This is a genomic window from Polaromonas sp. JS666 (genome assembly GCF_000013865.1).
Lineage (GTDB): Bacteria > Pseudomonadota > Gammaproteobacteria > Burkholderiales > Burkholderiaceae_C > Polaromonas.
Genome location: NC_007948.1, coordinates 4,407,006 through 4,450,000 on the forward strand (window position 1 = coordinate 4,407,006; position 42,995 = coordinate 4,450,000).

34 protein-coding genes, 2 rRNA genes and 1 riboswitch (2 of these 37 cut by a window edge) are annotated in these 42,995 nt (G+C 62.2%); of the genes, 14 read left to right on the top strand and 22 right to left on the bottom strand.

Going from position 1 to position 42,995, the window contains the following annotated elements; all coding sequences use genetic code 11:
- Window positions 1–39 carry the 3' end of an MBL fold metallo-hydrolase gene (locus BPRO_RS20940; RefSeq protein ID WP_011485074.1) on the top strand. Its footprint begins 1,146 nt before the window's first position, so the window shows 39 of its 1,185 coding nt (coding positions 1,147–1,185); the start codon falls outside the window, past its left edge; the stop codon is at window positions 37–39.
- Window positions 40–315: 276 nt separating this feature from the next.
- A riboswitch (glycine riboswitch) is annotated at window positions 316–416 on the top strand.
- Between the two features lie 168 nt (window positions 417–584).
- Window positions 585–1,844, top strand: a complete 1,260-nt coding sequence (locus BPRO_RS20945; protein WP_011485075.1) for a D-amino acid dehydrogenase — start codon at window positions 585–587, stop codon at window positions 1,842–1,844.
- A 63-nt stretch (window positions 1,845–1,907) separates the two neighbouring features.
- Here BPRO_RS20945 and BPRO_RS20950 read toward each other — a convergent pair whose 3' ends face one another.
- From BPRO_RS20950 to BPRO_RS20995, 10 genes are all read right to left on the bottom strand, one after another.
- Complete coding sequence (locus BPRO_RS20950; RefSeq protein ID WP_011485076.1) at window positions 1,908–3,473, bottom strand: sensor histidine kinase; 1,566 nt, start codon at window positions 3,471–3,473, stop codon at window positions 1,908–1,910.
- Window positions 3,474–3,716: 243 nt separating this feature from the next.
- Window positions 3,717–4,364 carry a response regulator gene (locus BPRO_RS20955; RefSeq protein WP_011485077.1) on the bottom strand — a complete coding sequence of 216 codons (648 nt, stop codon included), beginning with the start codon at window positions 4,362–4,364 and terminating at the stop codon, window positions 3,717–3,719.
- A gap of 164 nt (window positions 4,365–4,528) precedes the next feature.
- Window positions 4,529–9,205 (bottom strand): PAS domain S-box protein, encoded by a 4,677-nt coding sequence (locus BPRO_RS28090; RefSeq protein WP_198140955.1) that lies wholly within the window; start codon window positions 9,203–9,205, stop codon window positions 4,529–4,531.
- A gap of 127 nt (window positions 9,206–9,332) precedes the next feature.
- On the bottom strand, window positions 9,333–9,773 hold the full coding sequence (locus BPRO_RS20965; protein ID WP_011485079.1) for a response regulator: 441 nt from the start codon (window positions 9,771–9,773) through the stop codon (window positions 9,333–9,335).
- A gap of 176 nt (window positions 9,774–9,949) precedes the next feature.
- Window positions 9,950–10,969, bottom strand: a complete 1,020-nt coding sequence (locus tag BPRO_RS20970) for a M48 family metallopeptidase (protein WP_041390108.1) — start codon at window positions 10,967–10,969, stop codon at window positions 9,950–9,952.
- 65 nt (window positions 10,970–11,034) lie between these two features.
- Window positions 11,035–11,805 carry a lysophospholipid acyltransferase family protein gene (locus BPRO_RS20975; protein ID WP_011485081.1) on the bottom strand — a complete coding sequence of 257 codons (771 nt, stop codon included), beginning with the start codon at window positions 11,803–11,805 and terminating at the stop codon, window positions 11,035–11,037.
- A gap of 95 nt (window positions 11,806–11,900) precedes the next feature.
- Window positions 11,901–12,473, bottom strand: a complete 573-nt coding sequence (gene gmhB, locus BPRO_RS20980) for a D-glycero-beta-D-manno-heptose 1,7-bisphosphate 7-phosphatase (protein ID WP_232291440.1) — start codon at window positions 12,471–12,473, stop codon at window positions 11,901–11,903.
- A 36-nt stretch (window positions 12,474–12,509) separates the two neighbouring features.
- Window positions 12,510–14,699: a glycine--tRNA ligase subunit beta gene (glyS, locus tag BPRO_RS20985; protein ID WP_041390109.1), complete on the bottom strand. Its 2,190-nt coding sequence runs from the start codon at window positions 14,697–14,699 to the stop codon at window positions 12,510–12,512.
- Window positions 14,700–14,710: 11 nt separating this feature from the next.
- Complete coding sequence (gene glyQ / locus BPRO_RS20990) at window positions 14,711–15,616, bottom strand: glycine--tRNA ligase subunit alpha (protein ID WP_011485084.1); 906 nt, start codon at window positions 15,614–15,616, stop codon at window positions 14,711–14,713.
- A gap of 79 nt (window positions 15,617–15,695) precedes the next feature.
- The gene (locus BPRO_RS20995) at window positions 15,696–16,664 is read right to left on the bottom strand and encodes a LysR family transcriptional regulator (RefSeq protein ID WP_011485085.1); all 969 of its coding nucleotides are present in this window, start codon (window positions 16,662–16,664) and stop codon (window positions 15,696–15,698) included.
- A 160-nt stretch (window positions 16,665–16,824) separates the two neighbouring features.
- Here BPRO_RS20995 and BPRO_RS21000 point away from each other — a divergent pair, with 160 nt between their 5' ends.
- The gene (locus BPRO_RS21000) at window positions 16,825–17,574 is read left to right on the top strand and encodes an SDR family oxidoreductase (protein WP_011485086.1); all 750 of its coding nucleotides are present in this window, start codon (window positions 16,825–16,827) and stop codon (window positions 17,572–17,574) included.
- A 76-nt stretch (window positions 17,575–17,650) separates the two neighbouring features.
- On the opposite strand, the gene BPRO_RS21005 is transcribed toward BPRO_RS21000, so the two are convergent.
- On the bottom strand, window positions 17,651–18,682 hold the full coding sequence (locus BPRO_RS21005) for an asparaginase (RefSeq protein ID WP_049764281.1): 1,032 nt from the start codon (window positions 18,680–18,682) through the stop codon (window positions 17,651–17,653).
- A gap of 224 nt (window positions 18,683–18,906) precedes the next feature.
- Between BPRO_RS21005 and BPRO_RS21010 the strand changes: the two genes are divergently transcribed.
- Window positions 18,907–19,815 carry a LysR family transcriptional regulator gene (locus tag BPRO_RS21010; RefSeq protein ID WP_011485088.1) on the top strand — a complete coding sequence of 303 codons (909 nt, stop codon included), beginning with the start codon at window positions 18,907–18,909 and terminating at the stop codon, window positions 19,813–19,815.
- Window positions 19,816–19,847: 32 nt separating this feature from the next.
- On the opposite strand, the gene lnt is transcribed toward BPRO_RS21010, so the two are convergent.
- Both lnt and BPRO_RS21020 read right to left on the bottom strand, forming a co-directional pair.
- Window positions 19,848–21,494 (bottom strand): apolipoprotein N-acyltransferase, encoded by a 1,647-nt coding sequence (gene lnt, locus BPRO_RS21015; protein ID WP_011485089.1) that lies wholly within the window; start codon window positions 21,492–21,494, stop codon window positions 19,848–19,850.
- A gap of 23 nt (window positions 21,495–21,517) precedes the next feature.
- Entirely contained in the window at window positions 21,518–22,300 is a 783-nt protein-coding gene (locus tag BPRO_RS21020; protein WP_369794717.1) for an HlyC/CorC family transporter, read from the bottom strand.
- A gap of 374 nt (window positions 22,301–22,674) precedes the next feature.
- Between BPRO_RS21020 and BPRO_RS21025 the strand changes: the two genes are divergently transcribed.
- Window positions 22,675–22,998, top strand: coding sequence for a hypothetical protein (locus BPRO_RS21025; RefSeq protein WP_011485091.1), 324 nt, complete (start codon window positions 22,675–22,677; stop codon window positions 22,996–22,998).
- 66 nt (window positions 22,999–23,064) lie between these two features.
- Here BPRO_RS21025 and BPRO_RS21030 read toward each other — a convergent pair whose 3' ends face one another.
- Window positions 23,065–23,802, bottom strand: a complete 738-nt coding sequence (locus BPRO_RS21030; protein ID WP_011485092.1) for a GNAT family N-acetyltransferase — start codon at window positions 23,800–23,802, stop codon at window positions 23,065–23,067.
- A gap of 250 nt (window positions 23,803–24,052) precedes the next feature.
- A complete protein-coding gene (locus BPRO_RS21035) occupies window positions 24,053–24,526 on the bottom strand; it encodes an Lrp/AsnC family transcriptional regulator (protein WP_011485093.1) in 474 nt (157 codons plus the stop codon).
- Window positions 24,527–24,755: 229 nt separating this feature from the next.
- Between BPRO_RS21035 and hppD the strand changes: the two genes are divergently transcribed.
- The 6 genes from hppD to BPRO_RS21065 all read left to right on the top strand — a co-directional run bounded on the left by hppD (window position 24,756) and on the right by BPRO_RS21065 (window position 32,627).
- Window positions 24,756–25,886: a 4-hydroxyphenylpyruvate dioxygenase gene (hppD, locus tag BPRO_RS21040; RefSeq protein WP_011485094.1), complete on the top strand. Its 1,131-nt coding sequence runs from the start codon at window positions 24,756–24,758 to the stop codon at window positions 25,884–25,886.
- A gap of 35 nt (window positions 25,887–25,921) precedes the next feature.
- Window positions 25,922–26,743: a transporter substrate-binding domain-containing protein gene (locus BPRO_RS21045; RefSeq protein WP_011485095.1), complete on the top strand. Its 822-nt coding sequence runs from the start codon at window positions 25,922–25,924 to the stop codon at window positions 26,741–26,743.
- The gene (gene phhA / locus BPRO_RS21050) at window positions 26,731–27,609 is read left to right on the top strand and encodes a phenylalanine 4-monooxygenase (RefSeq protein WP_011485096.1); all 879 of its coding nucleotides are present in this window, start codon (window positions 26,731–26,733) and stop codon (window positions 27,607–27,609) included. Before BPRO_RS21045 ends, phhA begins: the two co-directional genes overlap by 13 nt.
- Before the next feature lie 140 nt (window positions 27,610–27,749).
- Window positions 27,750–29,507, top strand: a complete 1,758-nt coding sequence (locus tag BPRO_RS21055; RefSeq protein ID WP_232291441.1) for an adenylate/guanylate cyclase domain-containing protein — start codon at window positions 27,750–27,752, stop codon at window positions 29,505–29,507.
- A 22-nt stretch (window positions 29,508–29,529) separates the two neighbouring features.
- Window positions 29,530–30,684 (top strand): phosphatase PAP2 family protein, encoded by a 1,155-nt coding sequence (locus BPRO_RS21060; protein ID WP_011485098.1) that lies wholly within the window; start codon window positions 29,530–29,532, stop codon window positions 30,682–30,684.
- Complete coding sequence (locus BPRO_RS21065; RefSeq protein ID WP_011485099.1) at window positions 30,681–32,627, top strand: S8 family serine peptidase; 1,947 nt, start codon at window positions 30,681–30,683, stop codon at window positions 32,625–32,627. The genes BPRO_RS21060 and BPRO_RS21065 overlap by 4 nt, the downstream gene beginning before the upstream one ends.
- Window positions 32,628–32,699: 72 nt before the next feature.
- Here the strand turns inward: BPRO_RS21065 and BPRO_RS21070 are convergent, their stop codons facing one another.
- The 5 genes from BPRO_RS21070 to BPRO_RS21090 form a co-directional block, all read right to left on the bottom strand.
- Window positions 32,700–33,359, bottom strand: a complete 660-nt coding sequence (locus tag BPRO_RS21070; protein ID WP_011485100.1) for a Crp/Fnr family transcriptional regulator — start codon at window positions 33,357–33,359, stop codon at window positions 32,700–32,702.
- Window positions 33,360–33,572: 213 nt separating this feature from the next.
- Window positions 33,573–34,241 carry a helix-turn-helix transcriptional regulator gene (locus BPRO_RS21075; protein WP_011485101.1) on the bottom strand — a complete coding sequence of 223 codons (669 nt, stop codon included), beginning with the start codon at window positions 34,239–34,241 and terminating at the stop codon, window positions 33,573–33,575.
- A gap of 199 nt (window positions 34,242–34,440) precedes the next feature.
- On the bottom strand, window positions 34,441–35,355 hold the full coding sequence (locus tag BPRO_RS21080) for an esterase/lipase family protein (protein ID WP_011485102.1): 915 nt from the start codon (window positions 35,353–35,355) through the stop codon (window positions 34,441–34,443).
- 49 nt (window positions 35,356–35,404) lie between these two features.
- Window positions 35,405–37,030, bottom strand: coding sequence for a GMC family oxidoreductase (locus BPRO_RS21085; protein ID WP_011485103.1), 1,626 nt, complete (start codon window positions 37,028–37,030; stop codon window positions 35,405–35,407).
- A gap of 14 nt (window positions 37,031–37,044) precedes the next feature.
- Complete coding sequence (locus tag BPRO_RS21090; RefSeq protein WP_011485104.1) at window positions 37,045–37,551, bottom strand: hypothetical protein; 507 nt, start codon at window positions 37,549–37,551, stop codon at window positions 37,045–37,047.
- Window positions 37,552–37,618: 67 nt separating this feature from the next.
- Between BPRO_RS21090 and BPRO_RS21095 the strand changes: the two genes are divergently transcribed.
- The 3 genes from BPRO_RS21095 to BPRO_RS21105 are packed head-to-tail and all read left to right on the top strand — an operon-like array spanning window position 37,619 to window position 41,054.
- Window positions 37,619–38,365 carry an FFLEELY motif protein gene (locus BPRO_RS21095; RefSeq protein WP_011485105.1) on the top strand — a complete coding sequence of 249 codons (747 nt, stop codon included), beginning with the start codon at window positions 37,619–37,621 and terminating at the stop codon, window positions 38,363–38,365.
- Window positions 38,366–38,423: 58 nt separating this feature from the next.
- Window positions 38,424–40,109 carry an AMP-binding protein gene (locus BPRO_RS21100; RefSeq protein ID WP_011485106.1) on the top strand — a complete coding sequence of 562 codons (1,686 nt, stop codon included), beginning with the start codon at window positions 38,424–38,426 and terminating at the stop codon, window positions 40,107–40,109.
- Window positions 40,110–40,133: 24 nt separating this feature from the next.
- Window positions 40,134–41,054, top strand: coding sequence for an MBL fold metallo-hydrolase (locus tag BPRO_RS21105; protein WP_011485107.1), 921 nt, complete (start codon window positions 40,134–40,136; stop codon window positions 41,052–41,054).
- A 205-nt stretch (window positions 41,055–41,259) separates the two neighbouring features.
- Here BPRO_RS21105 and rrf read toward each other — a convergent pair.
- Window positions 41,260–41,372: ribosomal RNA gene (gene rrf, locus BPRO_RS21110) — 5S ribosomal RNA — on the bottom strand.
- 146 nt (window positions 41,373–41,518) lie between these two features.
- Window positions 41,519–42,995: ribosomal RNA gene (locus tag BPRO_RS21115) — 23S ribosomal RNA — on the bottom strand; it runs 1,403 nt beyond the window's last position.

Genomic DNA, 42,995 nt, shown 5'->3' on the forward strand with positions numbered 1-42,995 from the left:
GCCGGCGTCTTCCGCTTTGAAGCCCCATCGCCGCACTGAAACCATAGGCTAAAACCGCAGGCGCGGGGCCGGGACTACGCGGCAAGGCCTCGAGCGGGCGCCCGGGACTTTGCAACACCGGCGCCGCAGGCTCAGCGTTTTGCGCAGGATTTGACCACCCCCAAGACCGCCTGACACTGTGGCCGCTGCCCGCCAACGCGGCCAGCACGCAGGTGTTTCGATCGGCGCGCACGGCGGTTCGCGGTGCCGAACTGGACGCCCCGGCCAGATTATTGTTATCATCGCAGCGCTGGGGCGGCTCGCATGAGTCGCCCCAGCGTGGTATCGGGAGAGTCTGCCGTCCAGCATTGCCTGGCGGCGGCGCCGAAGGAGCAACCGCCCCGGAAACTCTCAGGCAAATGAACCGGTACCACCCATGCACTCTGAAGAGCTGCCGGGTTTTTTCGTCACCCGGCGCACCGAAGGAGCAAGCGGATTCGCGCGTCACAGCGCCGGTTCGTGAATCTCTCAGGTCCAGCAACAGAGGGGGCGTCCGTCACGCATGATGCGTGCGGGCTCAACCCTTGACGTTCTGGAACCTTTCTATGAAAACGATCGCCGTCATCGGCGGTGGCATCACGGGTGTCACCACGGCCTACGCGCTGGCCAAGCGCGGTTTTGAAGTCACCCTGTTCGAGAAGCATCGCTACGCGGCGATGGAGACCTCGTTCGCCAACGGGGGCCAGCTGTCGGCCTCCAACGCCGAGGTCTGGACCCATTGGTCGACCCTGCTCAAAGGCATCAAGTGGATGCTCAAGAGCGATGCCCCGCTGCTGCTCAACCCCAAGCCCAGCTGGCACAAGCTGTCCTGGTTCGCCGAGTTCATTGCCTCGATGCCGGCCTACCGCCAGAACACGATAGCAACCGCCCGCCTGGCCGTGGCGGCGCGCGAGCATCTGTTCGACTGGGCCGCGCAGGAGGGCATCGATTTCGACCTGAAGCAGCAGGGCATCCTGCACATCTACCGGGACAAGGCCGGGTTCGATCACGCGGCCCGCGTGACCGAACTGCTGGCCCAGGGCGGGCTCGCGCGACGCGCCGTGACACCGTCGGAAATGCGCGCCATCGAGCCGACCCTGGCGGGCAGCTACTATGGCGGCTTCTTCACGGAAAGCGACTCGACCGGCGACATTCACAAGTTCACGACCGGACTGGCCGCCGCCATCGCGCGGCGCGGCGTTCATTGCCTGTACGGGCAGGACGTGCAATCGGTCACCACCAACGGCCGGCAGGTCGATGTCACGGTGGGACAGGCTGACGAGCGACGCACCTCGGTGTTCGACGGGGTGGTCGTCTGCGCCGGCGTCGCCAGCCGTGCGGTGGCCGCGCGACTCGGTGACCGGGTGAACATCTACCCAGTCAAGGGCTATTCGATCACGGTGAACCTGCTCGACGAGTCCAGCCGCGCAGCGGCTCCCATGGTCAGCCTGCTCGACGATGAGACCAAGCTGGTGACAAGCCGCCTGGGTGAGGATCGTTTCCGCGTGGCGGGCACTGCCGAGTTCAACGGTTACAACAAGGACATCCGCGACGACCGCATTCGACCCCTGATCGACTGGGTGGAGCAATGCTTCCCGGGCATGAGCACCCGCAGCGTGGTGCCCTGGGCAGGCCTGCGGCCCATGATGCCGAACATGATGCCCCGTGTCGGCCGCGGTCGGTCTCCCTGCGTGTTTTACAACACGGGCCACGGCCACCTGGGCTGGACGCTGTCAGCCGTGACGGCGGACATGATCGGCAGCCTGGTGCAGCAGGGCCTGCAGGAGCGCAACGTCCCGGGCAGGCTGAGAACCGCGGACGCCTGACAGGCCCGGTGGGCGCCTGCGCTGGCACGGCGTGCCGGGTGGCGTGTGTACGGGCTCAGGCCGTCAGGCGGCCTGCGCAGCATGCGGTAGCGCCAGGTAAAAACTGGCGCCTGCCTGGCCGGTGGTTTCAGCCCAGACATTGCCGCCGTGCCGTGCGGCAACCCGCTTGACGATAGCCAGGCCCAGACCGTTGCCGGGGAATTCAGCAGAAGAGTGCAGGCGCTGAAAAGGCGTGAACAGTTTGCTGCTGTAGGCCGTGTCAAAGCCCGCCCCATTGTCCGACACCAGCAGGACCAGCTCGCCGGGGGTGGCGCCGGGCATCAGCCCGACCTTGATCCAGGCTTCGGCTTTTTTGGAGGTGAATTTCCAGGCGTTTTCCAGCAGGCAGGCCAACGCCGTCGTCAACAACCCCTTGTCACCAACGAGCAGCAGGCTGGCATCCATCTCGATCGCCACGCTGCGGTCCGGGGCGCGTTTGCGCAAATCGTCGACCAGTGCTCGGCAAATAGGTACCAGGTCGAATTTTTCAGGGTTACCGGACAGCTCCGGCAACTGGACCAGGGTTCGCAGGTCATCAACCAGCTTGGCCATCTGGCGCGTGCTGGCCTGAATGCGGCTCACATAATGCAGGCCGGACGCATCGAGCGCAGTCGAGTAGTTCTTTGCCAGCACCTTCGCGAACCCGTTGACGGCATGCAGCGGCCCCTGCAAGTCGTGGGACACCGCGCGGGTGAAGGCGGCCACATCGCGCCTGGTCTTTTCCAGCTCGCTCTGGCACCCGGCCAGTTCCTGTTCCAGCTCCGCATTGGCCCGCCGCAAGGCGCCATCGGCAAGGTGACGCTGTGAGACATCCGCCAGACTGACGAAAACTGCCTGCTGGCCATTCCAGCTGACCGGGCCGCAGGCCAGCTCCACCAGCACCTGCTGCCCATCGGCCTTTTGCTGTTTGCACAGGCGCAGCGCGAGCAGCCCCTCCCCGACGCCTTTGCCCGAAGCGAGGGAGCTGAGCCATCCAGCGCCTTCTCCCTCGGGAAATAGCGCATCCATGCCCAGCGTCAGGAACTTCTTGCGCGCAATGCCATAAAACTCGACGGCCGCTTGGTTGACAGCGAGGATGCGCGTGGAGCTGTCGTCAAAGATCCACATCGGGTTGGGATTCGCCTCAAAAATCAGCTGGTTGTAACGCTCGCTGTCTTCCAGCACATCCAGCAACCTTTGCGTGGATGAGACATCCCTGAGGCTGACGACGTAGCCGGGGGGCTGCCTCGTAAAGGCGTACCGGACCCACTTGTCTTCAAACTTGTCGTGGGCAACAAAGGCGTGCCGCGCGGCAAAGGTCAGGGCCTGGCCCGTGGCGCTCTGATGCTGCTCCGTGATGTCTTCCGGCACGGCCTCCCAGAAATCGAGCCCGGCCAGGGCCGGCTGCGCGCAGTGCAGGAGTTCGAGCGCGCGGGGATTCGCCTCGGTGATTCGGCCGCGTTCATCGAGCAACACCATGCCGTCGCCGGACTGCTCCAGAGGCCCCCAGCCCAGCTCAGCCGGCGCCGATGACCGACTCCCGTTCTGCACGCCCAGGCCGGGCATCTTGTCTGCCAGCTTCACCCCGAACAGGTTGAGGAATCGGCTCATGGGGATTGCACGGGGATTGTTTGGCGGGCTGGCTTGCTTCAGAATCCGGTGCCGCCCGCTAGTACGGCAGCCCGGAAGTAACGCAACCCAATGACAGTGATGGATTATTCATGCCCGGGACCGACGCCAAACCGCAGCGAAGGCTGCAGGCCTTCGCAAGGGTCGCAGCGCCGCCATGGATGCGTTGACAAACAAAACAGCGCGCGTTCATGTTTTGATATTTTCGGGTTGCAGTCACAGTCGTTAGTGGTGCCACTTGCGGTTGGCCGTCACCAGTGCCGTGACATACCCGTGCAGCCAGTCGAAATTCACCGGTTTCTGCAACCGGTGGGCATCCGGCGGAAGACCGCCCCGCTCTTCGATGGCCTCCGGCGGCAAGCCACTGATCACAATAATCTGCATGTCCGCCAACTGCTGATTGCGCTTGAGGGCCTTGAGCATTTCGATGCCATCAACGCCAGGCATGGACAGGTCGGTGATCAGCAAATCCGGACGCATGCTGGCAATGTCCATCAAGGCCTCCAGCGCCGAAGGCATCCAGGTGCAATCGACCGGCAGGTCCCAGTCCTCAAACTGGAGCTGGTACAGCTCCCGGGTGGCCTCGTCGTCCTCGACCAGCAGCACGCGCAAACGGTGTTTCGGATCGGTGTCGACTACCTTGGCGACTTGCGGATTGTTCTTGGCCAGGTAGGCATTGATGGACTGCAGGGCAATCCGGCGGTGGCCGCCCAGGGTCTTCCAGGCGTCAATTTCCCCTTTTTCCACCAGCGACTGCACGGTGGCGACCGACAGACCGAGCAGCTTGGCCGCATAGCTCGTGCCACAGTAATCTTCACTGGAGAAGTCCGTCGCCGTGATGGCATCTTCGAAGGATTTGGGTTCACGCGGCATGGCGGCCCGTAACAGAGGTAAATCTTGTCATTTTCAGCATTTTAATTACTTCAGCAATCGAAAACACATAGAAAAACCGGGGTCAAGGCAAATATAAGGCTGGCACGATGTGCGGTGCCCGGCGGGGAGGAGCGGGGCTGGGCGGGCGGGTGGGTCAAATCTGTTCAGACCGCAATAGCGGTCCTGGGCAGGGTAAAGAAAAAAGCAGCCCCGCAACCGGGCTCGGATTGCGCCCACAGCCGCCCGCCGTGCCTGCCGATCACGCGGCTGGCCGAGGCCAGCCCGATGCCGGTGCCGGCAAACTCCGAGGCCGCATGCAAGCGCTGAAACGGGTTGAACAATTTGTCGGCATACGCCATGTCGAAGCCGGCGCCGTTATCCCGGACCACGAAGACCGGCTGCCCTGCTGCGTCGGGTTGCTGGGTGACGCTGATGCTCGCCCCGACTTTGCGCGAGGTGAACTTCCAGGCATTGCTCAGCAGGTTTTCCATCACCACACCCACAAGCCGCGAGTCGCCATGCGCCTGCAGACCGCTTTCAACATGAACCACGACCCGGCGTTCGGGGTCGCGCGCCTGCCACTCACCCAGAATCCGGCGGGACAGCGCCGACAGGTCCACCAGCTCAGCCCGTAACTGCGCGCGTGATACCTGTGCCAGCGAGAGCAAATCTTCAATCAGTTGCCCCATCTGCGCCACACCCGTCTGGATGCGCGCCAGGTAGTGCCGGCTCTTCTCGTTGACATGGCCGGGGAGCTGCTTGGACAGCAGGCGGCTGAACCCGTCAATGGTGTTAAGCGGCGAGCGCAGGTCGTGGGAGACAGAATACGAGAAGGCCTCAAGCTCCTGGTTTGACAGGCGCAAGGCGGCCTCGATGGTCTTGATCTCGGTGATGTCCGCATCAATGCCCACCCAGTAGGCCAGTTCGCCCCGCTCGTCAAGCACCGGGGTGGCCCGGGAAGACATGGTGTGGTAGCTGCCGTCCCTGGCGCGCAGGCGGCGGATGTTCTCATACTGCGACCGGCTGGCACTGGCCAGCTGCCAGCTCGCCTGGACTTCGGGCAGGTCTTCCGGATGGATAGCCGTAAGCCAGCGCGAGCCCGCCCAGTCGCTAAACCGGCCACCCACCAGGTCAAACCAGGCCTGGTTGTAATAGGTTGGAGCGCCGCTGGGGTCGGCGGTCCAGATCACCTGGGGCGCCCGCTCGGCCAGGGCACGGAACAGGGCCTCCTGTCGGGTCAGCGCAGCGGTGCGCTCCGCGACTTTTTGTTCCAGCCCCGCATTGAGCCGACCCACTTCTTCCAGCAGCTGGACATTTTCTATGGCGATGGAAGCGAGCTGCGCCAACTCCATTGCCACATATTCATCCTGCTGGGTGAACTCGCCCTCGTATTTGTCCGAGAGCTGTAGCAAGCCCATGTTTTTTCCGCTCCGGGCCACCAAGGGTACCGCGAGCCAGCCGCGCATCGCGGGGTGCTTGCCGGCATGGCTGCCAAAGCCGCGCCAGCGCGGGTGCGCCTCCAGCTCGGCCTGGGTCAGCCGCATGGACCGGTTGGCCTCGCAGACCACGGCGTAAATGCCGGTGCCGTCCGGCGGCTCCATCAGGTCACGGTATGCCGCATATTTCTCGGACAAGGACAGCGCATGGACAGCCTGCGCCCAGTCGCTGTTGATGGTCAGGCTCACCGCCGCCTGATGGGTACCAATCACCCCCCGGACCTGCTCCGCAACTTCCTGCATCGTGCCATCCAGCGTCTGGTGCCAGGTGATGGCCGAGGCGGCGTCGGCGGCGCGCTGCAGGGTGAACAGGTATTCCTGGGCATCCTTTTCGGCTTTCACCTGCGCGCTCACGTCGAACGCAACCACCAGCCGCGCCGGTCTGCCTTCGTACTGGATCTTGCGGGAAACCGTCTCGACATCGAGGTCGGCGCCGTCCCTAGATCGGTGCACGCGGCGGTTGACGGGCTTGTGGGCGCCGCTGGCGATTTCGGCCTTCAAGCGCTGGGCTTCAATATCCGAACGGATATCAAAAATCGTCATGCTCAGGAGTTCTTCCCGCGTGTAGCCGTAGCGCTCGGTGCACGCCCCATTGACCGCCAAAAAGGCATGCGTCTGGTCGTCGACAATCCACATCGGCACCGGTGCCCCCTCAAACAGCGCGGCGTAACGCTGCTCGCTCTCGACGAGCGCCTGCTGGGCCAGCTTGCGCTGTGTGATGTCCCGCTCGACCGCCACCCAGTGCGTGAAGCCCCCCTGGGAGTCCGCAACGGGAACGATGTCGAGGTCGAGCCAGAACGGCTCGCCACTCTTGGTGTAATTGACCAGCTCGGCCTGGACCGGCTGCCACGCCCTGAGTGCTGCACCGATGCGATCGAGTTCGGCCCGCTGGGTCTGGGGGCCCTGCAAAATGCGCGGCGTCTTGCCCAGCACTTCCTCGCGGCTGTAACCGGTGCGGCGCACGAAGGCGTCGTTGACAAAGACAATGCGGGGCCCGGGCTCGCCCAAGGGCACGGCCTCGGTGATCACCACCATGTCGTTGAGGCGTGAAATGCTGGACTCCAGCAGGCGCAGGTGCTCACGCGACTCATGTTGCGCAGTGATGTCCTGCAAGGCGCCGGCGAGCCGCACCACCTTGCCATCCTGCATGAAGGCCTGGCCCTGCGTCCTCACCCAGATGCGCCGGCCGGTCTGCGTGATCATGGGCAACTCCAGGTCCCAAGGGGTGCCGTGCCCGGTTGCCGCATTGACGGCTGCGATGAAAGTTTTCCGTGCCTCCGGTGGATAGGAGTTGATGGCGTCTTCAGCCCCCCAAGGCGCACCCGGCTCCAGCTCGTGAATCCGGAGAACCTGCTCCGAACTGCTCAATCGCATGCCGTCAAGCACCAGCTCCCAACCGCCCACCATGGCCATCTCGCCGGTGCGGCGCAACAGGTCGGTGGTATGAACCAGCGCCAGTTCCGACTGCTTGCGCGCCGTGATGTCCTGGATCACGCCGGTGCGGTAAATCGCCTGCCCGGTCTCGTCGAAATGCGGCTTGCACAGCTGGTGCATCCAGCGGACATCCCCGGCCGGCGTGATGACGCGGAACTCCACACCGTACTCTGCGCGCTCACCAACGGAGCGCTCGTAGCCCTGAACGTAGCGCGCCCTGTCTTCCGGATGCATCATGCTCATGGCCATATCACTGCAGAGCTCGACGGTGCCGGGCGCCAGCCCATACAGCGCGTAAACCTCTTCCGACCACCAAAGCTGCCCGGTTCGGAAATCAGACTCCCAGTTGCCGATACGGCCCATCCGCTGCGCTTCCAGCAGTTTGCGCTGGGTCTCGCGCAGCTCGGCATAGCTTTTTGCACGCTCCAGCTGCAACTGCTCCAGCTGCGTAATGTCGGCAAACACCATCAACGCGCCCACCAGACCGTCACGGCCGTGCATCGGCCGGTAGCTGCAGCTGATCAGGCGCCCCGCAGGCACGGCGGCATTGCGCACCAGAATGTGCTGCGGTCCACCGCTTTGCCCCTGAAGAGCCTTGTAGAGCGGCAATTGGTCAAACGCGTACAAGGTGTCAGCGCCAGGCAGATACAGCCCGAGGTGCTGCGGCCATTCGGCGGACAACACCGTCGGGGCCTGCGCCAGGACAAACAGCCGGGAGGCCGCTTCATTGACCAGCAGCGGGCGGCCAAAGGCATCCACGGCGATCAGGCCTTCCTGCATGCTGTTGACCGTCAGGTCCAGTGTGGCACGTGACTGCTGGCTGCGCGCCAGCTCGGCCTCCAGGTCCTGCTCGCGCTGCTGGAGCGACTCGGCCATGGCGTTGAAACCGTCGGCAATTTTGGTGAACTCACCCGCGTCATGAACCGAATGCATCGGGATGCGTACATCCAGCTGGCCTTTCTGGAGCAAGCGGGTCGCGTCAAGAATTTCCCGGGTAGGCTTCACGATGGTGCGCCCGCCCATCATCCAGGCAATCCAGGCGCCGAGAAATGCCACCAGCGCGAGCACGGCCAACTCAAGCCCCAGCTGACGCTGGCCAGGCCCCACCACGAGGTCACGGTTGATGCTGATTGCGACAAAAAAGGCCGAGTCTGCCGAGGCACCGCTGGGCATGAATGCCCAGAGCCGCAGCTCACCCGAGGCATCCTTCCCCTCGCGCACCCCGGTGCTCTTGGCCTGCACGGCCTCGCGGAGCACCACACTGGCAACCTTTTGTCCGACCTTGATGGGAAGCGCGGGCTTGCTCGCCAGCAGCACACCGTTGCGGTCATGGATGCCCACCGCGGCACCAGGTGGCAGCTGAATGGCGGCAACCGACTTGGCCATCTCGGTCAAATCGACCGCGACATAGACAACCCGCAAGACCTGCCCGTCCGCGCCGAGCACCGGTAATGCAAACGTGATACTGGGTTTTCCCGACAGTCGCCCCAGGATGTAGTCGCCGGCGACAAAACTGCGGCGGGTTACTGCGGCGCGAAAGTAGTCGCGATCCCCCAGATAGGCCGGCTGACTGCTGTCGACTCCGTGGCAACGCGCGTAACCGTCAACGCCAACGATGCCCAGGTTGGCGTAGATGGAAAAGTTTTCCCGCAAGGTTTTGAAATACCGCTGGCAGTCCAGGGACTTTTCGCTGGTCAGGCCGGGGACGTTGGCGATCGAAATCAGCAGCTGGTGGGCTGAGTCGACCATCCGCTCCTGGTTGGCGGCCACCAGCGAAGCTGCAAACTGCAGGTTGGCGGTGGCCCGGTTGATGGCCGCATCCGAGTTGACCCAGGCCTTGAAAATGGACAGGCCAAACAGCGGGACAATCGCCGCAACCACCAGCATGACCAGGCGCGTCCGCAGCGTCATCCGGCCCGTCATCGCATCAGCCTTTCAATTGGCGTGCCCGCCGCAGCGCACGATCTGGCATGCCTGCTGACGCAGGCACGACCCGCATCAGGCGGTGGAGCCTGAATGCCGGACGCGGCGCGTATCGTCATCCCGTCGCAATTGACTCATTGACGTCCAGCCAATAGGCCTGCAGGCAATTGAGTTTTTCGGTGAAATCCCCAAAGTCGACCGGCTTGCGCACAAAACCGTTGGCGCCGCTCTGGTAGCAGGCCACGATGTCGGACTGCTCGCTGGAGGAGGTCAGCATCACCACCGGCACCAGCGCCGTCAGGGGATTGCTGCGGACACTGCGCAGCACGTCCAGACCGGACAGCTTGGGCAGCTTCATGTCCAGCAGGATCAGCGACGGCTGTTTTTGGGTATCACGGCCGGCATGGCTGCCCTGCCCGAACAGGTAGTCCAGCGCCTGGGCGCCATCGCGCGCGACCGCAATTTCGGCGGACACGCCCTGCTCTTCCAGCGTCAGCACAGTCAGTTCAAGGTGGTCGGGATTGTCTTCAACGACCAGTATCAGCTTGTGGTTCATGAGTTCCCCCGATTACGGCTATCAGTTTCCCTGAGATTTTATGGTTTTAATCAGATCAAGGATTTGGACTCATATGTTACGTTTCCTTACTTTCGTGATTTACGGCATGGAAGTGTCGAATCTTTGCTGTCGTTTGGTTGCTCTTTTGTTGCTCGCAACAACGCCCATGCCCTGGATTACCAGCGGGGAATGGCCTCGTCCTTGAGTTGCCCGCGCAGTTCAGCGTAATCGGGCACGACCGCCCGTACAGTGTCCCAGAAACGCGGGCTGTGATCCATCACCCGCAGGTGGCTCAACTCGTGAACCACCACGTAGTCGATCACCGACGGCTTGAAATGAATCAGCCGCCAGTTCAGCCGGATGGAGCCGTCGGCGCTGGCGCTGCCCCAGCGCGTGCCGGCACTGCTCAGGCTCAGCTTGCGCCACTGCACCCCCAGATGCGGTGCGAAATGATCCAGCCGCTCGGTGAAAATGCGCTTGGCCTGGCGCATCAGCCAAGCCTGCACGGTATCGCGGATCTGCTCGGGCGTGGCGCTGTGGGGCAGGCCCACGTGCAGGCTCAGCTGCACCTCGCCAGGCAGTTTGTTGTGGGGCGGCTCGTTGCCTGCATGGCGCACAGCCCCGTCGACACGGGTTTTAAGCTCCGCGCCCACGCCGCCAAACGCGTGGCGCGAATCGATCGCCACCATGACCGGCTCACCCAGAAAAGGAAGGGTGACGCCATCTTTCCAATCGATGCGTGCCGACTCAAGCCGGTGATGGCGCTCGCGGCTTTCCTGCAGCTTCTTCAGGATCCAGCCCGACTTTTCCAGCACGGCCTTGTCAATGTCATACAGCGGCACCCACTTGGGCGCACTGACCGCGAGTCCGTCGGTACCCACCGAGAATCCGATGGTGCGGCGTTTGCCCCGCCTGAATTCATAGGCCACCAACACGCCATCGAGCAGGGCCTCGCGCTTGGCGCGTGGGTGACGGAAGGTGGCGGGTGCCAACGCCTGCTGCAGGGTCTGGGGGGAAAGAGCATCAGTGGACGGACTGGTAATTGCTATTTTTTCAATAGCAGAATGCGCAGGTTTTTCAGGGTTTTTCGGCAGTATTTCGTTCAACGCCGGCGCAGCTTCAGAACCTGCGGCGTTCGCAGGAGGTGCCGGCTCCCGCTCAAAGAGATCGAGAGTGAGCTGGACAAGCCTTTGCATCATGGCAGTTTAGCGGGCGCGGCGGCCGGGCACCAGACCGATCACGGATTGCACGCCTGAATGGCTCAGGCCGCTGGCACGGTTGGCACAGCGCCACCGACGGTGGTGTAAGCCTCCGGGTCGAGGCGGTGCATCTCGGCTTCAATCCACGCTTCCACTTCCCGCATCAGTTCATCGGGTTTTCGGCCGGTGCTGTCGATCGGCTTGCCGATCGAGATGTCCACCACGCCCGGCCTTTTGATGAAGGCTTTGCGCGGCCAGCACTTGGCCGACGTCACGGCAATCGGAATGACAGGCGCGCCGGTCTCAATGGCCAGGCGGGTCCCCCCGGATTTGTAAACCCCTTTTTGCCCGCGCGGGATTCGTGTGCCCTCGGGGAACATGATCACCCAGGTGCCCTGGCTCATCAGCCGCTTGCCCTGCGCGACGACCTTGTTGAAGGCCTGCGCCCGCTGGCTGCGGTCGATGTGGATCATGTCCATGCGCGCCATGGCCCAGCCAAAAAACGGCACGTAAAGCAGCTCTTTCTTGAACACGTAGGCCAGCGGATGCGGCATCAGCGTAGGCATGCAAAACGTCTCCCAGGTGCTCTGGTGCTTGACCAGCAGCACCGCGGCGCTGGTTTTGCCCGTGGGCAGGTTTTCCCAGCCCGTCACCCGGTTTTTGATGCCGAGAATCACCGTGCCGCTGCTGACGGCCAGGCGCAGCCAGCCGGCGCACATCCAGTACATCGTGGTGCTGCTGACGAAGATGGAGGCAATGATCACGAAAATGGCCCACGGAATCACCGTGAGGGCCATCCACAGAATGTGCAGAATGGATCGAATCAGGGGCATGTCAGGTGTTTCCGGCGTTCGGGGTGAATTTGAAAGTTCTCTGAAGGCCTGCAGCCACTACACCCCTACTTCACGGGCACAGTCAGCTATCTTCTTTATAGCGACGCTGGTGCGGGCCGGGCACTGCGCTCCAGGATGAAGTCGGCAAAGGCCGACAGGTCGCGATGCACCAAGGTGCCCGGCGGCATGCCTTCGGGCGGCACGCCGTTGCGGTATTGCGCCGACTTGCCGGTGAGCACCAGGTGCGGCTCGCAGCCGGCCGCGGCCCCCGCCAGCAGATCGCGCAGGGAATCGCCGGCGGTGGGCACCCCCTTGAGTGGCACACCAAAACGCGCGCCAATCTGCTCGAACAGGCCCGGCAGCGGTTTGCGGCAGTTACAGCTTTCCTCGGGGCTGTGCGGACAGTAAAACACGGCATCGACGCGCCCGCCGAGGGCGGCCAGCATCTTGTTCATTTTGGCGTGTATCGCATTGAGCGAGGCCACATCAAACAAGCCCCGCCCCAGGCCTGACTGGTTGGATGCAATGACGACATGCCAGCCTGCATGGTTGAGCCGGGCAATCGCCTCCAGCGCACCGGGCAGCGGCAGCCATTCCTCCGGCGTCTTGACGAAGTCGTCGCTGTCGCTGTTGATGGTGCCGTCGCGGTCAAGGATGACGAGTTTCATGGTGCTTTGCATTGAAGGGTCAGACTGCGAGGGGGCTCATGTTGCCAGCTTGGACAGGTCGGCCACGCGGTTCATGGCCTGGTGCAGCGTGGCCAGCAGGCCGAGGCGGTTGGCGCGCAGAGCCGGGTCTTCGGCATTGACCATCACGCCGTCGAAGAACGCGTCGACGGGTGCTTTCAGGGCGGCCAGCCCCTGCAGGGAAGCCGCGTAGTCACCGGCGGTGAAAGCTGCATCAGCTTTCGGCCCGACGGACTGCAGCGCTTCGGCCAGTGCCTGTTCCGCCGCTTCCTGCAGGAGTTCCGGCCTGACGCTGGCCTCCACCGTGCCATCGGCTTTCTTCAGGATGTTGCCGACACGCTTGTTGGCCGCGGCGAGTGCCGGCGCCTCGGGCAATGCCGCGAAGGCGCGCACGGCCGCCAGGCGTTTGGCGACATCGCCCAGGCGCTGCGGCCGCAGGGCCAGCACGGCATCAACTTCCTGCGCGCTGTAGCCCTGCTCGCGCAAGGAGCCGGCCAGGCGGTCGTAGATGAAATCGGTGATTTTCTCGCGGGTTTGAACATCCATCACAACGCCAGTTGATAGCACGCCCTTTGTGCCAGGCACTGGCGCACTTGGACTAACACCTTCCGTATAAACGGCGCCGCCAAAAACATCGACTGCACTCTGCAGCAATGCGTTCATGTCCAATGCCAAGTCCTTTTCCGTCAGCATGCGAATAACACCCAGTGCATGACGGCGCAGCGCAAACGGATCCTTGTCGCCGGTGGGCAGGTTGCCGATGCCGAACATGCCCACCAGTGTCTCCAGCTTGTCGGCCAGTGCCACGATCACGCCAACGCTGTTGCGCGGCAGCTCGTCACCGGCAAAACGCGGCTTATAGTGATCTTCAATGGCGTCGGCGATATCAGGCCGAAGACCATCGTTCAACGCGTAATAGCGGCCCATGGTGCCTTGCAATTCCGGGAATTCGCCCACCATGTCGGTTACAAGGTCAGCCTTGGCGAGTTGTGCCGCCAACTGAGCATGGATCGCCGTTGAATCATCCAAGGGATAAAGCTTCTTGCCAATTTCGTAAGCGATATGGCTCACGCGTATGACGCGCTCACCTTGCGAACCCAGCTTGTTGTGATAAACCACCTTGTCCAGCCCGGCCACGCGCGAGGCCAGCGTTTTCTTGCGGTCCTGGTCGAAGAAGAATTTGGCATCGGCCAGGCGCGGACGCACGACGCGCTCGTTGCCGCCAATCACCGCGCTCGCATCGGTGGGGCTGATGTTGCTGACCACGAGGAACTTGTGGGTCAGCTTGCCCTGCGCATCCAGCAGCGGGAAGTACTTCTGGTTGGCCTTCATCGTGAGGATCAGGCACTCCTGCGGCACGTCGAGGAATTCCTTTTCGAACTCGCAGACCAGCACGTTGGGGCGCTCGACCAGTGCAGTCACCTCGTCGAGCAAGGCGTCGTCTTCAATCGCCCGGGCGCCACCGCCCACCTTGGAAGCAGCGGCCGCCAGCTGGCGGGCAATCTCGGCCTTGCGTTCGGCAAAGCTGGCGATCACGGCGCCATCCTTTTGCAGCGTGGCCGCGTACCCGTCAGCGTTCTTCAACACCACCGGATCAACCGCAGCCTCAAACCGATGGCCGTGCGTGATGTTGCCGGCCTTCAGGCCCAACGCTTCAATGGCGACGACATCGCTGCCGTGCAGTGCAACCAGCCCGTGCGCAGGACGCACAAACTTCACGTCGCTCCAGCCATCGGCCAGCTGGTAGGTCATGACCTTGGGAATCGGCAGTTTGGCAATCGCCTCGAGGAGGGCTTTCTGCAGGCCTTCCGCCAGCGTGGCGCCGATCACAGTGCTGTTGTAGAAAAGTGCTTCGGCCTTGCCATCCGGTACGCGCTTCAGGCCCGCCACAGCCAAGGCATCGGCGCCCAGCGCCTGCAGCTTTTTCAGCAACGCCGGTGTGGCCTGGCCCGACGCGTCGAGACCGACGGTCACCGGCATGAGTTTTTGCGAAACAGCCTTGTCGGCGGCCTGCACAGCGACAGCCGTCACATGCGCGGCAAGGCGGCGCGGTGAGGCGAAAGACGTGAGCACCGACCCAGCGGTCGTCAGGCCCTGCGCCTTGAGCTGCTCCAGCAGCACGCCAGCAAACGCATCACCTAACTTCTTGAGCGCCTTGGGCGGCAGCTCCTCCACAAACAGCTCAACCAGAAGGTTTTGGGTAGTCATCGTCATCGCTCTCACGCCGCCTTCTTCGTCATCTGTTCCACCCACTCGCGGGGCGCCATCGGGAAGCCGAGCCGTTCGCGGCTCTCATAGTAGCTTTGTGCCACGGCACGCGCCAGGTTGCGGATGCGGCCGATGTAGGCGGCTCGTTCCGTCACCGAAATCGCGCCGCGGGCGTCCAGCAGATTGAAGCTGTGCGCGGCCTTGAGCACCTGCTCGTACGCGGGCAGGGCCAGTTGCACGCCAATCAGGTGTTTGGCCTGCTTTTCATGCGCCGTAAAGGCGGTGAACAGGAAGTCGGCGTCGCTGTGCTCGAAGTTGTAGGTGGACTGCTCCACCTCGTTTTGCTTGTAGACATCGCCATAGCTCAAACCATCCGTCCACGTCAGGTTGTAGACGTTGTCCACACCCTGCAGGTACATGGCCAGGCGTTCCAGTCCGTAGGTGATCTCGCCGGTGATGGGCTTGCAGTCGATGCCGCCGACCTGCTGGAAGTAGGTGAACTGCGTGACTTCCATGCCGTTGAGCCAGACTTCCCAGCCCAGGCCCCAGGCGCCGAGCGTGGGGTTTTCCCAGTCGTCCTCGACAAAGCGGATGTCGTTTTTCTTCAAATCAAAACCGAGGGCTTCAAGCGAGCCGAGGTAAAGCTCCAGGATGTTGGCCGGCGCGGGCTTGAGCACCACCTGGTACTGGTAGTAATGCTGCAGGCGGTTGGGGTTCTCGCCGTAGCGCCCGTCTTTCGGCCGACGGCTCGGCTGTACATAGGCGGCCTTCCAGGGCTCAGGGCCGAGCGCTCTTAAAAACGTAGCAGTGTGTGACGTACCGGCACCGACTTCCATGTCATAGGGCTGCAACAGGGCGCAGCCCTGGGCATCCCAGTAGGACTGCAGCTTCAGGATAATTTGCTGGAAAGTGAGCATAGGAGTGTTGGTGACAAAAGCGCGGCGCCTGGTTCGGCGCCGCGGGTAGCGACGCCTCGGATGGCCATCGCTAAACCGTTCATTTTACGCGGCGATGACGGGCCGCCCGGGCGATCGCCTTCTCCGTCACGCCCGGCCCCGGCGGGACTTCCCACGAAGGGACGGGCTGGAAGGCCTCCACCAGAAAGTCCACCATGACCCGGACCTTGGCGCTCAGGTGGCGGCGGCTGGGGTAGACGGCCAGCACGTCGATGTCGGGCATGCGGTAGCCGGGCATCAGGGCAACCAGCCGCCCGGCTTTCAAATCGTCCCCGATCAGGAAGGCCGGCTGCCAGATGACGCCCTGCCCGGCAATCGCCGCTTCGCGCGCCGTGTCGCCGTTATTGGCATGCATGACGTAATTCACCTTGACCATGTGCGGCCGACCCGCGTCATCCACAAAATGCCATTCGTTGGCGGTGGCCGCATAGGTGTAGCCGAGGCACCGGTGCCCCACCAGGTCTGCGGGCTTTTCGGGCTGCCCGTGCGCTTTCAGGTAGGCCGGCGAGGCGCAGACGATGTTGCGGGAAGTGCCCAGCTTGCGCGCCGCATGGGAGGCCGACCCGGCGCGTGAGATGCGGATGGCCAGGTCGTAGCCCTCTTCCACAATGTCCACCACGCGGTCGCTCAGCGCAATGTCCAGTTCCACCTCGGGATAGGCCTGCATGAATAGCGGCCACAGCGGCGCCAGATGCCGGATGCCAAAGCTCACCGGCGCATTGATGCGCAAGCGCCCGCGCGGCTGCAGGGTGGCCGACGAGGCCAGCGCCTCGGCCTCGGCGACTTCTTCCAGGATGGATTTGCTGCGCTCATACAGCGCCTCACCACTCTCCGTCAGGGACAGCTTGCGCGAGCTGCGATTGAGAAGCCGCGTGCCCAAGTGGGCTTCCAGCTCATTGATGTAGCGCGTGACATTGGCCGGGGAGGTGTCGAGGGCGTCGGCTGCCCGCGTGAAGCTGCCCCGGCTCACCACGGAGGCGAACACCTCGAAAGCACGCAAGCGGTCCACCACCAGCCCCTTAAATTCATAAAAACTGAATGATTAAACCACTTTTCAGGTCTTCTTCCAATCAAAGGTAAATCCTACAGTTCATCCATCGGCGGGCACATCGCACACCGACTTCCTCCACACCTTCTCCAGACCTCCTCACACAACCCAAGGAATCATCATGCAGAACTTTGACAACAAAACCGTACTCGTCACCGGCGGCAGCAGCGGCATCGGCCTGGCCACCGCGCTCCAATTTGCCAAACAGGGCGCACGCGTCATCATCACGGGCCGCGACCAGGCCGCGCTGGACCGGACTCGTGCCGAGCTCGGCGCCAACGCAGTGGCCCTGCGCCATGACGCCGGTGATATCCACGCCGCCAAAGCCCTGGCGGCCAGCCTGAAAGAGCAGGGCATCACACTGGACGCGCTGTTCGTCAACGCCGGCGTGGCGAAATTCGCGCCCCTCGAGGCCGTTGAAGAAGACATCTGGGACCAGACCTTCAACACCAACGTCAAGGGCGCCTTCTTCACCATCCAGGCGCTGTCGCCGCTGCTCAACACGGGCGCGGCCATCATCCTGAATGGCTCCATCAACGCCCACATCGGCATGCCGAACTCCAGCGTGTACGCCGCCAGCAAGGCTGCGCTGATTTCGCTGGCCAAAACGTTGTCGGGTGAACTGATCAGCCGCGGCATCCGTGTCAACGTGGTGAGCCCCGGCCCGGTGCAAACGCCGCTCTATGGCAAGCTGGGTGTGCCCGCCGACCAGCTCGATGCGCTGGCCGCCGGCATTCAGGCGCAGGTTCCGCTGAAACGCTTCGGCACGCCCGATGAAGTGGCCAGCGCCGTCGTGTACCTGTCGTCGCCGGCGGCAGCCTTCATTGTCGGCACCGAGCTGATCGTGGACGGCGGCATGAGCCAGCTCTGAGCAAGGTGAACCACAAAAAAAAAGGCGGTGCCGCAAGGCCCGCCTTTTTTTACAACGGCGCGTGCCGCGTAACGAGTCAGTACTGCCAGAAAATCCGCTGCAGTTCCTTGCTGTCAACCGTTTTGGTCATGGCCACTGCCGCCAGGATGCGCGCCTTTTGCGGGTTCAGGTCATGCGCCACCACCCAGTCGTATTTATCATCAGGCTGCTCGGCGTTGCGCAGCACAAAGCCATCGGGCACGCGCGAGGAGCGAATCACCTGGATGCCTCTGGCGCGCACATCCTGCAGCGCCGGCACGATGCGGTCAGCCACCGAGCCATTGCCCGTGCCGCCGTGAATCAGCGCCTTGATGCCCGACTTGCCCACGGCGTCCAGCGCGGTGCGCGAGACATTGCCGTAGCCGTAGACAACTTCAACCGGCGCCAGCGCGTCCATCTCGTCGATATTGAACTCCGACTGCAGGGTATGGCGCTTGACCGGCGCGCGGAACCAGTAGTTGTTGCCTTCCACCACCATGCCCAGCGGGCCCCACTGGCTCTTGAAGGCCTCGGTCTTGATATTGATGGTTTTGCTGACGTCGCGCCCGCTCTGGATTTCATCGTTCATGGTGACCAGCACGCCCTTGCCGGCGGCGTCCTTGCTGGCCGCCACGCTGACGGCATCAAACAGGTTCAGCGCACCGTCGGCCGACAGCGCCGTGCCGGGCCGCATGGAGCCGACCACGACGATGGGCTTGTTGGTACGGATCACCAGGTTCAGGAAGTAAGCCGTTTCTTCCAGCGTGTCCGTGCCGTGGGTCACGACAATGCCGTCCACATCGGGCTGCTTCACCAGCGCCGAAATGCGCTTGCCGAGCTTGAGCAGGTTGTCATTGGTAAAGCTTTCAGACGCAATTTGCGAGACCTGCTCGCCCTTGATGTTGGCCACATTGGCCAGCTCGGGCAGGCCCGCCAGCAGCTTGTCGACCGGCACCTTGGCGGCGGCATAGGTGGCGCTGTTGAGGGCAGACGCACCGGCGCCGGCAATGGTGCCGCCCGTGGCCAGAATCACCACATTGGGCTTGGCAGCCTGCGCTGCGGCGAACGTGGCCAGAAAGGCCAGACCCATACCCGCCACCAGTTTCTGGATGTTTAACTTCACTTGCATTCGGTTGTTTCCTGATCATTGAATAAAAGCCAACTGACAGGCAGCCTGGGCCTGGGGGCCTTGCTGCACCACGATCTGCCCCCGCGCCTCAGGGCGAAAGGTGGCTCATCGTAGCCATGGCCAACAGGCGCAGCGATGCATAATCAAGCGCAGGGTGTGAACAAAACTCACACCCCTCCCAAGCCATGAACCTCCGGCAACTTGAAGTCTTTCAGGCCGTCATGCAGGCCGGCAACATGAGCGCGGCCGCGCGCCTGATCTGCATCACGCCTTCGGCCGTCAGCAAGACCATTGCGCATACCGAGCTCCAGCTGGGCTACAAGCTGTTCACGCGCGGCAAGGGCACGCTGGCCCCCACGCCGGAAGCCCGGGTGCTGTTCGAAGAGTCGACAGTGATCCATTGCAAGCTCGATGAACTCAAGCGCATTGCGCTCAATTTGCGGCAGGCTGACGACGGCCAGGTGCGGCTGGCCGCCATCCCGTCCATCTGCCATGAGTTCTTGCCGCTGGTGCTGGAAAAGCACCTGGCCCGCTATCCGCGCGTCAAGATTGAAGTGCGCACCCTGCACCAGGACCAGATGGTGCAGGCCCTGCTCACGCGCAGCGTCGACTTCGCGCTGGGCTACTACGAGCACCCGCACCCGCTGCTGACCAGCCAGATGCTGGTCAGGGGGCCACTCTATCTGGCGGTGACGCGGGATGTCTGGCTGCGCGCCGTACGCACCCGGCGCCTGAACCCGATGTCGTTTCTGGCCAGCATGCCACTGATCCGGCTGGTGGGCGAAGACCCCATGTGCCAGTCGATTGACGAGCTGGCCGGCCACTTGGGGCTGACGGCGCCGGCCGGCCTGCAGGTGCACACCTCCCGGCTGGCGCTGGAACTGGTCAAGCGCGGCATGGGCTGGACGGTGGTCGACTTCCTGACGGCCAGCAACCTGGATCCGTCATCCATCAGTGCCGTGGCACTGCATGACTTTGCACCGATTCCGCTGCAGATGTACTTTGCAACCAGCACGCCGCCGGGCCAGGACGCCTTGCGCCTGCTGGGCATGCTGCCAGACTTGCTGCGCGGGGTGATGGCGTCCAGCCATTGAGCAGGCCGGATATCGCGTATCGCGAGAAGGGCTCAGCGGCGGCGCAGCACCAGCGCCAGCCCCGCAATCCCCAGGCCCAGCGCCCACAGCGGCCACAGGCCATAGCGCGACACCCACCAGGCATAGGGCGTGATGCCGCTGCGCCCCTGCACTTCGCCAACCAGCGCACCGCGTGTGTGGCGCGGCAGCGCATGCGTCACCTGACCGCGGTGGTCAATGATGGCGGTGGCGCCGGTGTTGGTGGCCCGAAGCATGGGCCGGCTGAACTCCAGTGCCCGCATGCGCGAGATCTGCAGGTGCTGGTCAATCGCCACGGTGTTGCCAAACCAGGCAATGTTGCTGAGGTTGACAAACATGGTGGGCGCCAGCGCCGGATCGGTAAAGCGCGCGCCCAGCTCCTCGCCAAACAGGTCTTCGTAGCAGATGTTGGGAGCCAGCCGCTGGCCCTTCCAGTCGAAGGAAGCCTGCACCACCGTGCCGCGGTTGAAGTCACCCAGCGGGATGTTCATCATGTTGGTGAACCACCGGAACCCCGGTGGAATGAATTCGCCAAACGGCACCAGGTGATGCTTGTCATACCGGTAGGGCTGGGCGGGATTGGGCGATGAACCCGTTGATGAAGCCGGCTTGAGCCCCAGCACCGAGTTGGCGTAACCCGTCTGGGTATTGCCCAGCGGCATGCCTATCAGCGCGGCCTGTTCACCCACGGCAAAACGCCCCTGCACGGCCTGCCAGTAGCCAGGGGGCAGTTGCTGCGGCAGCAGGGGAATGGCGGTTTCAGGCGCGACCACCAGCGCGGTCTTCGCATCACGCAACTGCTCGCCGTACCAGCGCAGCGACGTGACCACACCGGTGCCCGGCTGGAATTTTTCGTTCTGGGGAATGTTGCCCTGCAGCAGCGTCACCGGCAGCAGGGGAGGCTGGTCCTGGCCGTAGGCTACGTCCGTCGCCGGCAGCCAGGCCACCGCCACACTGACAAAAACCAGGCTGATCGCTGCCAGCCAGCGGGTCTTGCGCGCGCGCAGGCACACGGCCAGCGAGGCCGCCACCAGCGCGGCCAGAAAGGTCAGCCCGTGCACACCGACCCACGCCGCCAGCGGCCTGGCCCAGCCGTCCACATGGGCATAGCCGCCTTCTCCCCAGGGAAAGCCGGTGAACAGCTTCACGCGGGCCAGCTCGGCCAGCAGCCAGAGCGCGGCAAAAACCAATGCACGTTGCGCCCGCTGAGCGGGGGCCAGCACGACAAACAAGGCAGCGGCGGCGGCATAGTACAGCCCCAGAAACACCGCCAGCAGCACAATGGCCAGCACCGTCAGCGGCGCAGCCAGGCCGCCGTAGTCATGCATGGAGATGAACAGCCACCAGAACGTGCCGCACAGCATGGCAGCGGAAAATGTCCCGCCCAGCCAGGCGGTGCGCCCCCAGGACCGGCAGCCATCGAGTTGCGCTGCCAGCAGCGTCAGCGCCAGCAATTGCAGGCCCCACAAGGGCTGGCCTTGCGCAAAGACAAAGGGAAACGGCCATGCGAGGCTGGCCGCATGAGCACTGCCGGCGACCAGAACAATCACGAACTGGAGCCACGACAGGCGACTGCGCGTTGGTGTCTGACCGAAGTGTTGCAGCAGCGCCGGCAAGGTCGGCAGCGCAGACATCATGCTTTGGATTGAACTCGGCTCCATCGGTCCCTTTCTTTTCAGAGGGCTCAGGCCCTGGCCACAACAGGCGACACCTTGAACCAGCGCACGGCTCCACCCTTGGTGTGCAGCACCGTGAATTGCAGGCCGGAGAGCGCGTAATGTTCGCCCCGCTTGGGCACATGGCCCATCTCGTGCGCCACCAGGCCGCCAATGGTTTCGAAGTCGGTTTCGGGCAGCGTGACGCCAAACGCCTCGTTGACGCGTTCGATCGAGGTGTCGCCGCTGACCCGGTAAGTGTGGTCCGAGAGCCCGAAGATGTCGCCTTCGTCCTCGGCAATGTCGAATTCGTCCTCGATCTCGCCCACGATCTGCTCCAGCACGTCTTCAATCGTGATGAGGCCGGCGACACGGCCGAACTCGTCGATGACGATGGCCAGGTGGTTGCGGTTGCCGCGGAACTCGCGCAGCAAATCATTCAGTCCCTTGCTTTCGGGCACAAACACGGCCGGACGCAGCAGCGCCTTGATGTTGAGCTCCGGCGCGCGCTGCAGCTTGAGCAGGTCCTTGGCCATCAGGATGCCCAGAATGTTTTCCTTCTCGCCCTCGTAGACCGGAAAGCGCGAGTGGGCGGTGTCAATCACCAGATGCAGCAATTCGTCAAAGGGCGCGTCGATGTTGATCACATCCATGCGCGGCGCTGCCACCATCACGTCACCGGCCGTCATATCGGCCATGCGGATCACGCCTTCGAGCATTTCGCGGCTCTGGGCGCCAATGACTTCGTTGTCCTGGGCTTCGACCAGGGTTTCTATCAGCTCGTCTTTGGAGTCGGGTCCGGGGTGGAGCATTTCAGCCAGCTTCTGCAGAAAGCCGCGCTTGTCTTCCGGCCTGGAAGATCGACTGGGGGGGGTGTCGGACACGAAGGGTGTTCGGTAGTTGTGAAGCTGCCAAGGATAGCGCAATTCCATGGCGCAACGCCGCCGCGCATCAGGCCAATCCACCGCTGACGGCATGTCCCAACAACAGCCTGCCGCCGCGCGGCGCGCCGGAGGGTAACTTTTCCACAGAAACGCCGCCAACGCGTCACGTCAAAGTCGCCACCCTGCCACTTGAATTGGGAGCCCGACCGGAGGAACATGAAGCTGCCCGGTCGGGCTTGTCCGCGGGCGCAGTTCAGTGCTTTTTGGCAATAACGGGCAATAGCTCTCCTGGAGGTATTCAGATGAAAAACCTGCCCTTGCTCAGAATTGGCTTTTCCCTCGTGTTCTGCTCTTTAAGCGCCCACGGTCAGCCCGGCAGGGAGGAGTTCGCCGGGCTTTCCGCCGAGCAGCTCAAGACGTCCTACCTGATGTGCGACCGGCGTGCCAACCGGGAATTTCTTGGGTTTGCAGATGCGGTCTTTTGCTCCCACATCTCGGAGGCCCTCAAGCACCAGGTCTTTGACGGTGATTTCGACAAACTCCTCGACTGGTGGCGGGCCCACAAGCTGTCGGAGCCCTCCGCGGTGCGCCCACAGGAAAAACCCGGAATATCGTCAAACGAATGACGGGCCTGGCCACGGGAGGCGGAGTCTGGAACCGGGGAGGTCAAGCGGGGGATCACCCCCGCGCCGCTACATCGGCATGCGGTCGCGCGAATCGCGCACGCCCTGCCGGACCTCCTGGAGCACGCCCAGGAAGTCCCAGAACTGCTTGGCCTGGACCTTGAGGCGGTAGTCGGTCTGGGCGATCTGCTCTTCCACCATTTCGGTCACGCGCGAGTCCAGGTTGGCCGGTGGCAGCTTGAGGTAGGCCTCGCTCTCGGAGCCGTCGCGCTCAATCGTGGCGCCGGCCTTGCGGGCGATGTTGAGCATGGCCGTGTTCTCGCTCAGCGCGTGGATGAACATCATGTTGACGCCCTCATTGCGGGCATGCATCACGGCGCGGTCAAACAGGCGCGCGCCATAACCCCTGCCCCGCGCCTGGGCCAGCACCGAAACGCCAAACTCCGCGCAGCTCTTGAGCTCCGGGTCGGTCGAAAACGCCAGGTGGGCCATGGCAATCAACTGCAGTTTGCGGTTGTAGATGCCAAAAATCTCGTCGCGCTCAAAGTCGAGCCCGTCGACATAGCGGCGAATCTGCTCGTCGTTGGCCGCATAGCCAAAGCGCAGGTAGCGGTCATGCGCACTGAGCGCCAGCAGGTGCGTGGCGATGCGTTCGCCATGGCTGGGTCCGATGGAGCGGATGGGCACCATGACCTGCGCCGCGGGAGAAGCGGCCGGCGGGCGCGCTGCGCCCTCGTCCACGGGGGGGCGAAAGAACTCCTTGCCCGCGTGGAGAGAAGCCTTCAAAAGTGCGCTGGGTGTAACCATGGCTCAAATATAAGGGTTTTCCCTAGATTTTCCAGTCGAAGGGGTTTGGAAGCCCCTCAATAGGGAGGCCCACCCAAAACCACATTAGACTCGCATTTTCCCAATAAACACGCCGGATGTTAGCTACCAAATCAATAGCAAATCTCACCGCCAACCCTAAAAATGTTGCGGCGCAGCAACATTTGCAGGCGCTGAATGTCTGCCATTTCCCCAAAACCACCGGCTCCGGGCGGCTCAGCCGGCCGACCTGCTACAGCGGCACGGCCGTCGTCGCTTTCACCCGGTCCAGCACAAAACTGGTTTTGCAGTCCTGCACGCTGGGGTGCTTGAGCAGGGTGTCCATGATAAAGCGGCTGTAGTGCGCCATGTCCTGTACCACCACGCGCAGCAGGTAGTCCATCTCACCCGTCAGGGCCGCACACTCCACGACCTCGGGCCAGGTTTGCACGCTGGCACGAAACAGGTCCATCGGGTTGCGCTTGTGGCTTTCGGTGTGCTTCTCCAGCCGGACATTGAGGTAAGCGGTCAGCCCCAAACCAACCGACTCGGGCTTGACCAGCGCGACGTAGCGGTCAATGACCCCGGCCTCCTCCAGCCGCTTCACGCGCCGCAGCACGGCACTGGGCGACAGGCTGACCTGCTCGGCGAGCTGGTCATAGGTTGCCCGCCCGTCAGCTTGCAGGCTGCGCAAAATATGTCGATCAAGCTTGTCCAGTGTTTCCATTCTCGATATTTTGCAGGTTTGTTGCGTCAATGGCAATTTACACGCCCCAGTTTGCAATAAAAAAGACCGCCAGCGCCGCTAAAGTTGCCTCTTGAAGCTGGCCGCCGAAGCCAGGTGAGGTCAGTTGAAGTCAGTGAATGGACTCCGTAACCAGTCACACGCCAACAGCCGGGCCAGGCCAAGCCGAACCAAGTCAGCCCATCGTCAATCCAATATTTCTGGAGACTCCATGAACGCACCCCTATCTTTCGAAACAGGCGCCGCCTGGGACAACCCCATGGGCACCGACGGTTTCGAGTTCATCGAATACGCCGCGCCGGACCCCCAGGCCATGGGCGCGCTGTTCGAGCGCATGGGCTTCAAGCCGATTGCCAGGCATCGCCATAAAGATGTGACGCTGTACCGCCAGGGCGGCATCAACTTCATCCTCAATGCCGAGCCCGATTCATTTGCGCAGCGCTTTGCACGCCAGCACGGTCCCAGCGTCTGCGCCATTGCGTTCAGGGTGCGGGATGCCAAGGCCGCTTACGAGCGCGCGATTGCGCTGGGCGCCTGGGGTTATGCCCACACCGCCGGCCCGGGCGAGCTGAACATCCCGGCCATCAAGGGCATTGGCGACTCCATCATCTATTTCATTGACCGCTGGCGCGGCAAGAACGGCGCCCGGGAAGGCGATATCGGCAACATCGGTTTTTACGATGTTGACTTCGAGCCCCTGCCGGGCGTGAGCGGCGCCGAGGCGCTGAATCCCACGGGCCATGGGCTGACCTACATTGACCACCTGACGCACAACGTGCACCGCGGCCGCATGGACGAGTGGGCCGGCTTCTACGAGCGCCTGTTCAACTTCCGCGAGATCCGCTACTTCGACATCGAAGGCCTGGTGACCGGCGTGAAAAGCAAGGCCATGACCAGCCCCTGCGGCAAGATCCGCATCCCGATCAACGAGGAAGGCAATGAGAAAGCCGGCCAGATCCAGGAGTACCTGGACCGTTACCAGGGCGAGGGCATCCAGCACATCGCCATGGGCAGCGGCAATTTGCCAGCCACCGTGGACAAGCTACGCGCCAGCGGCATCAAGCTGCTGGACACGGTAGACACCTACTACGAACTGATCGACAAGCGCATTCCAGGCCATGGCGAAAATGTGGCGGAACTGCACAAGCGAAAAATTTTGGTGGACGGCAAGAAAGGCGCGCTTCTGCTGCAGATCTTCAGTGAAAACCAGCTCGGCCCGATCTTCTTTGAATTCATCCAGCGCAAGGGCGACGAGGGTTTTGGCGAAGGCAACTTCAAGGCACTGTTCGAAAGCATCGAGCTGGACCAGATGCGCCGAGGGGTTTTGGCGAGTGCACAATAAAGTCCGTCCATTTACCCACCCTCCCGGAGATTGCCATGTCATTTCGTCAGAAACTGCAGCCCCGCCTGGTCGCACTCGGCCTTGTTTCGGCCGCGTCCTTCGTCATGCTTTCCGGCGCCTCGGCGCAGACTGCTGCTGCCAGCGTGCCGCCGGCTTCCAGCCTGGATGCCGTGCAAAAGGCGGGGGTGCTGCGCATCTGCACGCCGGGCGACTACAAGCCCTTCAGCTTCCAGAAGCCTGATGGCGCCTTTGAGGGCATTGACGTGGACCTGATGGCCTCGCTGACGGCCAGCCTGGGCGTGAAGCCCGAGTGGGTCAAGACCAGCTGGTCCAACCTCATGCCCGACATGGTGGCCGGCAAGTGCGACCTGGCCGTCGGCGGGATCTCGGTGACCACCGAGCGGCAAAAGAAAGCCTTCTTCAGCACCGCCTACATGGTCAACGGCAAGACGCCGATTGCCCGCTGCGCCGATGTTGCCAAATACCAGACGGTGGCCGACATCGACAAGCCGGCGACGCGCGTGATCTTCAACCCCGGCGGCAGCAATGAGCGCTTTGCCCGCGCCAACTTCAAGCAGGCGCAGATGCGGCTGAACCCCGAGAACCTGACGATTTTTGACGAAATCCTGGCCAACCGCGCGGATGTGTTCGTCACGGAATCGGCCGAAGCCATCACCCAGCAACGGCTCAAGCCCGGGCTGTGCGCCATCAACCCCGACAAGCCCCTGCAATACGGCGAAATGGCCTATCTGCTGCCGCGTGGCGATGTGACCTTCAAGGCCTATGTAGACCAGTGGCTGCACCTGGCCAAGGCCAGCGGCGAGTACCAGCGGGTGGAAGGACAATGGCTGAAGTAGCAGGCGGCGCCCCCGAACCGGTGGTGTACGGTCAATCCGACCGGCCACCGCGGGGCGACTATTCACGCGGCGGCCAGGTCAGGGCCGACTACACCTGCCCGCAAAACTACGCCGCCTATACCGCGGCAGACCACGACATCTACCACCGCCTGTATCAGCGCCAGTCGGCGCTGGTGCCGGGCCTGGCCTGCGATGAATTCATTGCGGCACTGCCCTTGCTGGGAGCGAAAGAGCGGATTCCGCGTTTTGAGGAAATCAACGAACGGCTGTACAAGGCCACCCGCTGGGAAATCGTCGCCGTGCCGGGGCTGATCCCTGAAGTGCCGTTTTTTACCCTGCTGGCCAACCGCAAGTTCCCGGTGACCGACTGGCTGCGCACGCCGGCGGAGTTTGACTACATCGTCGAGCCCGACGTGTTTCACGACCTGTTTGGCCATGTGCCGCTGCTGTTCAACCCGGTGTTTGCCGACCACATGCAGGCCTACGGCGCCGGCGGGCTGAAGGCCCATGCCCTGGGCGCCTGCGAGCAGCTGTCGCGCCTGTACTGGTACACGGTCGAGTTCGGCCTGATCCGCCAGGCGAACGGCCTGCGGGCCTATGGCGCCGGCATCCTGAGCTCGTCCGGCGAGCTGGCCTACGCCGTGCAGAGCCCCGAGCCCCAGCGGATTGCGCTGAATCTGCTGCGCACCATGCGCACGCGCTACAAAATCGATAGCTATCAGCAAACCTATTTCGTGATTGACAGCTTCCAGCAGCTGTTCGACATGACGGCGCCCGACTTCACGCCGCTGTACGCCCAGCTCAAGACCCTGCCCGAGCTGGCGGCCAACGCGCTTTTGGCGGAAGATGCGGTAATTCAGCGCTGAAAAACAACAGTGTGTGGCGCTCTGGAGGCGCAGCCACCCATTCAATGTTTCGTTAGAGCGGTTCCTCCTCCAAAATGAGGAGGCGAATAATTGTTACACCGCTTACGATGTCTTCCTCACTGATTGAACTCCCCCATTTCATGCATCGCAGCACCAAGGTGCTGCTGGTGATGGATGTGGTGGAGTCGGTCAGGCTCATGGAGCAGGACGAACATGACTTTGTACAGCGGTGGCAACAACTGGTGCAGCAGGCGGAGCAGCAAATTTTGCCGCTGCATGGCGGGCGCATTGTCAAAAGCCTGGGTGATGGCCTGATGCTGGAGTTTGCCAATGCGCAAAGTGGCGTCAGGGCGGCCTTCGCCCTGCAGCAGTTCAGCCAGCAGGCCAACGCCGGCCTGCGCCCTGAGCAGCAGATGCACCTGCGCATGGGTGGGCACTTAGCCAGCTTTGTGACCGACCAGCACGATATCTACGGCACAGATGTGAACCTGACGGCGCGGTTTTGCACCCTGGCCGGGCCCAGCGAGATCGTGGTTTCTGCCGAGCTTCGCGATCAACTCGTTCCCGTGCTCGATGCTGACATTGAGGACATGGGGGAGTGCTACCTCAAGCATGTAGAAAAGCCCATCCACACCTATCGCGTGGCACCGCCAGGCAAGGCGCCAACATTCGTCACCTTGCCAACCGACGACACCGAGCTGCGCCCCACGATTGCCGTGATTCCGTTCACCGCCCGCACCTCGGACCCCGACCACGCGGTGCTGGGTGAAATACTGGCTGAAGAAATCATTGCGGCCCTGTCGCGCACGCCGGACCTGAACGTCATTTCGCGTTTGTCGACCAGCGCCTTGCGCGGCCGTGACGCCAGTCTGCCCGAGGTGCAAAACCACCTGCATGCCAGCTATGTGCTGTCGGGCGCCTATCGGGTGTTGGGCCAACAGCTGATTCTGGTGACCGAACTGATTGAAGCGCGCACCGGCCGGGCCGTGTGGGGCGACAGCCTGAAGAGCACGGTGCAGGAAGTGTTGCATGGCGAAGACCGGATCACCGCAGAAGTGGTGTCGCAGTTGGGAGCCCAAATCGTGCGGACTGAAATGCAGCGCGCGGCCAGTCGCCCCTTGCCCAACCTGGAAAGCTCCACGCTGTTGATGGGTGCGATTTCCCTGATGCACCGCTCCACCCGCAGCGAGTTTGACCGTGTGCGCGAGATGCTCGAGTACCTGATTGAGCGGCATCGCCGACTGCCTACACCCCGAGCCTGGCTGGCGAAATGGCACGTGCTACAGGTCACACGCGGGCTATCTTCAGGTGGCAAGGACGAAACCAAACGGGCGCTGGAGCAGACCCAGCGGGCGCTGGACGTCGACCCAGGCTGCTCGTTGGCGTTGGCCATTGAAGGATTCGTGCATTGCCACATGCTGAAGGATCTCGATGGTGCCGCGCAGCGCTATGAGTCGGCGCTGGCGGCCAATCCGAACGATTCGCTGGCGTGGCTATTTTCTGGTGTATTGCATTCGTTTAGAGACGAAGGAGTCAAAGCGCTCGCAGCCAGCGACAGAGCCTTGAACCTGTCACCGCTCGATCCCATGCTGTACTTCTATCAGTCGCTAGCGGCCTCTGCAGCGCTCTCGGCCGGAGACTACAAGCGCGTGATCGAGCTAGCTACGGCGTCCCTGCGCTCCAACAGAGGGCATACATCCACCTATCGGGTATTGGCCGTCGCGCAAACTCTGGATGGCAATTTGGACGAGGCGAGAGCCACCGTCAAATCGCTGATGCTGCTGGAGCCAAACTTTACCGTGCAAAACTTTCTTCAACGTTCACCCAGCAGCAACTATGCGATAGGCCAGCTGTGCGCACAGGCGTTGCGGGATGCCGGCGTTCCGGAACAAATTTAAATCAACACAAAAGGAAAAACAAATGAGTCAACTAGGCGGGTTCGGGGGATTTGGCGGCTTTGGAGGGTTTGGTGGCTTCGGAGGGTTCGGGGGATTTGGCGGCTTCGGAGGGTTTGGTGGATTTGGCGGTTCGGGAAACCTTCCCGCCCTGGGCGCAAATGGTTTCCCACAAAACCCCTACACCCTGATTTCCAGCAGAGATGCCACCTTGGTCCCCCTGGATCTGGGGTCCTACCCTGTGGTTCTGCCACCGGTGGACGATCCTGCGGCCATGCAGCGCTGGGAGCCTTGGGTACGTGCTTATGTTGCACAAGCTGCGCTGCTGGAGCCGCTGGCGTTTTCAAAAGTCGGCACGGATGGCGCCGGGCTGTGGCATGTGGAGACCAATGTCGGCAGCCCTCCTGATGCCCCTCCCGCATTGACGGTGACGCCCAAGCCCCTCGCCAGGCTTAACCGCCCGGGGGTTCCCGCGTTCAAGGAGCAGGTCAAAAAAGTCCTGTCCTGGGCGGACTTGCGTGAGGAGCGCGCAGCAGAGATCGTGGCGCAGATTGACCCGCAGTTCGCATTCTGGGGTTCCGTCGTGTACCTGCACCCGTCACGCACGCCGCGAACGATCGAGCTCATGAACATCGCGCTGCTGCTGGCAGTCAATGTGGAAATGCAGTTCAAGCATGCGCTGGCCTGCTGGCGTCCGATTGAATATTCGGCACAAATCCAGCCCATCATCACCACGCCGGGTCATGGCGCCCTGCCCAGCGGGCACGCCACGCAGGCCTATATCGTCGCGCATGTGCTGCAGCGCCTGCTGGACCTGCCCGACTCCCATCCGGTGAGCGAGCAATTGCAGCGCCAGTCCGCCCGCATTGCCACCAACCGTGTCGTCGCGGGCGTGCATTTCCCGGCAGACAGCCTTGCCGGCCGTTTGCTGGGTGAAACGCTTGGTGAGTATTTTGTGGCGCGCTGCGAGACCGGAAGCGAATGGACACCGCGTTTCTTTGACGGCACCGTGATGACCGGTCAGGAAGACCTGATGCCGCCTACCCAGCCGCTGGATGGGCCCGATGCCCCGCCGTTTTACAAACCCTTTGGCACCAATGACACGGCGGCAGTTAGCGGCGTGCTCAAGTACATGTGGAACAAGGCTCTGAAAGAGTGGGAAGACGTGAAGTTCAAATGAGCTGGCAACCCATAGCCCACGGGGCCCATGTCAACTGGGCCCAGCCTGACCCCCTGACGGGGCTGGACCCCTACCTGGTCTGGGCCGATGGCTGCGGCTTTGCGCCCTATGGCGGCCTGAAACCGCCTGGCAAGATTGCCACGCTGATCGAGCTCAAAGCGGGCAAGACGGTGGCTGACCTGGTGGCGCAGTCCGGCGGTGGCGTGCAACTTGCCGATATTCCGGGCGTTTATCGCGCGCCAGGCGCACAGCCGCGGTTTTTAACGGCCTGGCCGACGGCAGCCTTCTTCGAGAGACTGAAAACCACGCTGGAAGACGTCGTGGCGCGCGCGGAAATCAGCCTGCCCGTGGTACCCGAACGTCCGAAGTTCGCTCCGCCCGCCGCCCCTACCTGCGGCCCGGCCGTTGATCGGGGCATTCAGCGCAAAACCCTCATCGGGGTGATTGACGATGGCTGCGCGTTCGCCCACTACCACTTGCGCGACTCGGCCGGCAACACGCGGGTCTGCCGGCTGTGGGACCAGGAGCAGCATGGCGCGTTTGCGCACCAGGGCGTGGTGCCCACAGACTTTGGCCGCGGCCATGAAGTCTCGGGAGCCCAGTTGCAAAACCTCATTGACCAATTCACCCGTAACGATGCGCTGGACGAAGACGCCTGCTACGCCACCGCCGACTACGACCGCCTGCGCCGAGCCGCCACGCATGGCGCGCATATCACCGATGTCTTCGCCGGCCAGGTGCCGGTGGGCTCGCTGGTCGGCAGTGCCACCATGCCGCCCAGCTGGGCCGACGCCAACGACGTTGCTTCCAGTGATGAGGCGGGCATCGTCTTTGTGCAGTTGCCCCGTGCCTGCCTGCAGGACCCTTCCGGCGCGTGGCTGGACGTGCATGTGCTGGACGCCCTTCGCTACATCCTGAGTTGTGCCGACGGGGAGACCGAGCAAATCATCATCAACCTGAGTTTCGGCCCGCAGCGCGGCCCCAATGACGGTACGGCGATGCTGGAAAAAGCGTTCGATGAACTGGGGGCGGAGTTTCCCAGCCTCACGCTGACCGTGGCGGCCGGCAACAGCTTTTCGACACGAGGGCACGCCATGTTCGAGCTCGAGGCGGGTGTCAGCAAGACCCTGCATTGGCAAGTCATGCCCGGCGATGAAACGCCCAGCTTTGTCCAGCTCTGGCTACCGCAGGACGCGCATCAGGTGGAAGTCAAAATCACACCGCCCGGCCTGCCTGCCAGCCCGTGGATCAAACCGGGCGATGCCATCGTATCGCCCAGCACGGCGAACCCCTCCTGCGGCGTGATCTACGCGCCGCATACCTCGCGCGGCAATCACGGCACCATGGTGCTGGTGGCCCTGTCGCCCTGTTCCAGCTTCAAGAGCAAGCCGCTTGCACCACACGGTATCTGGATGGTTGAAGTCAACAACAAGGCAGCAACGCCGCTGAGCCAGCCGGTTCATGCCTGGGTAGACCGTGACGACTTCAACCTGGGCACCATGGTCCGGGGCCGGCAGTCTTACTTTGTGGACCCGCTGTACGACCCTTTGCGCTACCTGAAATCGGCCACTGACGATACGCCAGGCAGCGCTGCGCTGGTACGCCGGCGCGGTACTTTGACCGGCATTGCCACCGGAACCGGGGCGCTGGTTGCGGCAGGTTACCGTCACAGCGACCGCAAGCATGTGCGCTACTCGTCGGCCGGACCGACACGCGGACCACGAGTGGGCCCCGATTGCGGCGCTGTCACCGATCAGAGTCGCAGCCTGCCGGGGCTGTTGGCGGCCGGCACGCGGGGAGCCTCAGTGGTTCGGTTGGTGGGCACCAGTGTGGCAGCACCCCAATTGGCACGCTGGGCTGCCAACGAAAAGCCGCCACCAGGGCCGGTTCCGCCGCTGAACCCGGATCCCCAGCTCGAGGGTAGCGGCTTGCTGCCGCTTTAAATTGCACCTATGCCGGAGCTGGGCGGCAGCCCGGTCAGCGGTGCGGGGGCGAGGTAAATGCCGGGGGAATAACTACCAGCGCAGGGGCAGCTTCTTGAGCAGCGTAATGCGCTTGGTTTCCATCTCGATGTAACCGCCCTTTTCCAGGTCTTTGAGCAGGCGGCTGACCATCTCGCGGGAGGCGCCGACGCGGCTGGCGATTTCCTGGTGCGTGATGGCTTCGAGCGTGACGCCGGCAGCCGTGGTGCTGGTTGTCAGGCCATCCTGCTTTTCAAGCACCGCGATGAGCCGGCCATACACGTCCAGCAGCGCCATGTTGCGCGCAGCCTCCGTGGCGTCGCGCGCGCGGCGGATGACCCGCATCACCAGATTAAGGGCAAACTCGGGCGCGCTGGCCAGGTGCTCACCCACTTCGGTGCGGTTGACGACGGCACAGGTGCAGGGCTCCACGGTGATCACCGACGCCGAGCGGGGCCCGCCATCGAGCGACATTTCACCAAAATAGTCACCCGCATGAATCCTGCCGAAAGTGATCTCCCGGCCGCTTTCGTCCATCGAAAACACCTTGACGCTGCCCTTGAGCAGCACAAACAGGCTGTCGCCAATTTCGGCTTCGTTGATCACCACCGCCTTTTTGGGGTAGCTGCGCACCATGCCGCGCACGGCCAGCGCACGCAATTCGGGGGGCAAACGGGCGTACAGGTCCTCGCCTGAGGCGGTAAATGAACTCATGATGAGGCGTAATCTAGCACGTTAGCGTCAAAAAGACGGGCCTGAGCGTTCAAAAGCGCATGCTGGCGCCGGCAAAACCGGTCTTTTGCGGAGTTCGCAAGCCCCTCAACACGGCTCAAGCCATGCGGCAACACCCGGAGCAAGGTGCCGGGATAACCAACCAACCTGCCGGCAGCAAGTGGAGGATCGGGTCACGTCACGCCGTGATAACCCTCAGTGCATTTTCCCCAGTGGCAGGGGCGCAATGGGCGGCAGGATGGCCACCCGGTTGACCAGCTCGCGAACGCCGCTGGAAGCGGTTTTGATGCACAGGCTGCGAACATGGCTGCGCACGGTTGACACAGCCACCTTCATCTGGAGCGCGATTTCCGGGGTGCTCAGGCAGCGGCACAACGAGGCCAGCACCTGCTCTTCGGTGTGCGTGAGGCCATGGCTGCGGGCAAACGAGCCGAAAACGCCCGAGTCGCAGACGCCCGGGCGCGACAAAAACAGCGCGATGCGTTCGCAGGGTGCCCCCATCTGGCGATTGAGGGGAATGACGGCCAGCATGACATCCGCGCCGCTAGCCGTCAACTTGAGCAGACTGCGTTTGCCGTCCACGGCTTTGCCCAAGGCAACCTGGAGTGCCGTGGCATCGGTGGATGAAACGACTTTGAGTTCACCATGACTGGCGTTCAACACAAAACCACGCGCAAGCTCGCGGCGTGCCGCCTGGTTGGCGTGGAAAATCCGGCCCTGCACGTTGATGACCAGCACACCATGGGCCAGTTCATCCATCAGCAAGGCCATCAGGTCCGGCTCATTGTCCGTGGCCGCATCCAGGCCACCGGGAGCCAGCGGCAGACTGGCATTTAAAAGGCCGTTATCCAGCATTGTTTGCATATTCAAGTCGCTCCATCCTCTAAATAGATGAGCGTAGAAAGTCGCGGCTGATCTGGATAGTGAATCTGGTCGCCGATTTTTGTGCGAAATTACCATGTCAACGGTCCTGGCGCCTCTTGGGCTACCGCCAGCGCCGGGGCATGCGTTGCCTGCGGCTTGATTGGCATCTCACCGGCCGCACAAACGGCATGAACCTGGCTCAGGACAACGGATCGTCCAGCATGGCCAGCGTGGCATTCATGACGGGTGGCAAAAACGCCAGCTGCACATGGGCGGCGCCGCGCACCAGGCGGTTATCGGCCCCGGGCAGGGTGGCGGTCGAGGCTGGAAACACGATGTTGTCGCAGTTGGAATACCAGCAGGTAAAGAGCGTGTGGCGATCCTCGGGCATCTGATGGTCCAGCTGCGCCTGCCAGTCGGACAGCAAACGCATTTGGCGGCTGTTGTGGCCATGACCGAAGCGCGCCAGCCAGGTACCGCTGTGCGGCGTTCCTATGGTCACCACCTGGAACACCCGGGCCTCGGCTTTCATGTGCTTGAGCCAGGCCCTGGCGGCCAGCCCGCCCATGCTGTGGCAGACCAGCAGCGGCGGCAAGCCGGTGGCGCGGGTGACCTGCTGGACGGCTTCTTCGATCTGCGGCGCATAGTCGTCGATCGATCCGAACAGGGGCTCCAGGCTGAGGGCTATGAAGGCGTGCCCCCGGCCCTGCAGGCGTTGCAACCAGGGAGTCCACAAACCGCGGTTGCAGAAAAAGCCATGCACAAACACCACGCCGCGCCGCCCGTGGACCACGGCGTGCGGTGCAAGCTGGTCCGGGATGGCATTGGCACGAAAGGGCTGGCGCCAGCAGAACACCTGCGGCGCCGTCCATGTTTCGCCCAGCCAGGCACGCAAAAGCTCTTTCCAGGTGGCTTCAGGCACCGGCACCGGGTCTGCCTTGTTGATCACCCGAAGCAGCATGAATTCGATGGCAAGAAAGGCCGCATGGCCAAAGGTGATCACCAGGAACCCCGCCATGGCCAGCCAGGGCCTGCTGCTGCCGAAGTAAAGCAGCCAGCCGCAGGCCGCGGCCACCAGGGTCAGGGTGATGAGTCTTTGTAGATGTGCCAGCATGGAGCAACAAGCGCAGGCCTGCAGTATCTCAGGCCCTTACCTCAGGCCCTCAGGCCAGTGCGACATCCCGACCGGACAGCCGTTTGGCCAGATCCTGCGCGAGACGGTTCACCGCGCCGTAAATCGACAGCTGCGGATTGGCACCGATGCTGGTGGGAAACAGGGAGCCGTCATGAATCGACAGGTTGTCCAACTGCCAATGCACGCCGTCGGGGCGCGTCACGCCCAGGCGCTCGGCGCCTGCCAGTCCGCAGCCGCCCATGACGTGCGCGCTCACGACCTTGGTGAGCCTGGGTTTCATCGGCAGCGCCTTCACGGCTTCACGGGCCTGCGCCCACGAGGTGTAGGGCCGCGCCATCTCATGCAGGGGCAACACCTGCCGGGCACCCGCGGCAAACTGGATTTCCATCATGGACAGCAGCGCGCGGCGGCCGCCCTCCATCACATAGTCGGTCAGCGGATAGTCCAGCACGGCGGAGTCGTCGCTGCGCAGCTTGACCTTGCCGCCAGGCGACTCCTCATGAAAGCCATCGCGCAGCAGCGCCAGCAGCGTATGGTTGTGGGGAAATGACGTGAGCAGATCATGCTGCCCCTGGCCGAAGCCTGGCACCGTTGACGCAAAAATCACGGGGTGCAGCGGCGGCGCCTCCAGCTTGTAGCCGATGGGGCCGTCCAGTGGCTGGGTGTCCAGAAAATGATCGGAGTAGATGGCTTGCGGCGCGCCATTCCAGGCCTCCACTTTTTGCTCGAACACACTGGACGACATCACCACGGGATGCAGGAAAGTCCTGGCGCCCAGCCGGCCGTGCGGGTCGGGTGCGCCCGAGCGCAGCAGCACCGCCGGCGAGTTGATGGCGCCACCGGCCAGCACGTAGTGTTTTGCTTTTATTTTTATAACTTCGCCTGATGGGTTTACAGGGGCCAATGCCCCATTAGGCGCGACAGCCCGGCAAATCAGCGCGGTCACCTTGCCATTGGCGAACTCAAACTTCTCGGCGCGGGTTTCGGTTAGCAGCTGCGCGCCCCGATCGAGCGCGGCGGGGATGGAGGTGACCAGCATGGACTGCTTGGCGTTGGTGGGGCAGCCCAGCCCGCACGACCCCAGATTCCAGCAGTCTTTGACATTGCGCGAAATGACGGCGACAGGAATCCCGAGCGCGGCCGCACCGCGGCGCAGCAAGTCGTTGTTCTCGTTGGGCGCGACGCGCCATGGCTGGATGTTCAGTCGCTGCTCGGCCTGCGCGAAGTACGGCGCCAGGGCTGGGGCGGTGTAGCCGCTCAGGCCAAACCGGTCTTGCCAGAATTGAAGCGTGGCGGGCGGAGTGCGAAAAGAACTGGTCCAGTTGACCGTGGTGGAACCACCGACGCAGCGCCCCTGCAGGATGTTGATGGCCTTATCTTCGGTTTTGCGGGCAGCGCTTTCCTGGTAGAGCGAAGGATACGCTTCGGACTCCTTCTGGTTGAAGTCGCTGCTGCTCTTCAAGGGCCCCTCTTCGATGATGAGCACCTGCAGCCCGGCCTTGGCCAGCAACTCGGCCGTGATGCCGGCACCCGCGCCACTGCCAATGATGGCTACATCGCAAACAATTTTTGCCGGGACAGGGCCCAGCGCGCCACCCGAGACTTTCCAGCCGCGCTGAATGCCCTCGCGGATCGGGTCGCTCATTTGACTCATGCCGGTATTGATCCTCAGATTTTCAGGGGGCCGGGATACCCCAGCATGGACCAGCTGGCCTGATCCGAGAAGTAGGCGCTCGCCGTGATGTCGTGGAGTGCCGCATAGGCCTGCTGCCGCAAGGCGAGGCTGGACAGGCGCATGTTCTGCAGCACCTGCTGGATGTCGGCGACAGCCGCCTCGGCCCACGGCTGGGCAAGGCCGGCAAATGTGCGGCGACCCGCCGCGCTGGCCAGCAATGACAGCAGTTGCGACAACTCGCTTTGCGCGTGAGGTGGTAGTGATTGCACGAGGGCATCAATCCGATGGAGCAAGCCCTTGAGCGCCATCTGGCGTGCAGCGGGATCAACCGGCAGGCTCTTGTCGAGAACAGCCTGGGCAACAGCCGCAAACACCCCGCGCCCGGCAGAACTCAATGAACCACGCTCGAGCCCGGGCTGCAGCAGGGCCGCAGCGCCACCGGCCAACGCAAGCACGGCCGCCGAGACCATGCCGAGCTTGAGAAGCGTTCGCCTTTGCATGCGGGAAGTTTCTCATAGGCTCCCGCATTTCAATAGAGCACCGTACCTAGATAAACTCCGGGTTTGTATGAACTCAACTGCAAACGATATCCAGGATGCGCTGCAAGCTGTAGCCGGGATTCGGCAGTTGCATGCGGCGGATCCCGCACTGGCACGGGCCAGCGCTGAAATCAAGCGTTTTCAGGCGCGCCGCTTTGAGGCCACTTACGTTGACCTTCTGCACAGCCCGCGCTATAAAACCGCTGCCTCCTTCTTCCTGCAGGAGCTGTACAGCGACCAGGACTACACCGAGCGTGACCAGCAGTTTGCCCGCATCGCCAACACCATCGCCAGGATCTTTCCGCAGCCCGTTGTGAACACGGCGGCTGCGCTGGCCGAGGCGCATGCGTTGACGGAGAAGCTGGACGACCTGATGGCCCGGCAGTGGCTGGCTGACAAGTCGACCCCTTCGGGCGGCAGCGAGTGCGCGCGCTACATCCGGTGCTGGCGCCGCGTGGGGGACGCGGGTGCACGGCAGAGGCAGCTCGACATGGTGCTTCACCTGGGGCACGAATTGAACCACCTGACGCGCAAGCCGGGACTGCGCATGCTGCTCAAGATGATGCGCCGGCCGGCAGCTGCTGCGGGGCTGAGTTCGCTGCAGCATTTTCTGGAAGCCGGCTTTGACGCTTTTGCCGACATGCGAGGGGCGGACGACTTCCTGGAGTTGATAGCCAAGCGTGAAGCAGAGTGGATTCGCTCGCTGTTTGAGAGCGAGGCTGTCACCTGCGAGACCCAATTGAGCCATTTACTGGCTGCCGGCGCACGGCATTAGGACAAGCCCCATGGGTCTTCTGCTGCAGGGCTTACACAATGAGCCGCAAGGAGTTTGTATGAACAGGCATTGGCTCACAAGTTACCCCGAGGGCGTCCCTCACGAAATCGATCCGGAACAGTTCCGTTCGCTCAACCAGCTGCTGGAAGACTCCTTCAGGAAGAATGCGTCGAAACCGTTTTCGGTCTGCATGGACCGCTGGATGTCTTACGCCCAGCTGGATGACTTGTCGTCGGCCCTGGGGGCCTGGCTGCAAAGTCTGGGGCTGGAGCCGGGCGCACGGGTGGCCATCATGCTGCCCAACATTCCCCAGTTCGCGGTAACCATGGCAGCCGTGCTGCGTGCCGGCTATACCTGCGTGAACGTGAATCCGCTCTATACCGCGCGTGAACTGGAGCACCAGCTCAAGGACTCCGGCGCCACCACGATTGTCATTCTCGAAAACTTTGCGGGCACGCTGGCCGAAGTCGTTGAGCGGACGCCGGTCAAGAACATCGTCATGGCGTCCATGGGCGATCTGCTTGGCTTCTGGTACGGAGCCTGGATCACCTTTGCAGTCCGCCACCTGGCCAAGCTGGTACCGGCTTACAAGCTGCCGCTCGGTGACGGCCGTACCGTGACCACTTTCAGCCAGGCTGTTGCCGACGGCGCCAAGCGCTCGCTCGCGCCTGCGCAAAGCAATCTGGATTCGATCGCCTTTCTGCAGTACACCGGCGGGACCACGGGCTTGTCGAAGGGAGCGGTACTCACCCACCGCAATATCGTCGCCGCCATCTTGCAGGCCGAAGCCTGGTTTACTCCGGCGCTGCGGCGGATCGGCGATGTGAGCACAACGAACAACATTGCGGCACTGCCGCTGTATCACATCTTCGCGCTCACCCTGTGCCTGCTCACCATGCGCTGGGGCGCGCATTTGACACTGGTCCCGAATCCGCGTGACTTTGGCAAATTCATTGAGGTGCTGAAAAAGCGGCCCTTCCATTTGCTGCCGGGAGTCAACACCCTGTTCAATGCCTTGCTGCAGCATCCACAGTTCAAGACTGTGGACTTTTCCAGCCTGTGCGTCTCCCAGGCAGGTGGCATGGCGGCGTCTGCGGGTACCGCCAAGCAGTGGCTGCAAGTCACCGGCTGCCCCATGATCGAGGGCTGGGGCATGAGTGAGACCTGCGCCATCGGGACGAACAACCCGGTGACAAACCGGGAATTCACCGGCACCATCGGGTTGCCGCTACCCAGCATTGAGCTGGCCATCAAGGGCGAGGATGGCAACTCACTTGCGCCCGGCGAGTCGGGCGAGATCTGCATCAGGGGCCCGCAGGTGATGACCGGCTATTACCGCCAGCCAGACGAAAATGAGAAGGCGTTTACCCGCGACGGTTTTATGCGCACCGGCGACATCGGCATCATGGATGAGCGCGGGTACACCAAAATTGTGGACCGCAAGAAGGACATGATCATTGTTTCGGGTTTCAATGTCTTCCCGAATGAGCTGGAGAACGTGATTTCCTTGTGCCCCGGCGTCGTGGAGTGCGCGGCCATTGGGATCGCTGATGACAAGCAGGGCGAAGCCATCAAGGTGTTTGTCGTGAAGAACGACCCTACGCTGACTGAAGATGATGTAAGCGCCTATTGCAAACAGCATTTCACGGGCTACAAACGTCCCAAGTACATCGAATTTCGCGATGATCTTCCCAAATCCAATGTCGGGAAAATCCTCAGGCGCGAACTCCGCGCAGCGGCCTGACGCCCGGCCCGCAGTATTACGCGAATGACCACGCCCACCTTGCCTGGCGGTATGCATGTTTTTGAGCGCGGATGGCTATCGTCCAACAATATCCTGTTTGTGGATGGCGAGGACAGCTTAATGGTGGACAGTGGCTACTGCAGCCACTCGGCACAGACGCTATCGCTGGTGGAGGCTGCACTGGGTGGACGAAGCCTTGATTTTCTCGTCAATACCCATTTGCACAGCGATCACTGTGGCGGCAATGCGGCTTTGCAGGCCCGTTATCCAGATATGGAAACATGGATCCCGCCCGGCCATGCACAGCAGGTCGCCCAGTGGGACCCGGTAGCCCTGACCTATCAGCCAACCGGTCAGCTTTGCCCGCGTTTCGGGTTCGACCAGACGCTTCAGCCAGGTACGCAAGTACCATTTGGCGCGAGCAATTGGCAGGTCCATGCGGCAACTGGACATGACCCCCACTCACTGGTATTTTTTGAACCTGCCGAAAGGGTGCTCATATCTGCCGACGCTCTGTGGGAAAACGGTTTTGGCGTGGTCTTTCCGGAGCTGGAGGGAGTCGATGCCTTTGCAGAGGTTGCCGCAACACTGGACATGATTGAGCGCCTGGCGCCGAAAACCGTGATCCCGGGGCACGGCCGGGTTTTCGCCTACACCCCCGAGGTCCTGGCTCGCGCACGCCAGCGCCTCGACGCCTTTGTCAGCAACCCCGTCAAACACGCACACCATGCGGCAAAGGTGCTGCTCAAATTCAAACTGCTCGAAACCCAAAGGCAATCCTTTGATGAATTCACGCAGTGGGCCACCAGGACGCCCTATTTCATGTTGCTCAATGAACAATTTTTTGGGAGTGTCCCGCTTCGCCCGTGGATAGAGCATCTGTGCCTGGAGCTGGTCAGCGCCGGCGTGGCCCGAAGAGAAGGCGCCTATCTGCTGAATGCTTGACTCACGCGGTGTTGCTGAAGCGAGCTACGAACCACGAACCTGGTGCCGCTGTTTTATCCCAGGCAAGTGAAATGCAAAAAAGCCCACATCATTGGATGCGGGCTTCTTACTTCAGATTTCTTATTTTAGGTGCCAACTGAAATCGTTGGCACAAAAGAAAACGCCCAGCTGATCAAAAATCAACCGGGCGTTCCTCGCTGTAAGAGCCTGACGATGTCCTACTTTCACACGGGAATCCGCACTATCATCGGCGCTAAGTCGTTTCACTGTCCTGTTCGGGATGGGAAGGAGTGGTACCAACTTGCTATGGTCATCAGGCATAACTTTTTGATCGATTGTTCGGAGAACAACCCATCGAATTCATAGAGCAAATCAGCTTTTATTTAGTAGTTGCACATCCGGTTGGGGATGCGTCTTTTGAATGCGTCAACTTGGCATAACAACTTTGAATGAATCAAAGTTATAGGGTCAAGCCGCACGAGCAATTAGTATCAGTTAGCTTAACGCATTACTGCGCTTCCACACCTGACCTATCAACGTCCTGGTCTTGAACGACTCTTCAGGGGGCTCAAGGCCCCGGCAGATCTAATCTTGAAACGAGTTTCCCGCTTAGATGCTTTCAGCGGTTATCTCTTCCGAACTTAGCTACCCGGCAATGCCACTGGCGTGACAACCGGTACACCAGAGGTTCGTCCACTCCGGTCCTCTCGTACTAGGAGCAGGCTTCCTCAAATCTGCAGCGCCCACGGAAGATAGGGACCAAACTGTCTCACGACGTTTTAAACCCAGCTCACGTACCTCTTTAAATGGCGAACAGCCATACCCTTGGGACCGGCTACAGCCCCAGGATGAGATGAGCCGACATCGAGGTGCCAAACACCGCCGTCGATATGAACTCTTGGGCGGTATCAGCCTGTTATCCCCAGAGTACCTTTTATCCGTTGAGCGATGGCCCTTCCATACAGAACCACCGGATCACTATGTCCTGCTTTCGCATCTGCTCGACTTGTCAGTCTCGCAGTTAAGCACGCTTATGCCATTGCACTATTAGCACGATGTCCGACCGTACCTAGCGTACCTTCGAACTCCTCCGTTACACTTTGGGAGGAGACCGCCCCAGTCAAACTGCCTACCATGCACTGTCCCCGATCCAGATAATGGACCTAGGTTAGAACCTCAAACACACCAGGGTGGTATTTCAACGTTGGCTCCACCCGATCTAGCGACCGGGCTTCAAAGCCTCCCACCTATCCTACACAGATCTGTTCAAAGTCCAATACAAAGCTACAGTAAAGGTTCATGGGGTCTTTCCGTCTTTCCGCGGGGAGATTGCATCATCACAAACATTTCAACTTCGCTGAGTCTCAGGAGGAGACAGTGTGGCCATCATTACGCCATTCGTGCAGGTCGGAACTTACCCGACAAGGAATTTCGCTACCTTAGGACCGTTATAGTTACGGCCGCCGTTTACTGGGACTTCAATCAAGAGCTTGCACCCCATCATTTAATCTTCCAGCACCGGGCAGGCGTCACACCCTATACGTCGACTTTCGTCTTAGCAGAGTGCTGTGTTTTTAATAAACAGTTGCAGCCACCGATTTTTTGCAGCCTCATTGGGCTCCCCAAGTAAATGGTTCACCTACTAAAGGCACACCTTCTTCCGAAGTTACGGTGTCAATTTGCCGAGTTCCTTCTCCTGAGTTCTCTCAAGCGCCTTAGAATACTCATCTCGCGCACCAGTGTCGGTTTGCGGTACGGTCGTGTGTAGCTGAAGCTTAGTGGCTTTTCCTGGAAGCAGGGTATCACTCACTTCGTCTGCAAGCAGACTCGTTATCACCCCTCATCTAAGCCCGGCGGATTTACCTACCAGGCACGACTACAGGCTTGAACCAACATATCCAACAGTTGGCTGAGTTAACCTTCTCCGTCCCCACATCGCAC

What these genes read in the sequence shown, in the direction of transcription:
- BPRO_RS20945 (WP_011485075.1), top strand. Translation starts at nt 585, where the DNA reads ATGAAAACGATCGCCGTCATCGGCGGTGGCATCACGGGTGTCACCACG.
- BPRO_RS20950 (WP_011485076.1), bottom strand. Translation starts at nt 3,473, where the DNA reads ATGAGCCGATTCCTCAACCTGTTCGGGGTGAAGCTGGCAGACAAGATG.
- BPRO_RS20955 (WP_011485077.1), bottom strand. Translation starts at nt 4,364, where the DNA reads ATGCCGCGTGAACCCAAATCCTTCGAAGATGCCATCACGGCGACGGAC.
- BPRO_RS28090 (WP_198140955.1), bottom strand. Translation starts at nt 9,205, where the DNA reads ATGACGCTGCGGACGCGCCTGGTCATGCTGGTGGTTGCGGCGATTGTC.
- BPRO_RS20965 (WP_011485079.1), bottom strand. Translation starts at nt 9,773, where the DNA reads ATGAACCACAAGCTGATACTGGTCGTTGAAGACAATCCCGACCACCTT.
- BPRO_RS20970 (WP_041390108.1), bottom strand. Translation starts at nt 10,969, where the DNA reads ATGCAAAGGCTTGTCCAGCTCACTCTCGATCTCTTTGAGCGGGAGCCG.
- BPRO_RS20975 (WP_011485081.1), bottom strand. Translation starts at nt 11,805, where the DNA reads ATGCCCCTGATTCGATCCATTCTGCACATTCTGTGGATGGCCCTCACG.
- gmhB (WP_232291440.1), bottom strand. Translation starts at nt 12,473, where the DNA reads ATGAAACTCGTCATCCTTGACCGCGACGGCACCATCAACAGCGACAGC.
- glyS (WP_041390109.1), bottom strand. Translation starts at nt 14,699, where the DNA reads ATGACTACCCAAAACCTTCTGGTTGAGCTGTTTGTGGAGGAGCTGCCG.
- glyQ (WP_011485084.1), bottom strand. Translation starts at nt 15,616, where the DNA reads ATGCTCACTTTCCAGCAAATTATCCTGAAGCTGCAGTCCTACTGGGAT.
- BPRO_RS21000 (WP_011485086.1), top strand. Translation starts at nt 16,825, where the DNA reads ATGCAGAACTTTGACAACAAAACCGTACTCGTCACCGGCGGCAGCAGC.
- BPRO_RS21005 (WP_049764281.1), bottom strand. Translation starts at nt 18,682, where the DNA reads ATGGGTCTGGCCTTTCTGGCCACGTTCGCCGCAGCGCAGGCTGCCAAG.
- BPRO_RS21010 (WP_011485088.1), top strand. Translation starts at nt 18,907, where the DNA reads ATGAACCTCCGGCAACTTGAAGTCTTTCAGGCCGTCATGCAGGCCGGC.
- lnt (WP_011485089.1), bottom strand. Translation starts at nt 21,494, where the DNA reads ATGGAGCCGAGTTCAATCCAAAGCATGATGTCTGCGCTGCCGACCTTG.
- BPRO_RS21020 (WP_369794717.1), bottom strand. Translation starts at nt 22,300, where the DNA reads ATGCTCCACCCCGGACCCGACTCCAAAGACGAGCTGATAGAAACCCTG.
- BPRO_RS21025 (WP_011485091.1), top strand. Translation starts at nt 22,675, where the DNA reads ATGAAAAACCTGCCCTTGCTCAGAATTGGCTTTTCCCTCGTGTTCTGC.
- BPRO_RS21030 (WP_011485092.1), bottom strand. Translation starts at nt 23,802, where the DNA reads ATGGTTACACCCAGCGCACTTTTGAAGGCTTCTCTCCACGCGGGCAAG.
- BPRO_RS21035 (WP_011485093.1), bottom strand. Translation starts at nt 24,526, where the DNA reads ATGGAAACACTGGACAAGCTTGATCGACATATTTTGCGCAGCCTGCAA.
- hppD (WP_011485094.1), top strand. Translation starts at nt 24,756, where the DNA reads ATGAACGCACCCCTATCTTTCGAAACAGGCGCCGCCTGGGACAACCCC.
- BPRO_RS21045 (WP_011485095.1), top strand. Translation starts at nt 25,922, where the DNA reads ATGTCATTTCGTCAGAAACTGCAGCCCCGCCTGGTCGCACTCGGCCTT.
- phhA (WP_011485096.1), top strand. Translation starts at nt 26,731, where the DNA reads ATGGCTGAAGTAGCAGGCGGCGCCCCCGAACCGGTGGTGTACGGTCAA.
- BPRO_RS21055 (WP_232291441.1), top strand. Translation starts at nt 27,750, where the DNA reads ATGCATCGCAGCACCAAGGTGCTGCTGGTGATGGATGTGGTGGAGTCG.
- BPRO_RS21060 (WP_011485098.1), top strand. Translation starts at nt 29,530, where the DNA reads ATGAGTCAACTAGGCGGGTTCGGGGGATTTGGCGGCTTTGGAGGGTTT.
- BPRO_RS21065 (WP_011485099.1), top strand. Translation starts at nt 30,681, where the DNA reads ATGAGCTGGCAACCCATAGCCCACGGGGCCCATGTCAACTGGGCCCAG.
- BPRO_RS21070 (WP_011485100.1), bottom strand. Translation starts at nt 33,359, where the DNA reads ATGAGTTCATTTACCGCCTCAGGCGAGGACCTGTACGCCCGTTTGCCC.
- BPRO_RS21075 (WP_011485101.1), bottom strand. Translation starts at nt 34,241, where the DNA reads ATGCAAACAATGCTGGATAACGGCCTTTTAAATGCCAGTCTGCCGCTG.
- BPRO_RS21080 (WP_011485102.1), bottom strand. Translation starts at nt 35,355, where the DNA reads ATGCTGGCACATCTACAAAGACTCATCACCCTGACCCTGGTGGCCGCG.
- BPRO_RS21085 (WP_011485103.1), bottom strand. Translation starts at nt 37,030, where the DNA reads ATGAGTCAAATGAGCGACCCGATCCGCGAGGGCATTCAGCGCGGCTGG.
- BPRO_RS21090 (WP_011485104.1), bottom strand. Translation starts at nt 37,551, where the DNA reads ATGCAAAGGCGAACGCTTCTCAAGCTCGGCATGGTCTCGGCGGCCGTG.
- BPRO_RS21095 (WP_011485105.1), top strand. Translation starts at nt 37,619, where the DNA reads ATGAACTCAACTGCAAACGATATCCAGGATGCGCTGCAAGCTGTAGCC.
- BPRO_RS21100 (WP_011485106.1), top strand. Translation starts at nt 38,424, where the DNA reads ATGAACAGGCATTGGCTCACAAGTTACCCCGAGGGCGTCCCTCACGAA.
- BPRO_RS21105 (WP_011485107.1), top strand. Translation starts at nt 40,134, where the DNA reads ATGACCACGCCCACCTTGCCTGGCGGTATGCATGTTTTTGAGCGCGGA.